This window comes from Pseudomonas sp. UBA3149 (assembly GCF_002364655.1).
In the GTDB taxonomy this organism is placed as follows: domain Bacteria; phylum Pseudomonadota; class Gammaproteobacteria; order Pseudomonadales; family Pseudomonadaceae; genus Chryseomonas; species Chryseomonas luteola.
On the sequence record NZ_DEYV01000012.1, the window covers coordinates 344,938 to 400,701 of the forward strand.

Genomic DNA, 55,764 nt, shown 5'->3' on the forward strand with positions numbered 1-55,764 from the left:
CGTCTCAAGCAGAGCAGGGCGCTGGTCATAGGCCTGGGTGGCCTGGGCTCCCCGGTTGCGCTGTATCTGGCCGCCGCGGGTGTGGGTGAGTTGCATCTTGCCGATTTCGACACGGTCGACATGACCAATCTGCAGCGGCAGGTCATCCATGACACGGCCCAGGTAGGGCGTAGCAAAGTCGATTCGGCGCTGGATCGGCTGCAGGCGATCAATCCTGAAATCACCTATAACGCTTACCGAACTGCCTTGGATGCCGACTCCCTGGCTGCAGCGGTCGAACGCGTAGACGTCGTGCTGGACTGCTCCGATAATTTTTCCACTCGAGAGGCCGTGAATGTCGCGTGTGTATCCGCGGGTCGGCCTTTGGTAAGTGGTGCTGCCATTCGACTTGAAGGGCAGCTCAGCGTATTTGACCCAAGACGTGAAGACAGTCCGTGTTATCACTGCCTCTACGGTCATGGCAGCGAGACGGAGCTAACCTGCAGTGAAGCTGGGGTCGTAGGGCCCTTGGTAGGGCTGGTAGGAAGCCTTCAGGCGTTGGAAGCCTTGAAACTGCTTGCAGCGTTCGGCTCTCCTCTGGTGGGGCGCCTGCTGTTGATTGATGCACTCACGTCACGCTTCAGAGAGCTGAAAGTGCGCCGTGACCCTGCTTGTGAGGTATGTAGGAAACGCCATGCCGAGTAATGCACCTATTGGTGTCTTTGATTCTGGCGTAGGCGGATTGTCCGTCCTGCGTGAAATTCATGGGCTTCTACCGGGTGAGTCGCTGTTATATGCAGCGGATTGTGCTCATATTCCTTACGGGGAAAAAGATCCGGCTTTCATTCGTGAGCGTTGCCAGCAGGTAGCTGAGTTCTTTCTCGAGAAAGGCGCCAAGGCGATGGTGCTCGCGTGTAATACAGCTACCGTAGCGGCTGTAAACGACCTGCGCGAATGTCATGCACAGTGGCCTATCGTGGGTATGGAGCCTGCGGTGAAGCCGGCGGCTGCAGCGACAAAATCGGGTGTGGTGGGGGTTCTGGCAACCACTGGAACGCTTCAAAGCGCACGATTTGCCGCCTTGCTGGATCGCTTCGCCAGTACGGTCAGGGTCGTCACTCAACCTTGTCCGGGGCTAGTGGAGCGGGTAGAGATTGGGGACCTGACTGGTCCTGTGACCCGGGCGTTGCTGAAAGGGTATGTAGCACCACTGCTGGCAGCTGGCTGTGACACGATCATTCTGGGATGTACGCATTATCCCTTCCTGAAGCCTTTACTGAGGGAACTGCTGCCTGCTGAAATTACTCTCATCGACACCGGATCGGCGGTTGCACGTCGACTGAGCTCGTTGATCCATGAAAAAGACCAGATGGCAACGGACACTCCTTTGGAATGCCGTTTCTGGACAAGTGGGCATGTTGAGCAGTTTTCGACGGTGTTGCCTAGCCTATGGGGCAAAGTTGCGTCAGTGGAAACGCTGCCTTTCTGAAATCAGTTAGTTTGCTACCTTTTCAGGATGAGAAGTGTCTCCCATAATGTAACGTTGTACGTGTTACAAAATAATACAAGGACTTTCAGATGAAAAAATTGCTTCCACTGGCCATTGTGGCCGCGCTTTCTGCCGGATCCATTCTTTCCGCTCAAGCGGCTGAGGTGTCCGGTGCAGTAGGTGTAACGGGCCAGGGCGATATGACGTATCGTCTGGGAATGGGCTTCGACTGGAACAAGAGCTGGTGGGAGACGTCCACGGGACGCCTGACAGGTTACTGGGATGCTGGCTATACCTACTGGGAAGGCGCTGACCATTACTCTTCCGCGAAGCATTCCCTGTCCTTTGCTCCGGTATTTGTATACGAGTTCGGTAACGGTTCTGTTAAACCCTTTATCGAAGCCGGTATCGGTGTGTCTGTCTTTTCAAGCACTCGTGTCGGTGAAAAGGATCTGGGCTCAGCCTTCAACTTTGAAGACCGCATTGGCGCAGGTGTGAAGATCGGCGAAACCCAGCGAGTAGGCATTCGCGCGACGCATTACTCCAACGCAGGTATCAAGGAGCCTAACGACGGTATCGAATCGTACGCGCTGTTCTACAGCCACACGATCTGATTCATAGTCGTTTCGCCAGAGCCGGACCTTGAAGTCCGGCTTTTTCATGCCTGGCGTTTGGCAGGCTTGGGCAGATTTCTGAACGCCATCAAGGCGCGTTCACGGCTCTCCTTGACTTCGACGATAGGCGCTGGGTAGTCATTGACAGCACGCTGCCACCGCTTGAACGGGTTATGAATAGCCTTGTCATCGAGCGAGGCCAGCTCTGGAACCCAGGTACGAATGAAGCGTCCCTTGGGATCAAACCGCTCCGATTGCGAATAGGTATTGAATATTCGGAAATAGGGCACGGAGTCAGTGCCAGTCGAGGCGCTCCACTGCCATCCACCATTATTGGCAGCCAGATCGCCATCGATCAGGTTTTGCATGAACCAGCGTTCACCTTCGCGCCAGTCAATCAACAGATTCTTGCTCAGAAACATGGCAGTGATCATGCGCAGCCGGTTGTGCATCCAGCCTGTTTCACGCATCTGGCGCATGGCTGCATCAATGATCGGAATGCCGGTTTTGCCGTATTTCCATGCGTCAAGATCGTCTGTATTTCGCCGCCAGGGTAGCGCTTCGGTATGCGGGTGAAACGCTCTGCTCATCGAAACATGGGGATAACCTACCAGAATGTGCTTGTAGAACTCTCGCCATAGTAACTCGTCGACCCAGGTCGATGCGCCTGGCGCTCCGGTTGTCAGCTCACCCCGGTTGGCGCTCAACACCGCGTGCAGACATTGGCGAGGGGAGAGCACACCTGCTGCAAGATAAGCGGATAACTCACTGGTACCAGGGCGAGAAGGAAAGTCCCGGTCGTGGTGATACACCTCCATGCGCTCATCGACAAAGCGACGCAGTCTGGCATGCGCTTCATTTTCACCCGCGGGCCACTGCTGCTGTATCGCGCTTGAAACCATCGTATAGGAGTTTATCTGGTTAGGTACGGGATCCGATTCGATGGAGCGCGCAGTCTGGACACGGGGCGGCGGGTTAAGCGGTGGAAGGCTATGCTGTAGGAGGTTGATGCAGGTTTTACGGAACTGGCCAAAGACCTTGAAGTAGCCTCCGCTTTTCGTAAGCACTGAGCCAGGCTCGAAAAACAGCTGATCCAGATGACGCTGAAAGCCTATTCGATTGCAGTCCAACGCTGCCTTTACTGCATCATCACGACGTTGTTCGTTGACACCATATTCAGCATTGACATGAACGGTCTGAATACCATGTTGTTGGCTTAGCTTGGCGACAATAGCGGCCGCATCAGCCCAGCGAGCCACTTGACGAATCAACAGGGGAATATTGAGCGTATGCAGCGTCTCGGCCAAGACTTTCAGGTTCCGGCGCCAGAAGTCGACCTTGGCAGGAGAGTCGTCGTGTTCCTGCCATTGTTCGGGTGTAATCAGATAAAGGGCCAGCACTGGTCCTGCTGCGCAAGCGGCAGCCAATGCCGTATTGTCCCGTACACGAAGATCGGTACGGAACCAGACGAGTTGGGTCATACGTGTTCTGCCATCAACCCCAATGCCTGAAGACGGCTAAAGACATCCAGAGGGTCATAGGCCACATTCAATGCGGTTTTGCTGACGTCATCCAATAATTTGGCGGCCGGACCGGCAATGATGACGGGGGCAGGGCATGTCTCAGCCAACCTGCGCAGCTGTTGTATCTGCTGTGATTCCAGCGGAGCATTTAAATACAGTACGAGGCAGCGCGGCGACATGCGTTCGGCGGCCAGTGCATAGGCATCCAGCGCAAGCGGCCATTCCAATGTTTCAATTGGACAGTCAGCGTTGCTCAATAGCCAGGCGCTGAGCCAGAGTCCGGCATTCATTGGTGTTTCAGCCAGACTGGCCAGCAGAACGGACTGCCCTTTGAGTTGATAATTATTGTGGTAAATCCGTGCCCCAAGCTTGCTACGCAGCCAGGACAGAAAAAAGGATTGCTCCAGGGAGCCAATCAGAGGCGCCTTGCGGTGCTGTTCAAGATGCTCGACCAGCGGCATCAGCAATTGTTCGCACAGCACCCGGGGCGGGTAAAGGGCTGCCGTTCGGTTATAAGCTTCATCCAGACGTCGCCCAGCCAGCTCACGCACAGCGTCCAGCATTTCCTGGCGCAGCGCGACCCAGGGGGTGTCATTGGGCGATGAAAGCGGGCGCTGACTGTCCAGCAGTGCCTTGACCTGGCCGACAGCAACGCCACGGTTGATCCAGGCCAGAATGTTTTTGATGCGCTCGATATGGCTTTCACCATAAAGGCGGTGCCCTTTAGGTGTTCGCTTGGGAATGATCAGCCCGTAGCGTCGCTCCCAGGCTCGAAGTGTGACGGCATTGACCCCCGTGCGTCGGGCAACTTCACGTATGGGAAGCCAGCCTTCATTCAAGGCGGCCTGATAGTCACCGTCCCCTTCGATTTCTGTTGGGGACTTGCTGGGTATGGACTGCATGTCAGATGGCATTTCTCAAGCTCAAATCTTCCGGGTGCGGTTGCAGGTAGGATTGCTCGATCACGTAGCCATGGGGATGGCGGCGAAAGTGATGCTTGAGCAGTGTCAGGGGCACCACCAGTGGAACAATACCGCTGTGATACTGCTCGATCAGGCGCTGCATTTCTTCTTTATCCGCCGGGCTCAGCGCATTCTTCAAATAACCAAACAGGTGATACAGGACGTTGCAGTGGGTTCCCCGGGTAGCGCAACGCTTGAGTGCGCTCATCACACCCTTGAAGTAGTGAGGGCCCAGCTCCTGTGGATCGTGTAGCCCGATTTCACCCAACATGCGTCCCAGTGTTCTGAACTGCTCGGGGGCATTGGCCATCAGCTGGTACTTATAGCGGGAATGAAAGCCCAGGATCGCTTTGCGTGTCAGGCCTTCACGCAACAGCTGTTGCCACTGTGCATAGGCGAACACACGTGTCACGAAGTTTTCCCGGAGCACAGGGTCATTCAGCCGACCTGCTTCCTCAACCGGTAACTCTGGGCGAAGCTCACAGAAGACACGAGCAAATATACCCTGGCCTTCAGGCTGACTGGGCATGCCGTGTTCTGAATAGATCTTTACGCGCTCCATTCCACAGGAAGGCGATTTTTGCATGAAGATGAATCCGGATAGATCATCCAGCTCGGTCGCCATTTTCTTGCCATAGTTGGCCAGCGCATCCGTTACGTCGAGTTCCCGGTTGACTGTACCTACGGCTCGCGTTTGTTCAGGTGTACCAACCAGACGGATCGGTTCACGGGGCGTACCCAGGCCAATCGCCATTTCCGGGCACACCCGTACAAAATCGAAATGCTCGGCAAACGTGTGGCTGCACAAGCGGGATTCCTTGTGTCCGCCGTTGTAGCGGACCGGCTCGCCCAGCAGGCAAGCGCTGATTCCTAGCTTGGGACGAGGTAATGACGTCGATTGGCGAAAAGGCATGCGCCACCTCCAAAATTGAACGTACAAAACTTATACAAACTATTATTCTTGTACAAGTTCAATATCGTTATTGACCAGAGGTGGCGGTGATAATTCGACAAATCAGACGCAAGGTAGGTGTGCTGCGGAGCGCCGCGAGCCTTGCGCGGCGCTGGATGAGGTCATTCTAGATGATCAAGCAAACGGCTGGCAGCATCAAAACCGCTCAGCCAGGCACCTTCTACACGGCCTGTACCACACCAGTCTCCACACGCATAAATACCCAGGTCCGCGTCAGCCAGCGCGCCCCATTGATGGCCTTGCGCCGGACGTGCGTAAAGCCAGCGATGAGCCAGCGTGAAGGCCGGTTCGGGTACTGCGCAACCGATGAGTTCGGCAAAGGCACCATGAAGCTGTTCGATAACCTGTTCCTTGGATGCATCCAGGTGTTCCCGACTCCAGGCGCTGGTTCCATGGAGAACCCAGGTGTCGTAGTCGGTTTCCCGGCCTGGCTTGCAGCGGTTGCGAGCAAACCAGTCCAGCTCACCTTCCTGAACGAAGCAGGCTTCAACAGGCGTATCAAGCGGCGTCTTGAAGGCCAGTGCAACCGACCAGGTCGGATCCATCACCACACCGGCCGCCACTGCGGCAAGCTTTGGCGCAGTGGCCAAGAGTGGTGTTGCCTGGGGTGCAGGTGTTGCGATGATAACGTGGCTGAACGGGCCGTGGTTGTGACCGTCGGCGTCCTGCAGGGACCAATGTTGGGGGCCGCGGAATGCTTCGGTAATCCGGCAGCCAAAGGACACCGGCAGATCCCCGACCATGGCTCGGGTAATGGCGCTCATACGGGGTATGCCGACCCAGCGCGGCTGTTCATCCTGAGAGGGTGTAAGCGCGCCCGAACGGTACTGGTACAGAGCTGGGTCCCACTCCGCTACGCAGCCTTGGATGCGCCATTGGCTGACCGCATCGATGAAGCGGCGGTCACGGGCAGTGAAGTATTGGGCTCCCAGATCAAGCGAGCCGAAATCGCTCCGCTTGCTGGCCATACGGCCTCCACTTCCACGGCTTTTTTCGAACAGATGAACCTCATGTCCTGCCGCGTTGAGGACATGGGCGGCGGAAAGCCCGGCAATGCCGGCGCCGATGATGGCGATGGGTGCTGTCATGAAAGGCCTCGCTTGTCTTGGCAGAACCTGTCGACGAACGTTTTGCAATTAAGCAGGCTCTACGAGTACGACTGTGACAAAGCTGATCCAGTTGCACTATGACCTTAACAAACAAACCTGAAGAGGTCTTCAGCGCGACGCGTTAATGTGGCCCCAAATGAAGAAGGAACGACGACATGCATATAGTGCTGACCGGCGGTACAGGCTTGATCGGCCGGGCGTTGTGTCATGACTGGCTGACGAAAGGGCATAGCCTGACCGTGTTAAGCCGTTCGCCCGACAAAGTGGCCCGTGAGTGCGGCGCCTCGGTGCGTGCCATTGCCCGTCTGGACGAAATAAACGGCGAGCCGGTCGATGCGGTTATCAACCTGGCCGGCGCGCCTATAGCGGATAAGCCTTGGACGTCATCGCGCAAGGCTGAACTCTGGCGAAGCCGGATTGCGCTGTCCGAATCCCTGGTGGACTGGATGAGGGCGCAGCCAAAACCGCCCAGGGTGCTGCTTTCCGGATCTGCTGTCGGCTATTACGGTGATGGGGGAGAGAAGCCGCTCAAGGAGGATGATGCGGTCCCTGGTCATGACTTTGCCAGCGAGCTATGTGTAGCCTGGGAGCAGGTCGCTAATGAGGCAGAGGCTTTAGGTGTGCGTGTCGTCACGCTTCGGACAGGGCTGGTACTGGCCGCGGATGATGGCTTCATGCAGCGTCTTTTACCTATGTTTCGCCTGGGCCTGGGCGGGCGCTTGGGCAGCGGACGTCAATGGATGCCCTGGATTCATTTGAAAGATCAAATCGGGGCCATCGATTTTCTTCTGAACCAGGAGTCGGCCAGTGGCCCTTATAATCTGTGTTCACCACAACCGGTACGTAATGCCGATTTTGCACAGGCTCTAGGACGTGCACTGCATCGTCCCGCACGAATACCTGTTCCCGCCTTTGCCTTGCGCCTGATGGGAGAGATGTCGAGTCTGCTGCTGGGTGGGCAGAGAGCCTTGCCTCAGCGATTGCTGGATGCAGGTTATACCTTTCGCTTTACCGATTTGGACGCGGCACTGAACGACCTGCTGCGCGCTAAGGACTATTCATGACTGATCACGCATTATTGCTCGTCAACCTGGGCTCCCCGGCGTCGACGTCGGTACCTGATGTACGGCGCTATCTCAACCAGTTCCTGATGGACCCCTACGTAGTAGATCTGCCATGGCCCGCGCGTCGCCTGTTGGTCTCCCTGATCCTGGCCAAGCGGCCGGCGGCCTCGGCCCATGCTTATTCGTCCATCTGGTGGGAAGAGGGCTCTCCGCTGGTTGTGCTCAGCCGTCGCCTGCAGGATGCCATGCGCGCCAAATGGACCCATGGCCCGGTGGAGTTGGCGATGCGGTACGGCGAACCCTCCATTGAGTCGGTATTGACCCGGTTGGCGAAGCAGGGCGTTTCCGAAGTTACTTTTGCGCCGCTTTATCCTCAATTTGCCGACAGCACGGTCACTACCGCTGTGGAGCTGGCTCGCAAGGTCATTCTGGAGCAGCGGCTGAAATTGAAGATGCATGTGCTTCCGCCGTTTTATGACCAGCCTGAGTACCTGGAGGCGCTGGTTAAGAGCACCGAATCCTATCTCCAGCAGCCGTTCGATCATGTATTGATGAGTTTTCATGGTCTGCCTGAGCGGCATCTGCACAAGTCCGACCCAAGCGGTACACATTGCCTGAAGGGCGCTGACTGCTGCCAGAACGCCAAGGGTACGGTGTTGGAAAGTTGCTACCGTGCGCAATGTATCCGCACAGCGGAAGGGTTTGCCCGCGAGGCAGGCCTGAGGCCGGATCAGTGGTCCTTCTCGTTCCAGTCGCGCCTTGGCCGCGCCAAGTGGATCGAGCCTTACACCGAGGCACGCCTCGATGAGCTGGCTGCCCAGGGAGTGAAGCGTCTTCTGGTAATGTGTCCTGCGTTTGTCGCGGACTGTATCGAGACGCTGGAAGAAATCGGCATGCGCGGCAAGGAGCAGTTTGAAGAAGCCGGTGGTCAGGAGCTGGTACTGGTGCCGTGTCTGAATGATCATCCCGCGTGGGTTGATGCGCTCACCACCCTGTGTGAGCGGGTGCCCCGTGCGGTGTGAGTCTAGAATCTGAATATAAAAAGCCCCGCTCTAGCGGGGCTTTTTTTTACAGAAGACTATCCGGCGGCGGTGCGTCCTTACGCCAGTGATTGTGTCCCGGTAACAGCAGGTTGAGCCCAATGGCTACAATGCCGCAAAGCGAAATGCCCTTCAGACCAACCTCGCCATTACCGATCACGATGCCGCCGATCCCAAAGACCAGGGTCACCGATACGATTACAAGGTTGCGTGCCTCGGACAGATCGACCTGATGACGAATCAGGGTATTGAGGCCGACCACGGCAATCGAACCGAACAGCAGGCAGAGGATGCCGCCCATGACCGGCACCGGAATGCTCTGCAAGGCGGCACCGAATTTACCGACGAAGGCGAGGGCAATGGCAAAGCCGGCCGCCCACAGCATGATCTTGGGGTTGTAATTCTTGGTCAGCATGACCGCGCCGGTTACTTCGGCGTAGGTCGTATTGGGCGGTCCGCCAAACAGGCCGGCCGATGAAGTGGCGATACCATCACCCAGCAAGGTACGGTGCAGGCCAGGTTTTTTCAGGTAGTTGTTGCCAGTGACGCCACCCACGGCAATAACGCCGCCCACATGTTCGATGGCTGGCGCCAAGGCGACCGGCACCATGAACAGGATCGCTCCCCAGTGGAATTCGGGGGCGACAAAATGGGGAACGGCCAGCCAGGGGGCTGCAGCAATCGCATCGGTATGCACCAGGCCAAACAGGAACGCAAGGGTGTAACCCACGATGATGCCTGCCAGGATCGGTACCAGCTTGAAAATGCCACGGCCGTAGATAGCCACAATCAGCGTGGTTATCAGCGCAGGCATGGAGACCAGCATGGCGGTGGCATACGGGACCAGCTGCGCACTGCCATCGCCAGCCTTGCCCATGGCCATATTGGCTGCCACCGGGGACATGCCAAGACCAATGGAAATGATGACTGGTGCAATCACGACCGGGGGCAGGAGCCGGTCGATGAAGCCAATCCCCTTGAGCTTAACGGCCAGGCCCAGGAAGGTATAAACGAAACCGGCCGCGACCACGCCACCCAGCACGGAAGGCAGACCGAACTCGGCCTTGGCCGCAATGATCGGAGCGATGAACGCAAAGCTTGACGCCAGGAAGACCGGCACTTGACGGCCTGTCACGAGGTGGAACAAGAGCGTGCCCAATCCGGCAGTAAAGAGCGCAACGTTTGGATCCATGCCGGTAATGAGTGGCATCAGGACCAATGCGCCAAAGGCGACAAACAGCATTTGTGCGCCAGACAAAATCTGTCGCCATAGCGGATCGTTATGAGACTGCACTATCAGGTGTCCTTTTGCTTGGTGCCGAAGATCTTGTCACCGGCATCACCAAGTCCAGGGAGGATGTAGCCATGCTCATCCAGACGCTGATCTACGGAGGCGGTATAGATGCTGACATCGGGGTGAGCCTTTTCGACCGCAGCAATGCCTTCCGGCGCAGCTACAAGGACCAATGCACGAATTTCTTTGGCGCCTGCTTTCTTGAGCATATCGATGGTGGCAATCATGGAGCCGCCCGTCGCCAGCATCGGGTCGATGATCATGGCCAGACGGCGATCGAGCTCGCCGACGAGCTTTTCCAGATAGGTATGGGCTTCAAGCGTTTCCTCGTTGCGCGCCAAGCCGATCACGCTCACCTTGGCGCTGGGAATGAGGCTGAGGACGCCGTCAAGCATGCCGATGCCGGCGCGCAGGATCGGTACGACTGTTACCTTCTTGCCAGAAATCTTCTCAACCGCTACGGTGCCACACCAGCCTTCGATGTCGACATTTTCGACAGGAAGATCCTTTGTAGCTTCATAGGTGAGCAGGGCGCTGACTTCTTGTGCCAATTCCCGAAAATTTTTGGTGCTAATATCGGCCCGCCGCATCAATCCAAGCTTGTGGCGGATCAGCGGATGTCGAATTTCATGGATGGGCATGGGAATGGTCTCCGGCGTACTGGCAAAATTACGCTAGATTAAATCATTAGGGTCCCTTTCGGGCAGATGTTTTGTCGCGATTGGCTTGCTCGCCGACGGTTAGCCCGGTAACTTTGCCGCCTTTTACCCAAGCCTGCCCCGCAGGCAGGTGTGTACCATGTCTGGAGAGTCCCCTATGTCCGCCGATCTCGATCATATCCGTAATGTCATGGCGGAGGCCGACTGCCTGTTCGACGAAAGCCAGGTAGAGGCAGCCATTGGCAAGGTGGCCGAGGCAATTACGGCTGATCTGGCTGACCGTAATCCTGTCATGTTCTGCGTGATGAATGGCGGTTTGATCTTTGCCGGCAAGCTGGCAACCAAGCTCAATTTTCCGCTGGAGATGTCCTATCTGCATGCGACCCGCTATCGCAATCAGACAACTGGCGGTGAATTGTTCTGGAAGGCCAAGCCGGAAATTTCCTTTATTGACCGTGATGTACTGATCGTCGACGACATTCTCGACGAAGGGCATACGCTCAATGCCATCATCGAATTCTGCAAGCATGCCGGTGCCAAGGCGGTGCATACGGCCGTACTGATCGATAAGGATCATGATCGCAAGGCCGTTCCTGGCCTGAAAGCTACTTATTCCGGGCTGTCCTGTATCGATCGTTACATTTTTGGCTACGGTATGGACTACAAGGGCTATTGGCGCAACGCACCCGGTATCTACGCGGTAAAAGGTCTCTGATATGCGGGGTCCGGCGTTCATCGATCAGGTACTGTTCGCCGGGCTTACCCAACAGGCGGCAGACAGTCCTCGCCTGCGCTACCACCATGGTTTTCATACCATGGATGAGCCCTGTCATCGCCTGTCAATCGGCATGCAGCCAGACACCTACATTGCGCCTCACCGGCATCTGGACCTGACCAAGGCCGAAACGCTGCTGGTGCTCAAGGGACGTATTGGTGTCCTGTTCTTTGATGAAGAGGGAGCGCTGACCGGACAGCGTCTGCTTGAAGCGGGTGGTGATTGTGTGGGGGTCGATTTTCCTCCAGGCCTCTATCATTCGCTGGTAGTGCTTGAGACTGATACTGTTATCTTCGAATGCAAGGCAGGCCCTTTCCGCGCCTTGCAGGATAACGAGTATGGTCCCTGGGCGCCGCGTGAGGGCGAGCCGGGAACCCAGGCCTATCGAGACTGGATGGCGGCCCGCTTCGAGTCCTGACCGCTCGGCTGAGCATGATTTTGGGCGTTGAGTGACGGGGTGGGGCGGAGTAATATGCGGCCCTCTCGTTTTCCGCACAGGTACTTTGCGATGCGTAAGGACAAAAAGCAGGTAATCGGCGAGGAAATCAGCGACGATAAGATCAAGCTGTTTCTCGCAGTCGAACCGGCCGATGATACGCCGCCTTCCCTGCATAAACTGGTAAAGGCATACCGTGGATTGAGAGCTGACGACTTTGAACGTTTCGTTGGTTTCTTCGTTGAAGCAGGTTATGACCTGGACGCTCGTGATGCAGAGGGTCAGGACTTCATCGATCTGATCCGTGCCCATCGCAAGGCTGAGCCGTACGTGGATGCGGTGCGTGGCGCTCACGCCTGATCACCTGTTCTGAAAAGCCCGCCTCCTTGATAAGGGCGCGGGCTTTTTCATGCCTTTTGCTTGAGATGCAGAATAGGGTAAGGCTTGCCGAGGCTATCTACGGCAGAGCGGCCTGTCACGGTGAACCCTTGTGCCAGGTAAAAGCCTTTGGCCCCATCGTTCTGCTCGTTGACGTCTACCGTTAGTCGGCCGTGCAGCCCGGCCGCATGGCGCAAGAGTCGCCTCCCATGTCCTTGACCATGCCGGGCTGGATCAACAAAAAGCATGTCTACGCTGGCCTGGGTAAGACCGATGAATCCTGCAGGTTGATCGTCATCGGACAAGCTGACCCACGTTTCCAGGCTGGGCAGGTAGCTGTCACGCACCAGCGGGCGGAAAAAGTCGATGTCGTCCTCAGGTAGAAAGTGATGGGTTGCCCTGACGGCCTGTTCCCAAATCTCGACCAGCAAGGGAATGTCTGTAGGCGTTGCGCGTCTTATGGACATGGTATGCCTCGTGTGTACGTGATGCATTTATTTGAGCACGTCGCCCTGCTGTTTGCAGCGTTTCGCTTGCGGCGGCTCATACAGTGCTGTCAGGCATTCACGGGCTGGGTATACTGCCTGCCATCAACGACCCACATGAAGATGGAGTAGAGCATGCGCAATCGCTTGTTGCTTGGTCTGATCGCTGTTGCCGGACTGGCTATTGCCGGCTGTGCCAGCAGTCCACAGCAATTGAGTCCGCAACCCAAACTGACAGCCCCAATCGCTGCGGTCGGGCACGGGCAGCCTGTTTCGGTACGTGTCGTGGACGGTCGCTCGTCATTCTCGCTGGGAACTCGGGGCGGTTTGTATCCTGAAACCAGTACCGTGTCGGTCCAGAGCAACGATGTCATTCCAAAACTTCAGGCTGAAGCGGAATCAGCGGTGCGTCTGCTGGGCTTCACGCCAACGGCCAATGCCTACAATGCTCCCCAGCTGACGCTGACCCTGGCGGAACTGAAGTATCAGTCGCCCAAGGAGCTATACGTCACCTCGGCCAATATTGGCGCAACCTTCAAGGTAGATGTACGTAACAGCATGCGTGGCTACAGCGGTCGCTATGGCGCCTCGCTGGAGCAGCGTTTCGGTATGGCACCCAATACGGCAACCAATACCAAGCTGGTAAGCGATGTGCTGAGCGATGCGTTGACCCGCGTCTTCAAGGACCAGACTATCGCCCAGGTTCTTAACGGGCAGTAAGCCTGTTATCTGAAAAAGCCCCGGCAACGGGGCTTTTTTGATTCAACCAACTTAATCCAGTGGTCGCCCTGCCAGGAGCCGATACTTGTTCAGTACAGGCTGGGCATATTGGCGGATCATCTGCAGGCGGTATTCGGCAGGGCAGTTATTGAGGCGCTCCTGCCACTTCTGCCGAGCTTCAGCCAGCTCGTCTGCTGGGAACAGGCTTTCTGCCGAGGGTACGGTCAGTGACTCGTCACGGCCGTCCCAGCGCTCATAGGCCAGGTGGTTGGCAGGGAAAAGTCGATAGTTGGTCAAGATGCGGCGGTCCATTTCGGTTGCCAGCTGCTTGGCATCGCTGAATTCGCCGGTCAGCATCTCGCCAAACTCCACATGCACGCGTCCCTTGTAGCCCGTGATGCCCAAGGCAATGCTGACGTCATCCTCGCCAGGCGCCTTGGCATAGGTGCCGGTGGTTTCACGAATATAGAGTTCACGGGCCTTGGCCAGATCGCAGGGATCGTACTCATAGCTGATCGACACAGGCACGATGTGCAACGCCTTTACCATATCGGCAAAGGAGTCGTCCTTGCAGCCCATGTGAAACATCTTGAGGATGGCTGAATCGGTGCGGTCGTCTCCATCTTTGGCCCGGCCTTCGGCCTGGGCGATCCAGACGGACTGGCCATCCTGGCGAATGGAGTAATTGATATAAGCCGAAAGCGTCTGATACGCCGCAAGCTTTTCACGCCGTCCGGTGATGGAGCGGTGGACGATAAAGCTCTTGTTCAAGCGCATGAGGTCGCTGACGAAGGGCTTCTGCAAGAGGTTATCGCCAATGGCGATGCGCGGGGTTGGCAGCCCGGCATGATACACGGCGTAATTTACAAAAGCCGGGTCCATGACGATGTCACGGTGGTTAGCCATGAACAAGTAGGCACAGCCGCTACGTAGATTATCCAGGCCCGAATAAGTCACACCATCGGTGGCTTTCTCGATCGTACGATCGACATAAGGCTCCAGTTTGTCCTGAAGCATGCTGACGCTGGTGATACCGGACACTTCCTGACGCAGCCGATGACGCAGCATAGGCTTTAACAGCCATCCAAACGGGCTGGACAGTTTGGGGAAACGGTAGCGGGTCAGGATGTCGATAAACTGCTCATCATTGATGAGTCGGGCCAAGACGGCAGGGACTTCTGTATCGTTGAAGGGTCGAATGGCTTCGAACTCGCCCATATCGTTCTCTTTTTAATAACAAGTGGCGACACGTGTCGCAAAGTGGCGGCCATAGTAGAGCGCGCAGCGAGAGATGCAAGCCGAATACGGCGTTAATGTCGCCCCTGGCGATTCCAATCATCGCAAAAACACGGTGCCGGAGCCTATTAGGAGCCCATTATGCTGGAAAGCCAACCGTATGAGTGTCCTTACTGCGGAGAACCTGCCGAGGCGGTGGTAGACCTGTCGGGTGGCGATCAGTCGTACTATGAGGATTGCCCCGTCTGTTGCAGACCTATCTTTTTTATCTTACACACAGAGGGTATGACATGGTCTCTCGAAAGTCGGCGAGAGGATGAATGATGCTCCGGATCTATGAGCCGCGAGATCTCCTGGAGGCAGAAATGCTGCTGGCCATGCTGGACAGTGAGGGTATTGACGCGCATTTGGCAGGGCGCCATTTGATAGGCGCCATTGGCGAGTTGCCTGCTATTGGGCTTCTGGGAATTGCCGTGCATGACGCAGATGCTCCGCGCGCCCGCGAGCTGATTGCCGATTACAACGCTGCTCAGCCATTGCCTTATGAGGACCCGGACAGCGGGCCGGCCGTGTTATTGTGCTGAAGCGGTAGTCGGCTTTGCCTGAAAAGGCGAACCGAATCGCTCTGTTTGTTTTCTTGCCTGGTTGTGTATGTCTGGACGCTACGCCTTGTTTCGCTGGCCTCCCGAGGTAACTCGGATGACCGGTTTTCCAGCGGACTATCAGCCGCGCTGGAACATCTCTCCCCATGCCCAGGTGCTATTCATGCGGCACCATGAGGGCGAGTGTCGTGTCGACAGTGGCCGTTGGGGCCTGACGCCCGCCTGGCTCACGGATCTCTCACGCACGCCCACCCATGCCCGGGCGGAAACGGTAGCGGATCAGCCTATGTTTCGCGAAGCATTTGTCCAGCGCCGCTGCCTGTTGCTGGCCAATGGGTTTTATGAATGGCGAGGGACTTCGCGCAAGCGGGCCTTCTGGATGATCAATGGCGAGCCGCTGGCTTTCTTTGCAGGCATCTGGGAGGCTTATCCGGTCATGGGGCAGGTCTATTTGAGTGTGGCCATGCTGACTCAGCCCGCCGGAGGACTCCGTCGCCCGCTGGTGCTGGCCGAGGCCGAACGGGACGCCTGGCTGTCGCCCACAACAGAGCCGCGCGTCCTGAATGAGATCCTGCTGAAGCCCTCAATGCCGCTACGTGAGAGAGTGCTTGCCGGTATTGTGAATGATCCCTCGGTAGACGGGCCGGAATGCCTGACGCCGCTTTAGGCGTTGGGCTGGCAATGCCGAACTGCTAGTCGTGTCACTCGTCGCTTGGTCGGTAGGAGTTGTCGAGACTGGCGGCGCGACCTACCATCTGCGCAGTCGCGCAATCAGGAGAGTGTCATGCGTCGTGTTTTACCCATCGTCGGTCTTTCGCTTTCAGTACTGCTCAGCGCATGTCAGGCGGTGAATACCACTAGCGGAAATGCTGTTGGGGTTGAGCGTAAGCAGTATATGTTCAGCATGTTGTCGGCTGATCAGGTCAACCAGATGTACTCGCAGTCGTACCAGAAGACGGTTACCGAGGCGAAAAACGCCGGCAAGCTGGCCAACGATACGGCTCAGGGCAAGCGAGTACAGGCAATAGCTAAGCAGTTGATTGCTCATACGTCTGCGCTGCGGGCGGATGCAGCTAACTGGGATTGGCAGGTCAACGTGCTCCAGAATGATGAAGTGAATGCCAACTGCGGCCCGGGTGGAAAAATCTTTGTTTATACCGGCCTGCTTGATCAACTGAAGCCTACGGACGATGAGCTGGCCGCTGTGATCGGGCATGAGATTGCCCATGCACTGCGTGAACACAGCCGCGAGCAGATGTCCCGCGCCTATGCCATCGAGATGGGTCAGAATATCGGCGGGGCGCTGCTGGGTATTGGTCAGGGTGGTATGCAGGTGGCGGATCAGGTTACCCAGGTTAGTCTGACTTTGCCGTTCAGCCGTTCCAACGAGAACGAGGCAGATCTCATCGGGCTCGAACTGGCCGCGCGCTCGGGCTATAACCCCAATGCCGCCGTGACGCTCTGGCAGAAGATGGCCAAGCTGAGTAATGGTAACCAGTCACCAGAGATACTCAGCACCCACCCGTCCGATGACAAGCGGATGAGCAATCTGGAGGCTGCCATTCCCAAGGTCATGCCGTTCTATGAGGCCAGCCGTAAGTCGTGACAGGTCGGCTATCGAGAACCAGAAGCCCCGGCTGCTGATAGCCGGGGCTTTTTTATGCTCAGAAAGGAATAATTAGAACATACCGCTTAGCTGAAGCGCGTGATAAGCCGCCGCGAGAGCCAGAATGCCGAATGCTGTAGCGGCAAGTCGGCGGATCAACACCAATGGCAACCGGTCAGCGGCAAAGTTTCCTGCGAGTACAACGGGTACGTTGGCCACAAGCATGCCCAGTGTCGTGCCCATGACGACCAGAATGAAATGAGGGTATTGGGCCGCCAGCATCACCGTGGCGACTTGTGTCTTGTCTCCCATTTCCGCCAGGAAGAACGCCACCAGCGTTGTCAGGAAAGGTCCATAGCTCTTTTTAAGGCCTGATGCCTCATCTTCGTCCAGCTTGTCCGGGATCAGCGTCCAGAGGGCGACGGCTACAAATGAAATCGCCAGAATCCAACTCAGGGCCGTCTCGCTGAAGAAGCGGCTGACCCAGCTGCCAACGGCGCCGGCAACAAAGTGGTTGGCCAGCGTCGAAGCCACCATTCCCATAATGATAGGCCAGGGCTTACGAAATCGGGCAGCCAGCAGCAGAGCAAGCAGCTGAGTCTTGTCACCTATTTCTGCAAGGGCGACGACCAGCGTAGGGACTAACAGGGATTCCATTAGGTTTCCAAAAGGGGCGGGCATTAATTAGACAAATGACATGCATGCCTTCCCACCCCGGGTAAAGGCTGCATGTCATAGGTCTTGTCAAACCCGCAGGTCGCGAACGCCATGGTCGAGGACCAAGTATGTTGACGGACGCCTGGCGCTGATGGCCAGAGACTACTCCCCTAGGACGGCGCGCATTCTGCCCAAACATCCAGGCAGGTGCAATTCAAAAGAGCGATACGCTGTCTCTATCAGCGGCGGAAGGCCTGGTAGATACGAAAGCCGTCACGCTCTGCCAACACCTTGCAGGGCCCCAGATATTGCTCGATCAGCGGGGGATACCTGAGAAAGCTGTTGGCCACAATGCGCAGCTCGCCGCCTGGGCGCAGGTGATGGACGGCTTCGCGTAGCAGGGTCTCGCTGGCTTGATAATGAGTGTGTACGCCCTGGTGAAACGGCGGGTTGCTGATAATGGCGGCCAGCCCAATGGGTGCCGCAGCGATACCGTCGCCAGCCAATACGGTGCCGTTCAGCCTGTTGGCAGCCAAGGTCAGGCGGCTACTCTCTACCGCAAACGCATCCACGTCGAGCATATGAAGGTCATTGTGGGGATAGCGCTGTTTGAGCGATGCACCTACTACACCTGCGCCGCATCCGAAATCCAGCAGCGCACCAGCAGGTAGATTATCGAGGTGTTCGAGCAGAAGGGTGCTCCCCTTGTCGAGCCGCCCGTGGCTAAACACACCTGGCAGGCTGACTACATGAAGCATTGAACCGGCAACATCCAGCTCGAAGCGCTCGGCCCGCTCATGCAGCATGACGGGGGCTGCCTCGGGATGTGAGACCTTCCACAACTGACAGTGCCGAGCATTGTCCAGCTTGCTGGCGGCGCCCAGCAGAGCCAGCTGTTTGGCAGCCCGCTCGATTCCACCCCGCTTTTCGCCTACCACATACAGTGCCCCTTGAGGGACCATGGCCGCCAAGACGCTGAGCAGGTAATCCGTCAGCTCTCTGGACTTGGGCAGGAACAGTACGGCGGTATCGTATGGCTGAGCAGGTGTAGAGGTTCCGAAGTCGACTCTCCCGGGAAAGCGAGCCTGGAAATAGGCCTCATCGCCTGCATGCCAGGTCCAGCCATGTGCCTCCGGGAGGTGGCTCAATAGATCATCTGCAGGTAATCCTGCCAGCAAGGTTCGGCCTTGAAAATGCTCGGGCTGACGGAGCAGGACTTCGCTGCGTGGATCCATGGGCGTCCTCGGTAAAAAAGCGCGAAGCTTAGCAGACCGTGCGAGTCGGCGCGCCCGCAAAAAAGGCGGTTGCGTTATCGGTCAGCTGACCGATGATCCGCTGGCGAGCCTCCCGGCTTCCCCATGCATTATGAGGCGTCACGATAAGCCTGGGAATGTCGTGGGCGAGCAGGGGATTTCCGTCTTTTGGCGGCTCCTGGGTGAGGACGTCCGTGGCGGCGCCTCCCAGATGACCGCTCCGCAGGCAGTCGGCCAATGCCTGTTCGTTCACGATACCGCCTCGAGCCGTATTGATCAGAAAAGCGGTGGGCTTCATGGCAGCCAGTTGCGGAGCATCGATCAGGTTGCGCGTGGCGTCGGTAAGGGGGCAATGCAGGCTCAACGCGTCTACTTGGGGCAGTAGCGCTTCCAGCGGTATGTAGCCTTCGCGCACTGGCCGTCCAGGCAACTGACCCAGCAGGATACGCATGCCAAATGCTTCCGCCAGGCGAGCAACTGCACCGCCAAGCTCACCGTGACCCAGGATGCCAAGCGTCTTGCCTTCCAACTCTATGATGGGATAGTCGAGCAGGCAAAACTGCTTGGCTTCCTGCCAGCGTCCGGCCCGGACATCGCGCTGATAATCCGACAGTCGCGTGGCCAGGGCCAGCAGGAGCGCGAGCGTGTGTTGTGCAACGGAAGGCGTGCCGTACCCCTGACAATTGCAGACGGTTATCCCATATTGGCGTGCTGCGTCCAGATCCACATTATTGGTGCCGGTGGCGCTGACCAGTACCAGCTTGAGCGATGGGCATGCAGAAAGGCAGTCAGCGGTCAGGCTGACCTTGTTCACGATAGCCACCTCCACGGCCTGCAGGCGCTCGATAATCTCGTCAGGTGCGGTTGCCGGATAGACGTGGAATTCGCTGAAGGCTGCCTTCAACGGAGCTGGATCCAGATCTCCCAGGTCCAATGAGGCATAATCCAGAAAGGCGGCACGACGGGCTAGGCTCATGGGGTGTCCTTATGATTATTGGCCGGAACTGCCAGCCTAGCAGAAGCCCCTGGCGCAGGGGCAAGGTAGTAAGCTGACAGGCATGAATTATCTCGCTCATCTTCATCTTGGCGGTTCAGATCGTGAACAGCTGCTGGGAAGTCTTTACGGTGACTTCGTCAAAGGTCCTCTCGATAATCGCTGGCCCTTGGCTATCGAACAGGCTATCCGCCTGCATCGCCGTATTGATGCCTTTACCGACAGCCATCCCTTGATCGATCGTGCCCGTGCACGCTTTCCCGAGGCGCGCCGGCGCGTCAGCGGTATCCTGGTCGATGTCTTTTTCGATCACTGCCTCAGCCGGCATTGGGCTGCTTACGCCGACCAGCCATTAGAGGCTTTTATTGCGCGGTTCTATCATATTCTGCTGTCGGAGCCTGATTTGCCGCCACGGCTGGCGAGGATCGCGCCGCGTATGGCAGCTCAGGACTGGCTAGGCAGTTATCAGGAGTTCGGGATCATCGAACAGGTCATCAATGGTATGGCGAGTCGACTGTCCCGGCCTGTACTCTTTGAGGGCGCCTTTGCGGAAGTAGAAGCACGTTATGCGCTGCTTGAGCAGGACTTCTTTGACTTTTATCCCGAACTGCTGGCGTTCGTTCGTCAGGCGCAGCGGGATCGCTATTGATTCAGGTCAACATGCACAACGGCTTGTGCGCATAGAGTCACCGCGCTATTACGCGAGGTCCCTATGCGCCGCGATCCCATTGTGCTGTTTGATAACGGCTCCCATAAATGTTTGTGCTTCGATAGCCTGGTTACAGGAGACGGAGTGCAATCCAACCAGTTTCTCATCATCGATCATGATGAATATCTACTATTCGATCCCGGCGGTGATCTGACCTATACGCCGCTGTCGCTGGAGCTGTCCAGGCATATTCCGCTGCAGGATCTGACCTATATCTTTGCATCGCACCAGGACCCCGACATTATCGCGGCGCTGGACAAATGGCTGCTGCATACGCGGGCTCAGGTCATCTGCTCGAAGCTGTGGGCACGCTTTCTGCCTCATTTGACGGCCGGTTATCTATCCATTAGTCACAACCTGTCGGTCTTTGAGCGAATCATACCCTTGCCTGATCGAGGCCAGTCTTTCCGGCTGGGCCGATGCACCCTCGTGGCCGTTCCTGCCCACTTTCTGCATTCAGTCGGTAATTTCCAGCTATACGATCCTGTCAGTCGAATTCTCTTTTCGGGCGATATGGGCGCCTCACTCGTGGATAATGCGGCACCGGTCGAGAATTTCGAGGCTCACATGCCCAGCATGGAGTGCTTTCATCGACGCTACATGGCCTGCAACAAGGCCTGCCGGCTATGGGCAGGCATGGTCAGGGAAATGAATGTTGCCATGATTGTGCCTCAGCACGGGCGGCCCTTTGCGTCGCCACCCGTGATCAAGGCGTTTCTGGACTGGATCGAAACCCTAGAGTAAGGGATCGACCTGCTGACGCAGGAAGACTATCGCTTGCATGCATGAAGGTAATGCTTGGGCGGATACTCCTGATGTAGCCGCTCCAGCAGTTCATCCTTGGCTGTCCAAAGCTGGTTAACCCAGGCTTGGAAGGCTGCGCGGTATTCGCTGTCCAGGTCGTAGCTCTTGCCCAGAAAAGCTGCGGGGATGGCAATCTCTTCGACACGCACGACAATGGCTGCAATCCGGCCTGAGAGCAGATCCCAAAGGCTCGGCGTTCCGTTGGGATAGTGGATGGTAACGTTGACCAGCGAATGCAGCTGCTCTCCCATCGCATCCAGCACAAAGGCGATACCGCCCGCACGCGGGCTCAACAAGTGACGATACGGCGCGCGCTGGGCGTCATGTTTGGCCTGGGTGAAACGGGTTCCTTCCAGAAAATTGAAGATTCCCACCGCCGTATCGCGAAAGCGCGCGCAGGCCCGACGCGTAGTCTCAAGGTCCTTGCCACGCTTTTCGGGATGGCGGGCCAGATACGCTTTCGAATAGCGCTTCATGAAGGGAAAGTCGAGTGCCCACCAGCACAATCCGATGACAGGCACCCAGATAAGCTCTTGTTTGAGGAAGAACTTGAGCGGACGGATATGGCGATTCATCAGGTACTGGAGCGCAAAGATATCAACCCAACTCTGATGGTTACTGGTCACCAGATAGGAGTGTTTGTAATCGAGGCTGGCGAGCCCGCGGACATCCCAGTGGATGCGACCCGTCAGGCGAATCCAGAGATGATTGCCACTGATCCAGGCCTCGTGGATGGCATTCATGAGGCGTCTGGACAGCCGTTGTGCAGTCGGGAAGGGCAGGCACAGCTTGAGTAGCGTTACGGCAAACAGCGGCCAGCACCAGAACAGGGTGTTGGCCGCCAGGAGCAGGCCGCCCGCAAGACCACGGACCAGGCTAGGTAGATAATGAAGCATCAAGCGTTCCCAACAGCAAAAAGGCGGCAAATCATAAAACAAGCCAGCGTCGGGAGACATGCTTCATAAGCGCTCACGGCAGGATTAAACCGGATTGGCCTCATGCCATTCAGCTTTTGGCGCACCAGCCGCATGGAAATGATTGCCCGATATGCTTCAAGCGCTGCGCCTCGTCGGTTACCCAGGTACGGGTTTGCCAGGGCGGGTCGTGGCGGAGGTGCTGGCTGTGTCCACAACTCAATAAAACTACCCAATGACCCTCTTCATCCTGATAAAAATCCAGAATGACACTCGTCTGCTTTGATGGCAGTGGGTCGCAATCGGGGCGATTGCCGCGTACACTTGACCTTTCATTCATCTTATTCAAAGGTTTTTACCATGCAGATTGCGGCCAACAAAGCGGTCTCCATCGACTATACCCTGACCAACGACGCCGGTGAGGTTATCGACAGTTCCGCTGGCGGCGCCCCGCTGGTATATCTGCACGGTGCAGGCAACATCATTCCGGGCCTTGAGCGTTCGCTTGAAGGCAAGCAGGCTGGCGATGAGCTCAACGTTGCCGTCGAGCCTGAAGATGCGTATGGCGAGTACAGCCCTGAGCTGGTCGCTACCCTGAACCGCAGCATGTTCGAAGGTGTGGACGAGCTGGAAGTGGGCATGCAATTCCACGCTTCCGGTCCAGACGGCGGCATGCAGATCGTTACCGTGCGCGACATCGATGGCGATGACGTGACTGTTGACGGCAACCACCCGCTGGCTGGCCAGCGCCTGAACTTCAAGGTCAAGGTTGTGAACGTGCGTGATGCCTCTTCTGAAGAAGTCGCTCACGGTCACGTACACGGTGAAGGTGGTCATCAGCACTAAAACGCGACGGAAATCCTGGTGTGGCGGGAACGAACCCACACTAGAATGTCCAAGCGAGAGCGTCCGAAAGGGAACAGCCCGGTCGGACGCTTTTTTTACGCCTACTGTATTCACAAGGAGCACATCATGAGTGCGTTCCACGATCTCACCTTGCAAGGGCTGGATGGGAAGGATCTCCCCCTGGCACCTTACAAAGGCAAGGTGGTGTTGGTGGTTAATGTGGCATCCAAATGCGGATTGACCCCGCAATATGCGGGCCTGGAATCGCTGTATCAGACCTACCGCGACCGAGGGTTGGTCATCCTGGGCATTCCATGCAATCAATTCGCAGGCCAGGAGCCTGGAAGCGATGCGGATATTCAACAATTCTGTAGCACGCACTATGGCGTGTCGTTTCCTCTGTCGAGCAAGATCGAGGTAAACGGCCCGACACGTCATACCCTGTACCGGCAGTTGGCTGGTGAGGGTGCGGAGTTTCCCGGAGAGATCACCTGGAATTTCGAGAAATTCCTGGTAGGTCCCGATGGCCGGGTTCTGGCTCGTTTCAGCCCACGAACTGCGCCGGATGATCCCAACCTGGTTCAGGCCATCGAGAAAGCGCTTCCCTAGCGCAAAGGCGGCGGGGCGAGCCGCGCAGTTACCGAGGCTCCCCCGCTGCAGGCAATGCCTTTGCGCCACCCTCTCTGACCCAGAACAGCGTCGCGCCGGCCACTGCTGCAGGCATGAACAGCACGTTCACGACCGGGACCAAAAGGGCCAGGTACGTAATTCCGCCAAATCCCAGGCAGCGTGTCCGCTTGCTACGTAACCAGGCCAGCATTTCGGTAAAGCCCAGCTTGTGGTTGTCCGCTGGATAGTCGATGTACTGCACCGCCATCATCCAGACGCCAAACAGCAGCCAAAGCGGTGGAGCAATCAGATTAAGCCCTGGAATGAACGAGAGCACCAATAACCCCAGTGCACGGGGTAGGTAGTACCGCAGTTTTTTGAATTCCCGCACCATGGTTCTGGGAATCATGGCAACTAACTCTCCCGTGCTGAACGGCGGGAAGTCGTCCTGGCCGCGTACCACGACCTCAACCTTCTCAGAGAGAAAGCCGTTGAAAGGCGCCGCAATGATGTTAGCCACCATGGTGAACGTGAAATAGATCATGAACAGGACGAGTACGAAGAAAAAAACGTACAGCAACGGTACCAGTACATAATCCAGAAAGCTTAAGTATGAAGGAATGGAGGGCATCAGATGATGCACCCAGCCATTGAACTTGCTTAGCGCAAAGCTGATCGTTGCGATGAACAGGATGAGATTGATCGATAGGGGCAGTACGACAAAGCGACGCAGGCCAGGCCGCAGGATCAGTTTCAGGCCTTCACTGAAATACAAAGGGCCGGATAAAGGCTTGCTCATTCAAAACTCCGGTAGCGAGTAAGAGCGCAATAATGAAGCCTTATTACGGTCGAATGCCAATAGTGACCTGTAAACAGCCGTGACGTGATTCTAGGGTTGTGCGTTGTGGCGTACCATAGTGTCCGACATCAGGCGGGTCCGCATAGGTTATGCCTATGATTTGGATTAAAACTCGCCATTTTATCCAAAGCGGCAAGCCGCGTAGGCTGCTGCCTTATCGCGTTAAGGAGAGGCTAATGAGCGTTCTGGTAAACAAGCAGGCCCCGGATTTTACAGCTCCAGCTGTTTTAGCTAACGGTACTATCGTCGAGAACTTCCAGCTGTCCACTTTGCGTGGCAAATACGTTGTGCTGTTCTTCTGGCCGCTGGATTTCACCTTTGTTTGCCCGTCGGAAATCATTGCCCACAATAACCGCATCGCTAAATTCCGTGAGCTGGGCGTAGAGGTCGTTGGTGTGTCCATTGACTCTACCTACACGCACTACGCCTGGCGTAATACGCCAGTAGAGAAAGGCGGCATTGGCCCGGTCGAGTTCACCATGGTGGCTGACGTCAAGCACGAAGTAGTTCGCGCCTATGGCATCGAGCATTCGGATGGCGTGGCGTTGCGAGCGTCTTTCCTGATTGACAAGGAAGGCGTCGTGCAACACCAGGTGGTCAACAACCTGCCGCTGGGCCGGGAAGTGGATGAGATGGTGCGTCTGGTTGAGGCACTGCAGTTCACCGAAGAGCATGGCGAAGTCTGCCCGGCTGGCTGGCGCAAGGGGCAGAAAGGTATGAAGGCCGACGCAGAGGGCGTTGCTAACTACTTGGCTGAAAACGCTCATAATCTGTAACTATTGGGCAGGCAGGTCCTATACGGGCCTGCCATCCAGACAAGGTTCTGGACAATAAGCGGGAAATCCCGCACGGTTCGCGGGCTGTCGACTTTGTAAGCCTTCCCCTGGTGCTTCGACAGCCCTTTTTATTATTAGCACGTGTGCCGACGCCCTATGCGCGGCATGGAGACAAACATGTCTGAAGTTCGTCATGCTCGAGTCATCATTCTCGGTTCCGGCCCTGCCGGTTACACCGCGGCAGTCTATGCTGCACGCGCCAACCTCAAGCCGTTACTGATTACTGGCATGCAGATGGGCGGACAGCTGACTACCACGACCGAGGTAGACAACTGGCCGGGCGACCCTCACGATCTAACAGGGCCTGCGCTGATGGAGCGGATGCGTGAGCATGCCCAGCGCTTTGAAACCGAGATCGTGTTCGACCATATCAACGGTGTGGATCTGGCCAACAAGCCTTTCACCCTCACGGGTGACAGTGGCACCTATACCTGTGATGCACTGATCATCGCAACCGGCGCCAGTGCCCGTTACCTGGGCCTGACCAGCGAAGAGAGCTTCATGGGCAAGGGCGTATCGGCCTGCGCCACCTGTGACGGTTTCTTCTACCGTAATCGTGAAGTGGCTGTAGTAGGCGGTGGTAACACTGCAGTGGAAGAAGCGCTTTACCTGGCCAACATTGCCAGCAAAGTCACGCTGATCCACCGCCGCGATACGTTCCGCGCTGAAAAGATTCTGCAGGACAAGCTGAAGTCCCGTGTGGCCGAAGGCAAGATCGAGCTGAAGCTCAACGCAGCTGTAGACGAAGTGCTGGGCGACAATATGGGCGTTACTGGTGTTCGCCTGAAGAACAACGATGGCAGCATGGATGAAATCCAGGTTGCCGGCCTGTTCGTTGCGATTGGCCATACGCCAAACTCCTCGCTGTTCGAAGGTCAGCTTGAGCTGAAGGATGGCTATGTCGTAGTCAAGGGCGGCCGTGAGTCCAATGCTACGGCAACCAGCATCGAGGGTGTGTTTGCTGCCGGTGATATCGCCGACCACACTTACCGTCAGGCGATTACCTCGGCAGGCGCTGGCTGCATGGCTGCGCTGGATGTTGAGCGTTACCTGGATGGCTTGGGCGATAACCTCTGGTAAGCCAGTCTCTGGTAAGCCCTGTGGTTTCATGAAAAAGCCCCGCTTGTGCGGGGCTTTTTTGTTTGGCTGAATCAACCCGGGTCGCGATGATTCGGATGAAAGCCGCTCACTGGAACCTGTACGGTTTCACGAGTGGCTATGTCGATTCCTTCACTGGCGACCTCGGCCAGGAAATCAATCTCTTCTGGCGTGATGATGTAGGGCGGCAAGAAGTAGACCACGTTACCCAGCGGACGAAGCAGGGCGCCTCGGGTAAGTCCATGCTGGAATACCTTGAGGCCACGTCGTTCCTGCCAGGGGAATGGCGTCTTGGTGGCTTTGTCCTGAACCATCTCGATGGCGAGCGCCATTCCGGTCTGGCGCACTTCGGCGACATTGGGATGATCCACCAGATGCCGGGTGGCCTGTTGCATGCGCGCAGCCAGCGTTTGGTTGGCGTCTATTACCTTGTCTTCTGCAAAGATATCCAGCGTTGCCAGGGCTGCGGCGCAGGCCAGCGGGTTGCCTGTGTAGCTGTGGGAATGCAGGAACGCACGCAGGGTATCGTATTCATCATAGAACGCCTGGTAGATGTCATCTGTAGTGAGGCAGGCTGCAAGAGGCAGATAGCCGCCTGTAAGAGCCTTGGACAGGCACAGAAAATCCGGGCGGATACCGGCCTGCTCGCACGCAAACATCGTTCCGGTACGGCCAAAGCCGACGGCGATCTCGTCGTGGATAAGATGCACGCCATAGCGGTCACAGGCCTCACGCAGTAGCTTCAGGTAAACCGGATGGTACATGCGCATACCACCGGCACCCTGAATCAGCGGCTCGACGATGACAGCGGCTACTTCCTGATGATGCTCCGCCAGGGTCTGCTCCATATGGGCAAACATGGCGCGGGAATGCGTTTCCCAATCCATGCCTTCCGGGCGCAGGTAACAGTCGGGGCTGGGAACCTTGAAGGTATTCAGCAAGAGCGATTTATAGGTTTCGGTGAAAAGCGCAACATCGCCTACCGACATGGCCGCTACCGTTTCGCCATGGTAGCTGTTGGTCAAGGTGACAAACTTGTTCTTTTCTGGCTTTCCACTGTTGAGCCAGTAGTGATAGCTCATTTTCAACGCAACTTCGATGCAGGACGATCCGTTATCGGCATAGAAGACGCGATCAAGGCCCGCCGGGGTCAGCTGTACCAGTCGTTCGGACAACTCGATCACAGGCTGGTGGCTGAAGCCGGCCAGAATCACATGCTCCAGTTGGTCAACCTGATCCTTGATCCGCTGGTTGATACGTGGGTTGGCATGACCAAATACATTGACCCACCACGAGCTGACCGCATCAAGATAGCGGTTGCCCTCAAAGTCTTCCAGCCATATACCACGACCAGATTTGATCGGGATGACTGGCAAGCGCTCATGGTCTTTCATCTGGGTACAGGGATGCCACAACACATCCAGGTCACGCTGCATCCACTCGGCATTCAGGCCCATAAAGGTCATCCTCCAAACACATTTGGCTGGCAAGCCTATGCAATGCTCCGAACGGTAGCAAGGCGCGTCTAGTGGATGCCGCTTCGCTGGCGTATGCTGCGCACCGCCGTTGGGGCTGAGGAGTCTGAAAGATGTCGGTACGTGTAGCGCGTCTCGGAGCGCTTGCTGTTTATGGGTTGTTCAGCGTATCTGCGCTGGCTGCAGGCAAGGTGGAAAAGCATGTTGAAAAGCATGCGGAAAAACCGACCGCAAAGGAAGCGGAGCAGCCTGTTGCCAAAGGTAATGGCCGGTCGGCCATCGTAATCGGCGCCGGCATGGCCGGTCTGGCCTCGGCCTATGAGCTGCAAAAAGCCGGTTGGCAGGTGACGCTACTTGAAGCCAAGCCCAGTGTTGGCGGACGCTCGGCGCTGGCGACCAGTGAGTGGATCGGTAATGCCAAGGCTCAGCCGGCCCTCAATAGCTATCTGGATACCTTCAAGATCAAGACGGTCGATGCACCTAGCTATGTGCGCACACTGGGTTATCTAATCGACGGGCAGTATTATTCGCCAGAAGATCTTGCCCAAAAAATGCCGGACGTGAGCGCTGCACTCAAGCGCGTCGACAAGGCGCTGGATGAGCTTGCGGCATCAATCAGCGATCCGCTCAAGCCGACCGCTGGAAAAGGCCTGTTCGCACTGGATCAGACGAACGTGGCCAGCTGGCTGGATAAGCAGAACCTACCGCCATTGGCGCGCAAACTGATCAATCAGCGTATCCGTAGCCGCTATGATGAGCCATCGCGCCTGTCGCTGTTGTATCTGGCTCAGCAGACCCGCGCCTACCGGGATATCAGTGACGCCGATCTGCGTGCGGCCCGTCTGCCGGGTGGTAGTACCGTGCTGGCCCAGGCATTTGTCAAGCAGATCAAGACGCTCAAGCCCAACTCCAAGGTGTCGGCTATCACGCAGGATAAGGATGGCGTGACCGTCAAGGTAGGGCCTACGGGATACCATGCCGATTATGTGGTCATGGCAGTGCCCCTGCGTGCCTTAAGCTCGATCCAAATGACGCCGGAACTGGCCGAGGCACAGCGGGCTGCGCTCAAAGGCACGAACTATGGATGGAGAGACCAGATACTTCTGAAGTTCAAGACGCCGGTCTGGGACAGCAAATCTCGTCTGTCTGGCGAAATCTATAGTGATCAGGGGCTGGGCATGCTGTGGATCGAGCCGGCCGTGAAAGGTGGCGCCAACGTGCTGATCAACCTGTCCGGTGATAATGCCCGTGTGATGCAGGCGTTCGGAGATCGCCAGTTGGCAGATCAAGTCCTGATCCGTCTGAACGCTTTTTATCCCAAGGCTCGCGGTGCATTTTCCGGCTACGAAGTGCGTCGCTACAGCACCGACCCAGGTGTAGGTGGTTCCTATCTGGCCTATGGCCCGGGGCAGGTCAGCCGTTACTGGCGTGTATGGGAGCAGCCTCAGGGGCGCGTCGTCTTTGCTGGCGAGCATACCGATGCGCTGCATCCGGGGACATTGGAAGGCGCCTTGGCCAGCGGTCAGCGGGCCGCTCGACAGGTCGAAGATCTCGCAGCAGGCAAATCCGCTGCGCCTGAGACCAAGCCTACCGATGCCAAGCCTGCCAGCCTTGCGCCTGACGCAGCACCTAAAGCTACCGACGAGAAAAAGGGCTTCTTTTCTCGCATGTTCTCCTGGATGCATTGATTTACGACATGTTTCACCGCCTGGCGTCCTGCCGGGCGGCCTTCTAGCCTTACCCCTCTAGCACCTACGTTTTCCGTTCAGCCAGAGTTGTCATCTTGTTCTATCTAATAAAACGATCGATTAAAGCAACTTTTTCCGCTTCATTTCGATACGTTTATCGCTAGGCTTGCTAGCAGCATGAACAAGGAGATTCATGATGAATTGGCGTAACGATCCGCATCGCTATGGGCTTGTCAGCGTAACCCTGCATTGGGTGATGGCGATCGCCATCGTTGCCCTCTTTTGGCTTGGACTGTGGATGCGGGGGCTTGATTACTACAGTCCCTGGTATCACCGAGCACCCGAGATTCACAAGGGCATCGGCATTCTTCTGCTGATTGCTCTGCTCATGCGTATCGTCTGGCGTTTCGTCAGCCGGCCGCCTGCCATCGAAGGAAGCCGAACGACTCAATTGGCTGCCACGTTTGGCCATCTGGCGCTGTATGCGCTCATGCTGGGCGTTATGGTCGCAGGTTATTTCATCTCGACGGCTGAAGGCCAACCGATCAACGTATTTGGCTGGTTTAATGTGCCGGCTACCGTCAGTGGGTTGCGTGATCAGGCTGATTGGGCTGGGGCGATTCATCTCTGGTTGGCCTGGACGTTGATCATTCTGAGCGGGCTGCATGTACTTGCCGCGCTCAAGCACCACTTTATCGACCGCGATGCCACATTGTTACGCATGTTCGGCCGACGCCGGGCATGACGTGACCTATTTCAGAAGGAAGACATCATGATGTTGAAGAAAAGCTTCGCTGCTCTGGCATTGGGAACTGCACTGTTGACCGCCGGCCACGCCATGGCCGCCGATTACAAGATCGACAAGGAAGGGCAGCATGCCTTTATCCAGTTCCGTATTCAGCACCTGGGCTACAGCTGGCTCTATGGGACATTCAAGGATTTTGACGGCAATTTCACCTACGACGAAAAAAATCCGTCTGCAGACAAGGTGAAGGTTACGATCAAGACCGATAGCGTTGACACCAACCATGCCGAACGTGACAAGCATTTACGCAGCGCCGACTTCCTGAACGTATCAGCGCATCCGACGGCAACCTTCGAGTCCACCAAGGTGACGCCGACAGGTGATAATGCAGCTGACATCGAAGGCAATCTGACGCTCAACGGCGTGACCAAGCCTGTCGTGATCAAGGCCAAGCTGATGGGGCAGGGCAATGACCCGTGGGGTGGCTACCGCGCCGGATTTGAAGGCTCGACCAAGCTCAAGCTCAAGGATTTCAACATCCAACGTGACCTGGGTCCGGCTTCGCAAGAGGTTGAGTTGACTCTGTCACTGGAAGGTGTACGCCAGTAACTAAATATTTCGATACACAAAGCGCAGTTCCGCAAGGGCTGCGCTTTTTTTATGGGCCTAGTCTGACAAACGTGATAATAGCCTTTAAATCTTCATAACTTCTGCACACTGTCTAGGCTAAATAACCAAGTTCAGCAGTGCTCTAGCCTGTTAACCATGAAACGCATCACATCGAATGCGGGTCTGTTGAAAGCTCAGGAGCAAGATGCCAAATGGTTTTTTCAATCGCTTGGATAAGTCCCCGCAGGCGACTTGTTCCTGTTTACAAACAACCATGTACGTAAGTATATTGGGCGATCACAAGAATCTGCCAAGAATGATGCGGCCGCATAGCGTCGCGTTGCCTAGCACCCTATTCAAAGGTTTTGTTCAAGGACTCCGATATGCACATCAAGTCGGCGCATGCTTATTTTGTCCCGGTTTTATTGCTGGCGACGCTGACGCTCAATGGATGCGGTAAGCAGGATCAGGATCAGCAGGCTCAGCAACAGCAGCCACAAGCGGTTGAAGTGGGTGTGGTTACGCTCAAGGAACAGCCGGTTACCCTGACGACTGAATTACCTGGCCGGACCTCGGCATTCCGTGTAGCGGAAGTCAGACCTCAGGTCGGTGGTATTCTCCAGAAGCGTTACTTCAAGGAAGGTTCTGAGGTCAAGGCTGGCCAGCAGCTCTATCAGATCGATCCTCGCACCTATCAGGCCAACCTGAATGCAGCCAAGGCCACTTTGGCACAGGCGCAGGCGACTATGGCGTCCAACCGGCTCAAGGCCCAGCGCTATGCTGCCTTGGTAAAAGACGAAGCGATTAGCCGCCAGGAAGCGGATGACGCCCAGGCGACTCTCAAGCAGAACGAAGCCCAGGTAGAGACTGCCAAGGCTGATCTGCGTACTGCAGAGATTAATTTAGCCTATACCAAGGTGACGGCGCCGATTTCGGGACAGATCAGTCGTTCACTGGTGACAGAAGGTGCTCTGGTTACTGCTGATCAGGCGACTGCCTTGGCCATCATCAACCAGCTTGATCCCATTTATGTGGACGTGACGCAGTCCAGTACCGAGATGCTGCGTCTGCGACGTGAGCTGGACAGCGGTCTGATCAAGCGGGCGGGTGAGGATGCCGCCCAGGTGAAGCTGATGCTGGAAGACGGTTCCGAATACAAGCATCTGGGCAAGCTGCAGTTCTCTGAGGTGTCAGTGGATCAGGGAACCGGCTCGGTTACCATTCGTGCAGAGTTTCCCAACCCTGACCGTTTGTTGCTGCCAGGCATGTTCGTGCGTGCGCAACTGCAGGAAGGAGTCCGTCAGACGGCTATCCTGGCGCCACAGCAGGGCATCTCGCGCGACCTGAGAGGTAACGCCGTAGCGATGGTTGTTACGCCGGACAACAAGGTCGAGCAGCGTACCGTGAAGACCGAGCGTACGATCGGCACCAACTGGCTGATCTCCGATGGCCTGAAGGCGGGCGACCAATTGATTACGGAAAACCTGCAGCGTATTCGCCCGGGTGCTTCGGTTACGACCAAGCCGGCCACCAATGTGGCTGGGCCTGGCGATTCGGCACAACCTGCTCAGCAGGGTAGTGCCGACAAGCAGCAATAAGGGAGCCGCTGTCGATGTCAAGATTCTTTATTGACCGCCCCATTTTCGCCTGGGTACTTGCCCTGGTGATCATGCTGGCGGGCGGTCTCGCCATTCTTAACCTACCGATCAACCAGTACCCAAACATCGCGGCACCGGCTGTTTCGATCCAGGTGAGCTATCCCGGCGCGTCGGCACAGACCGTTCAGGATACAGTCGTCCAGGTCATCGAGCAGCAGATGAACGGGATCGACAACCTGCGTTATCTCTCCTCGGAGTCCAACTCCGATGGCAGCATGACCATTATCGTGACCTTTAACCAAGGCACGGACCCGGACATTGCGCAGGTTCAGGTACAGAACAAGCTGCAGCTGGCGACACCGCTTCTGCCTCAGGAGGTGCAGCAGCAGGGCCTTCGGGTGGCCAAGTATCAGCGTAACTTCATGCTGGTGGTGGGTCTGGTGTCAAACAACGACTCCCTGACTCGTGAGGATCTGTCCAACTACATCGTATCCAACATGCGTGACCCCATCGCGCGGACCCCGGGTGTAGGTGATTTCCAGGTCTTCGGCTCGCAGTACGCCATGCGTATTTGGCTGGATCCGGCCAAACTGAATAAATATCAGTTAATTCCCGGAGATGTTTCCAATGCCATTCAGAGCCAGAACGTCCAGTTGGCTTCGGGCTCGCTGGGCGGTTTGCCTGCCGTTGAAAACCAGCAGCTCACCGCTACGATCATTGGCCGTACCCGTCTGGAAACCCCAGAGCAGTTCGGTAACATTTTCCTGAAGGTCAATCCCGATGGTTCCCAGGTGCGGCTGCGTGACGTCGCACGTATCGAGCTGGGCGGTGAAAATTATTCGATCGACGCCCAGTTCAACGGCAAGCCTGCGTCGGGTATGGCGCTGCGTCTGGCAACTGGGGCTAACCTTTTGGATACGTCCAAGGCCGTTCGTGCGACCATTGAACGACTCAAGCCGTTCATGCCTGAAGGCATGGAAGTGGTGTACCCGTACGACACTACACCTGTAGTAACTGCCTCCATTCATGAGGTGGTCAAGACACTGGGCGAGGCGATTCTGCTGGTATTCCTCGTGATGTATCTGTTCCTGCAGAACTTCCGAGCCACTTTGATCCCGACTATTGCAGTTCCGGTCGTCTTACTGGGTACGTTCGGTATCCTGTTCGCGTCAGGCTTTACCATCAATATCCTGACCATGTTCGGGATGGTGCTGGCGATTGGTCTGCTCGTGGACGATGCCATCGTTGTGGTGGAAAACGTCGAACGGGTCATGGCGGAAGAGGGGCTAAGTCCCAAGGAAGCGACCCGCAAGTCCATGGACCAGATCCAGGGCGCGCTGGTGGGTATCGCTCTGGTGCTGTCAGCGGTATTCGTGCCGATGGCCTTCTTTGGCGGCTCGACCGGGGTGATCTACCGGCAGTTCTCGATTACCATTGTTTCCGCTATGGCCCTATCGGTGCTGGTTGCTTTGATCCTGACGCCAGCGCTGTGTGCCACGATCCTCAAGCCGGTCGACAAGAACCATCACGAGAAGCGCGGCTTCTTTGGCTGGTTCAACCGCAAGTTCGACAGTGGCGTCAACCGTTATGAGCGCAGCGTCGCTACTGTTATCCGTCACAAGGTACCGTTCCTGCTGGTATATGTCGTCATTCTGGCTGGCATGGCGTTCATGTTTACCCGCATTGCATCATCCTTCCTGCCTGAGGAAGACCAGGGCGTAATTTTCGTGCAGGTAACCACACCAACCGGATCGTCTGCGGCACGTACCCAGGTTGCGCTGGATCAGATGCGCGAAATGATGATGAAGAACGAGCCGTCGGCAGTCAGCTCCATGTTTACGGTCAACGGCTTCAGCTTTGCCGGCCGTGGTCAGAGCTCCGGCCTTGCATTCGTTCAGCTCAAGCCTTGGGAAGATCGTCCGGATGCCAAGGACCGCGCCAGTGCTGTAGCCGGACGCGCCATGGGTTATCTGTCGCAGATCAAGGATGCCATGATCTTTGCCATCGTTCCGCCAGCGGTACTTGAGCTGGGTAACGCTACCGGTTTCGACTTCTATCTTCAGGACAACTCCGGCCTTGGCCATGAGAAGTTGATGGAGGCGCGGAATCAATTGCTGGGCATGGCGGCACAGAATCCGAAGCTGACTCAGACTCGCCCCAATGGTTTGAATGACGAAGCGCAGTACAAGCTGATCATCGACGATGAAAAGGCCCGTGCGCTAGGTCTGTCCCAGACCGATATCAACCAGACCTTGTCAATTGCCTGGGCCTCCAGTTACGTCAATGACTTCATCGACAGAGGCCGCGTAAAGCGTGTGTATGTACAGGGCGAAGCCGATTCACGGATGAACCCGGAAGATCTGAGCAAGTGGTACGTACGTAACAGCAATGGCGAGATGGTGCCGGTATCGGCCTTTGCCCATGGCGAGTGGGTCTACGGTTCACCCAAGCTTGAGCGTTATAACGGTATCTCGTCTGTCGAGATCCAGGGCTCTCCTGCGCCTGGTTACAGTACGGGCGATGCCATGACCGAAATCGAGAACATGGCCAAGGAGCTACCGCAGGGCGTTGGTATTGCCTGGACCGGCATGTCGTACGAAGAGCGACTTTCAGGTTCGCAGGCACCTGCCTTGTATGCCTTGTCCCTGGTAGTGGTCTTCCTCTGTCTGGCAGCACTGTATGAGAGCTGGTCGATCCCGATTGCGGTTATTCTGGTAGTGCCGCTGGGCGTGATCGGTGCGCTTCTGGCTACCTACTTCCGAGGTTTGGCAAACGACGTGTTCTTCCAGGTGGGCCTGCTAACCACCATTGGTTTGTCAGCCAAGAACGCGATTCTGATCGTGGAGTTTGCTAAAGAATTGCACGAGGGCGGCAAGAACATCGTCGATGCCGCCGTAGAAGCCGCACGGATGCGTCTACGCCCGATTATCATGACGTCCATGGCCTTTATCTTGGGCGTGGTTCCGCTGGCCATCTCCAATGGTGCCAGCTCCGGTAGTCAGCATGCGGTTGGTACGGGTGTGATTGGCGGGATGGTAACCGCAACCGTTTTGGCGATCTTCTGGATTCCCATGTTCTACGTCGTGGTCAGCAGTCTGTTCAAGGACAAGGCTTCACGTGATCAGGAATCAGGCGCCGAGGGAAGACATTGAGTATGAAGAAGTCTCTTTTATCCATCGCAATAGGTGCAGTGCTGCTTTCGGGCTGCACCCTGATTCCCGACTACGAGCGGCCTGCATCGCCTGTGGAAAACGCTTGGCCGCAAGGCGAGGCGTACAAAGGCAATCCAACCAGCAGTGGTTCGGAATACACGGCCGACATTGGCTGGCGTGAGTTTTACAGCGATCCGCAATTGCAGCGTCTGATTCAAGTCGCTCTGGATAACAACCGTGATCTGCGGCAGGCGGCTCTGAATGTTCGCCTGTATCAGGCGCAGTATCGCATCCAGCGTGCAGAGCTGTTCCCGACCATTGGCGTCAATGCCAATGGTTCGCGGACACGTACGCCAGCAGACATGAGCTCGGCAGCGGCGATCCAGGAGTTGCTGCAAAGCACTGGTCAGGCTGGCGCAGGAAGCTCTCGTAGCGGCTCGATCAACAGCCAATACACGGTAACGCTTGGCATGTCGGCCTATGAGCTGGACCTGTTCGGTCGGCTGCGCAGTCTGAACGAGCAGGCCTTGCAAAGTTATTTTGCAACCGTTGAGGCGCGTCGCAGTACGCAGATCAGCCTGATTTCCGAAGTGGCCAACGCCTACTTCACTTGGAAAACCGATCAGAAATTGCTCCAGCTTACCCGCGATACACTGGACGCTTATCAGCGCTCATTCGATCTGACCAAGCGTCTGCTGGATAATGGGGTGGGTAGCGGTCTGGATCTACGTCAGTCCCGTACGGCGCTGGAAGGCGCTCGGGCGAGTCTTGCGCAGTACACTCGTCAGGAGGCGCAGGATCGCAATGCGCTGGGGTTGCTGTTGGGCGCGCCCTTGCCGACCGATCTACCGGCCGGCAAGAGCCTGGATGACAATGACCTGCTGGCCAAGCTGCCAGCTGGCTTGCCGTCGCAGCTGTTGCAGCGCCGTCCGGATGTTTTGCAGGCCGAGCTTAACCTCAAGGCAGCCAATGCCAATATCGGAGCCGCCAGGGCAGCGTTCTTCCCAAGCATCAGCCTGACCGCCCAGGGTGGAACGGGTAGCCGGGAGCTTTCTGGCTTGTTTGATGCCCATTCGGGATACTGGACGTTCGCGCCCAGCATCAATATCCCGATCTTTACCGCCGGTAGTCTGAAGGCAAGCCTTGATGCGGCCAAGATCCAGAAGGACATCAATATCGCTGCGTATGAGAAAGCCATCCAGACAGCCTTCCGGGAAGTGTCTGATTCTCTAGCTGCACAGGGAACTTATGATGATCAGCTTCAGGCCCAGCGTGATCTGGTGACGGCAAGTCAGGAGTATTACGATCTGGCTGAGAAGCGTTACCGTCAGGGCATCGATAACTACCTGACTGTGCTTGATGCGCAGCGATCCTTATATTCGGCTCAGGAGCAGCTGCTCGCAGACCGCCTTAATCAGCTCAGCAGCAGTGTGACGCTGTACAAGGCGTTAGGCGGTGGCTGGTTGGAGCGTACGACGGATAACAATGTCAGTGCGACGCCCGCAATCACATCAAAGCGCTAGTAAGGCAGACATGAAAAAGCCGACTCGATTGAGTCGGCTTTTTTTATGCCTATTTTTCCCTCCAGCCTGCGCTGGAGGGAAAACGCATCAAGCGTCAGCGTCAGCCGAGCGATTACGTGTCAGCAAGGCAGGCTTTTCAGCCTTTGGACGAACCTGGAGCGAATCCAGCTGCTCAGGCGTCAGCATGCGGTCTGCACGAGAAGGCTTGTGCAGAATGCGAGGTTGCGGCTTGCTGGGTGCACGCTCCTCTGTCATAGCGGGACGCGGCTCACGGGGTTCGCGTGGCTGGTAAGGACGATTCTCCTGACGGGGACGTTGTCCGGCCGGCTTGTTGCGACGCTTGTTCTGAGCTGGGCCACGACTATCGGTTGCAGGCGCGTTGCTGGCATTGGCCGCACCTTGTCTAGGACGGGGCGGGCGTGCTTGGGCCGTAGCGCCTGAAGTCGCTGCGCTTTGGCTATGGGTACGCGGCGGTTGCCCTTGACCTGGACGACGCGGACCACCATTACGGCGATTCTTGCCTTGATAAGGGCTGACATAATCGACCCGGTTACCAAAGTTATCGAAATCGTCATCCAGAAACTCTTCCGGATCGCGGTTCTGGGGGCTCTGAGTTGTCTGCTGGGGCTGGCGCTCGCCGCTGCGCTCCTGGCGTGGCTTGTTTCTACCGGCGCGTGCCTGGTCCTGACCCTGACTCTGGTTCTGCTGGCGGCCACGACGTGGCTGGCGTGCCTGCCGCTCCTCGTGCTGTGGTGCTGCGTGTTCAGCAAAAACTTCACCTTCCGCTGCTCTTGCAGGCTGCTCTTTGCGGGGTGCACGTGGCTGTCGTGCCTGGCGACGGGGCTCGCGTGGCTCACGCGCTTCCACTTTCTCAACCGGTGCGCTGGCAGGATCAAAGCCCTGCATGTCGCCGTCAGGAATGTTCTGCTTGGTCAGGCGCTCGATGGCGCGCAGCAGTTTCTCCTCGTCGGGAGACACAAGGGATATGGCTTCGCCGCTACGACCGGCACGACCTGTACGGCCGATGCGGTGTACGTAATCTTCCTCCACGTTCGGCAACTCGAAGTTGACGACATGGGGAAGCTGGTCGATGTCCAGACCGCGAGCGGCAATATCGGTTGCTACGAGCACGCGAATAGAATTGTCCTTGAAATCGGCCAGCGCTTTGGTACGTGCGTTCTGGCTCTTGTTTCCATGGATAGGCGCAGCCGGAAGGCCGTTCTTGTTCAGGTATTCGGCCAGGCGGTTGGCACCGTGCTTGGTCCGTGTGAAGACCAGCACTTGTTCCCAGGCGCCAAGAGTAATCAGATGAGCCAGCAAGGCGCGTTTCTGGGCAGCGGCAATACGGAAGACACGCTGCTCGATACGTTCGACCGTGGTGTTTGGCGGCGTGACCTGGATGCGCTCGGGATTACGCAGGAGCTTGTCGGCCAAATCGGTAATGTCTTTGGAGAACGTTGCCGAAAACAGCAGGTTCTGCCGTTCTTTGGGAAGCAGGGCGAGAACCTTCTTCACGTCGTGAATGAAGCCCATGTCGAGCATGCGGTCAGCTTCGTCCAGCACGAGAATCTCGATGGCTGACAGATCGACGTTATTCTGACCGGCAAGGTCCAGAAGACGACCAGGGCACGCTACCAGGACGTCAAGGCCCTTGGAGAGCGCAGTGACCTGGGGCTTCATGCCAACACCACCAAAGATGCAGGTGCTACGCATGGGAAGGTCGCGTGCATAGATCTTGAAACTATCATGCACTTGGGCGGCCAGCTCCCGGGTAGGCGTCAATACCAACACACGGGCTTGGCGCGGACCGGCTTTTTTGCCGTCAGGTTGTCCGTTCGGAAAGAGCCGTTCGAGAACGGGGAGGGCGAATCCACCCGTCTTGCCAGTACCGGTCTGGGCGGCAACCATCAGGTCACGGCCTTGCAGTACAGCGGGAATGGCCCGTTGTTGAACGGGAGTCGGGTTGACATAACCCGCGTCGTTTACTGCGCGGGATAGGGCCTCGGAGAGACCGAGGGAAGTGAAGGACATGCGGGGTTCCTGTCTACTAAGTCGGCGTCCCGCCGACGTTGGGGCGCGGTTTCGCCTGAAACTGACGACAATAATGTGTTCGTCTTCTCCACACGCTACCGCCCTGCGCTGGGTGGAAGGCTGGAAAATGGCTCCAGGCGATGATGTTCAGCTTTTAAAGCCAAGGTTATTCCAAATGGCCAGGCTGGGTTCAGCCTGATTCAATGTGTAGAAGTGCAGGGCAGGCGCTCCGCCGGCCAGCAAGCGTTCACACATGTCTGTCACGATTTCCTGGCCAAACGCCTGAATGCTTTTGACATCGTCAGCATACGCTTCCAACTGCTTGCGAATCCAGCGTGGGATTTCGGCGCCACAGGCTTCGGAAAAGCGAGCCAGGCTGCTGTAGTTGGTAATCGGCATGATGCCAGGAATGATGGGTACGTCTGCGCCTAGCTTGCACGCTCTGTCGACAAAATGAAAGTAGCTGTCGGCATTAAAAAAGTATTGTGTGATCGCGCCGTTGGCTCCAGCCTTGATTTTGCGAACAAAATTGGCGAGATCGGCTTCGAAGTTGCGTGCCTGGGGATGAACTTCCGGATAAGCGGCAACTTCAATGTGGAAATGATCGCCGGTTTCTTCGCGGATAAAGCTAACCAACTCGTTGGCGTAACGCAGTTCGCCGCCGGAAATCCCCATGCCGGAAGGAAGATCACCGCGTAGTGCCACAATACGCGTGATGCCCGCTTCACGGTAGCGAATCAGCAGGTCCCGTAATTCGGCCTTGGAGTCGCCTACGCAGGAGAGATGGGGCGCTGTAGGAATCCGAATCTCGCTGTCGAGCTGAAGAACGGTATTGAGGGTACGGTCCCGGGTCGAGCCGCCAGCACCATAAGTGCAGGAGAAAAATTCTGGGGAGTAGCCGGCCAGCTGGCGAGCAGTATTGAGCAATTTTTCGTGGCCGGCTTCGGTCTTCGTCGGGAAGAACTCGAAACTGACGTTGGGTGTGGTACGAGTCATGGGTAATCCCTGGAGCGCATTGGCGCTTCCTCAAGAAACACCGCCGCTTGGGCGGTGTTGTCCTGAACTGCCGAGGAGAAGGGGAAGACCTTCTCCGTGTCGATTGATGCCTACCGCTTAGTAGCGATAGGTTTCCGGCTTGAACGGGCCATCCTGCTCAACGCCAATGTAGTCCGCCTGTTCTTTGGTCAGACGTGTCACGACACCGCCGAAGCCCTTGACCATTTCCAGCGCCACTTCTTCGTCCAGCTTCTTGGGCAGAACCATAACCGTGACGTTCTTGGTCTTTTCGACTACAGGAAGGTCGGCAAACTTCTCGTTGAACAAGTGCATCTGCGCCAGAACCTGGTTGGCAAAGGAGCCGTCCATGATGCGGCTTGGGTGGCCGGTTGCGTTGCCCAGGTTGACCAGGCGACCTTCAGCCAGCAGGATCAGATAATCATCATTGGCTGGATCGATGTCCTTACCGGTGCGGTGAATCTTGTGAACCTGCGGCTTCACTTCTTCCCAGCCCCAATTCTTGCGCATGAAGGCTGTATCGATTTCATTGTCGAAATGGCCGATGTTGCACACCACGGCGCGCTTCTTCAGCTTTTTCAGCATGTTGGCGTCGCAGACATTGGCATTGCCGGTTGTGGTGACGATCAGGTCGATCTTGCCCAGCAGGTCGGTATCAACGCAGGCTTCGGTGCCATCGTTCTGACCATTCTTGTAGGGCGAAACGACTTCATAGCCGTCCATGCAGGCCTGCATGGCACAGATCGGGTCGACCTCAGACACCTTCACGATCATGCCTTCCTGGCGTAGGGAGGCAGCAGAGCCCTTGCCTACGTCGCCATAGCCGACAACCAGCGCCTGCTTGCCGGAGAGCAGGTGGTCGGTGGCGCGCTTGATGGCGTCGTTCAGGCTGTGACGGCAGCCGTACTTGTTGTCGTTCTTGCTCTTGGTAACGGAGTCATTGACGTTGATCGCCGGGATCTTCAAGGTGCCTTTCTTCAGCATGTCCTGCAGGCGATGTACACCAGTGGTGGTTTCTTCAGTAACGCCGTGAATCTTTTCCAGGGCCTGCGGATACTTGTCATGTAGGATCTGGGTCAGGTCGCCACCATCGTCCAGGACCATGTTGGCATCCCAGGGCTGGCCATCTTTCAGGATGGTCTGCTCGATGCACCACTCGTATTCTTCTTCGGTTTCACCTTTCCAGGCAAAGACCGGAATACCGGCAGCGGCAATGGCGGCAGCGGCCTGATCCTGGGTAGAGAAGATGTTGCAGGAGGACCAACGCACTTCAGCGCCCAGCGCGACCAGTGTTTCGATCAGCACGGCAGTCTGGATGGTCATGTGGATGCAGCCCAGAATCTTGGCACCCTTGAGCGGTTGCTCACCGGCGTACTTGCGACGCAGGGCCATCAGGGCAGGCATTTCGGACTCGGCGATGATGATTTCGCGGCGGCCCCAGTCAGCCAGGGAAATGTCGGCAACCTTGTAGTCGTTGAAACCGGCAGGCGTGATAACAGCGCTCATTAAGCTCTCCATTCGTTCGAAGTTGTTGGCTGCCCCGGCGATAACGTGCCGCTGCAGGACAGCTGTAAATGCGAATGGGCGCCGTTGATGCGTGTGCAGGCCAGGCCTGCGGCTACGCTCCCCCGAGCCTGACAGGGAAACCCTGCTGCAGCGCCCCTCGGTAGGATGGCGGGTGGCGATTTGAAAATCGCCATGGGCTCGAAGTATAGCGGGCAATCCCCAGGCTTTGTAGGTGTACCGGATTCATGATGATCAGTAATTGACTGCATAGAGAGGAACGACCGCTTCGATGGCTTCTCTAACCGGCGGAAGGGGTTAAGCTTGTGGACCGCTATTACTCAAGGAGACGACATGAATTTCCATACACGCAAGTGGGTAAAGCCCGAGGATCTGAACGCCAACAACACCCTATTTGGCGGCAGCCTGCTGAAGTGGATAGACGAAGAGGCTGCGATTTATGCCATCGTTCAGTTGGGCAACCAGCGGGTCGTCACCAAATATATTTCCGAGATCAATTTTGTCAGCGCATCGCGTATCGGTGACATCATCGAGCTAGGGATCACGGCTACTGAATTTGGCCGCAGCTCCATTACCCTGCGCTGTGAGGTCCGCAACAAGATTACCCGCAAGAGCATTCTGACCATCGACAAGATCGTCTTCGTCAACCTGGACGAGGAGGGTAATCCGACTCCCCATGGCAAGACGAAGATCACGTACATCGAAGATCAGTTCAAGGATGAAGAAAAGGGCGCCTGAGTCGCTCTAGGTTCGCGACAGACCTTGGAGTAGCCTTGGCGTTTACTGCTCGTATCGGAAATGCCATGGCTAATCACAAGATCGAGATCCGCCGCAGGAATACGCAGAAGATATTGCTGGCTGCCGAAAAGGTGTTTGCCGAGAAAGGGTTTGGTGCTGCTTCCATGGGCGATATTGCCCAGGAAGCAGAGCTGCCGCGGTCGAACCTGCATTATTACTTCTCGACCAAGGATGACCTGTACCGTGAGGTGGTGCTCGGATTACTGGAACTCTGGAAACAGGATGCCATCTGTTTCGAGCAGTTCGATGACCCCCGGGTAGTGCTGGCGAGCTATATCCGCGCCAAGATGAACCACTCCCGTACGCGTCCCTATGGCTCAAAGATCTGGGCCAACGAAATCATGCATGGTGCACCGCTGCTGGGGGCCGCTCTGGATGAACACCTGATGGAGTGGGCCAGACTCAAGCAGGCCAAGATCAAGCAGTGGGTGGATGACAAACGTATCCTGCCGGTAGAGCCGGCTTATCTGCTCTACATGATCTGGGCCTCGACTCAGCACTATGCAGATTTCAATTATCAGATCGACCTAATCAACGGTCATACGCCCTTAAGCGACCGCCAGTTCGAGCAGGCTGTACAGACGGTGACGGCGGTTGTCCTGCGCGGAATTGGTCTGGAGCCTTGAACATTCCTAACGTAGCTGTCAGGAATAAAGGGTATCCGGCGCTGCCTTGGTGATTGCCGCTCACCAAATTGTTGCACAGGCTATGGCTTGGCTTTTCTTAACTTAATCAATGAGTTGGTTGCTTTTGCAACGCGTGCAAGCGATCACCCTGCTTTTTTCTGCACCAGTTTGATTCCTGACAACGTTGTTAGGACGCTTCGCTTCGGTGATCAGCTGCCATTGCCTTGCAAGGCAAAGCAATATTCCAGGTGCGATATCAAGGACTTAGCGCAAGGCCCGCTCCCCTGACTGTTTTCGATCACGGTTCCGGCACGCTTATTGAGAGAAAGGGCGATCAGCCTGCTAGCAGGACCTACTCACCCCTATGAGAGAAAACAGGGAGAGCATGCCATGCCATACAACAGATCCGAAGTGATTGTGCGCGATGGTCTTCATGAGCTTCATGCCGGCCCGGATGTTCTGGACAGCCCACGTTATAACCACGACATGGCGCCTACTCAGGTAGCGGAGCGTTCCTGGAATAAGTGGCATATCGCAGCGCTGTGGGTGGGCATGGCCATCTGCGTACCCACGTACACCTTGGGTGGCGTACTGACGGCTTACTTTGGATTATCGGTGGGCGAGGCGCTGGCTACCATTCTGCTGGCCAACCTGATCGTGCTGATTCCCCTGACATTGAATGCATTTCCAGGCACCAAGTACGGGATTCCTTTTCCGGTCCTCCTGCGCAGCTCCTTTGGTATTCTGGGCTCGAACGTGCCCTGCCTGATTCGAGCAGTCGTGGCCTGCGGTTGGTTTGGCATCCAGACGATGTTTGGCGGTTTGGCGATTCACCTGTTTCTCGGGTCACTTTTCGAGGGCTGGAAGGCCTTGGGCAGTACGGGTGAGGTCATTGGCTTCATGGTGTTCTGGACGGCCAATCTATGGGTGGTCATTCGAGGCGCCGAGTCGATCAAGTGGCTGGAGACCTTGTCTGCGCCGCTCCTGTTACTTGTCGGGGTCGGTCTTCTGATGTGGGCGATGCCCCATGTGTCGATGACGGAGCTCCTGTCCCAGCCAGCCAAACGACCGGAAGGCGAGGGGGTGACCAAATATTTTCTGGCAGGCCTGACTGCCATGGTGGGTTTCTGGGCGACTCTCTCGTTAAACATTCCAGACTTCAGTCGCTATGCCAGAAGCCAGAAGGATCAGATCATAGGGCAGGTAATTGGCCTGCCGGTCACCATGTTCCTGTTTGCCTCCCTGGGCGTGGTAATGACGGCCGCTTCGGCGGCCCTGGTGGGCGAGACGGTGTCTGATCCGGTTTCGCTTATCGGTCATATCCAGAGCCCTGTTTGGGTCGCCTTGGCCATGGCCTTGATCGTAGTTGCGACGCTGTCGACCAATACAGCTGCCAATATCGTTTCGCCCACGAATGATTTCCAGAATCTTGCGCCCCGGCTCATCAATCGGACCCGAGCCGTATTGATAACTGGGTTGGTGGGCCTGGCGCTGATGGCCCATGAACTGCTCAAGAAACTAGGCTGGATTGTCTCGGATGTCAGCTTGGAGAGCGTGTATTCGAACTGGCTGCTGGGGTACTCCAGTCTTCTGGGACCCATCGCCGGCATCATGGTGGTGGACTACTTCATCGTGAAAAAGCAGCAGCTTGATCTGGCCGGGTTATACCGTGACGACTATTACCCAGCCTACAACGTGGCAGGCTTCGTCGCGTTCGGCATTCCTGTCGTGCTGACGCTCATGGCGTTGACAACGGGTGTCATGACCTGGTTTTACGATTACGGCTGGTTTACCGGTTCGGCACTTGGTGGGGTGATCTACTTTGCCTGCGCCGGGCAGCGTCATCGCAGCCCGGCGCCGCTGGCCAGGCCTTCGCTGTGAAGGCCCTGACTAGACTTCCAGGGTAATGAGTTCGGCGTTGACCTCAGTACCCTGTATGGTCAGGCGTCCCAGAGAGACAGGCAGCTTGAAGCGGCGAGGGCCAGGGCTGCCTGGGTTGAAGTAGAGCACGCCCTCGCGCTCCTCCCGTTTTGGCTTATGTGAATGCCCGCAGATTACAACGCGAATACCTTCGGCCGCCGGATCAATCACCAGATCCTGGAGGATGTGGGTCACGTAGAGATCGACCTCGCCAAAACGAAGCGTAGCTGTTTCAGGTAGGGTCTGGGCCCAGTCGTCCGTGTCGTTATTGCCGCGGACGACGGTAAGGGGAGCTATTTCCCGAAGTCGCTCAAGGATTTCGGGCTTGCCGATATCACCGGCATGGATGATATGGTCGCTCCCTTCAAGTGCGCTCAATGCGCCGGGACGCAGAAGATTGTGCGTATCGGCGATAACGCCAATGCGAAAAATCGGATGGTTGGAGGCAGGCATGGTTCTCCCGTATACAGGCTGGGTCTGTATAACCTCTGACCGATAAAGTGTGTAAGGGTTGAATGAGTGTGATCGACGCCTAGTGCAGGCGTCGATCACAAGCGCCCTTTATTCCTGCGCTATGTCTGTGGTGCTGTCTGGCAGGAACCAGTTCATGATCAGAGCGCAAAGCCCTCCTGTGGCCACACCTGAATTCAGCACATCACGTAGCGCTGCTGGCATGTGGGCGAGAAACTCAGGGACCTGGGACACACCCAGACCCAGTGCCAGGGAAACGGCAATAATCAACAGGGCACGGCGGTCCAACTGAATGCCGGCCAGAATGTTGATCCCCGAAGCTGCAACGGCGCCAAACATCACCAGTGCGGCGCCACCCAATACTGGCTCTGGTACGGCCTGAATAATGCCAGCAACGGCTGGAAACAGGCCGAGCAGAACGAGAAAGACGGCAATCCACAGCCCGACGTGGCGGCTGGCGATACCCGTCAGTTGGATCACGCCGTTGTTTTGCGCAAAGATTGAGCTGGGAAAGCTGTTGAACAGTCCGGCCAACAAGGAGTTGGCTCCATTGACCAGTACACCGCCCTTGATCCGGGCCATCCAGACCGGACCCTCTACCGGCTGGCGGGACACTTTACTGGTTGCGGTCACGTCACCGATGGCTTCCAGGGAGGTGACGAGATAGATCACCAGCATGGGAACGAACAGTGCCCAGGAAAAACCCAGCCCAAAATGCAGGGGAACCGGCACCTGGAACAGAGGCGCTTCATGCATGCCGGTAAAGTCCAGACGTCCCAGATAGGCCGCCAGGCCGTAGCCGACCAGGAGCGCAATGACGATGGCCGCGCTACGCACCCATACCACGCGAACGCGGTTGAGCACGACGATGATTGCCAGCACCACACCGGACAGCAGCAGATTCTCGCCGTTGGCAAAGGTGCCCTGGCTCATGGCTGAGAAGCCGCCGCCCATACTGATGAGTCCGACCTTGATCAAGGTAAGACCGATCATCAGCACCACGATGCCGGTTACCAGCGGAGTAATCAGGCGCTTAACGAAAGGCAGTATTCGGGAAATACCCATTTCGACGAAAGAGCCCGCCATGACCACGCCAAAAATGGCAGCCATTACGGCTTCAACCGGCGTGCCCTGCTTGACCATCAGCGCGCCGCCAGCGATCAAGGGGCCGACAAAGTTGAAGCTGGTACCCTGAACGATTAGTAGCCCTGCCCCGAACGGGCCGAAACGGCGACACTGGATGAACGTGGCAATGCCTGAAATCACCAGGGACATGGACACGATCAGGTTGGTATCCCGTGGTGAGACACCCAGTGCCTGGCAAATTAGAAGGCCTGGAGTGACGATAGGCACGATGATCGCCAGCAGATGCTGCAACGCAGCGAGCAGGGCGATAGGCAGGCGAGGCCGATCGTCGAGACCGTAGACCAGTTCATGGCGGGAGGGAGAGGCGTCCGGCTGGCTCATGTAGCGGTTCCGCAAAAGGCGGCAAGTGTACTGTTCCGGTGATGCGCCGCACAGTCTTCATCTCATAAAAGAGACAGGCGATAGGACAGGCTGCTGCCATGCGCCTTGGGCATGGCGTTAACGTTCAGTAATAAAGACGAAAGTCCCACGGCCTAACTTTACCAGTATCCAGGGTCTTAGGCCTTGTTCTGATGACAGGCGCTTGGCATTCACTACTCCAATCCCGCCGGGCTTCATGGCAAGCACTTCAGCAGTCATGCCATGCAGATCCAGCAGCCAGGTTGCCCATACCTTCTTCTTTTACCGAGGGCTTTTGCGTGTTTGACGCGATCACAGGGTTGATTCAACAGGGGGGTTACCTGGGCATTCTTTTGCTCATGTTTCTGGAAAACGTGTTTCCGCCTATTCCATCGGAGGTCATTATGCCGCTGGCAGGGTTTCTAGCGGCGAGAGGGGAGCTGAATTTCATCGGCGTGGTGCTGGCGGGAACGCTGGGGTCCTTTCTGGGCGCGCTACCGTGGTATTACGCTGGTGCGGTATGGGGAGAGGCGCGCATGCGCAAGCTGGCGCAGCGTTACGGGCGCTGGCTGACTCTTTCGGCCAAGGACGTCAGTGAGGCCTCTCTCTGGTTCAGGTCGCATGGCAGTAAGGCTGTCTTCTTTGGCCGCCTGGTACCGGCAATCCGTACCCTGATTTCTGTACCGGCCGGTATTGCCCATATGCCGTTTCGTCGCTTCGCCGGATATACCCTGGCGGGTTCTCTGATCTGGACAACGGTGCTGACACTGGCGGGTTACCTGCTGAATGCCGAATACGAGCGTGTCGCGACGCTTTTGGATCCGGCCTCCAAAATAGTTCTGGCAGTGATTGTGCTCGTTTACCTGTATCGCCTGTTTAAAACCAACAACCGGGAAGACTGCCGGGAAGGCTAGACGGGTTGGAATAGCGCCAGGGATGAGTCCTAGCGCTGATCCAGCAGACGCCTGCGCTCGGCTTTCTGTGCTTCTACCTGCGCCTTTTTCTGCTCGATCGCGGCGCGTCCACGCTCTGTTACGCTGGGGCGCGGTGCGGGCTCGGGGGCTGGCTGGGGCGTTGGTGGGGTTGGCCTGGGATAATGATGCCAGGGCGGACGGTGTCCACCATAATCGTAATAGGGCTCTGGATAGGGATAGTAGCGGTCCTGTCGGATCGGTGGCGGGACATCATAGTCATCATCGTCGAGATCGTAATAACGATCAGCGTCTGACGGTGTGCGAGTGCTTGGCCGAGACGTCTCGTCTCGAGGCTTAGTGTTGGGCTTTTCTACTACCGGTGGTGGCGTCGGGTCGGCCATACGGGTGACCGGGCCACTGCCTCTTGGTGGAGGGTTATCAACTTCGATACGGTCGGCCAGGGATTGATCAGATGGGCAATGGCCTTGTGTAAACGTGATCTGGCCTGCCTTGTCGACGCATTTGAGTATGGTGTCTGCCTGGGCATGGGTGACGCCGCCCAAGCTTGAGACCGCAACCGCCAGAATTGCCCACTTCATAGCAATCCCCTCTAACGTACCTGCATGCCACTCTAGCACCTTGCCGGTCAGGTCATCTAAACGGTTACTGAAGAAAACCGTGAAGGTTAGGCCAGGGAGTGCCGCGCTGCTGACAGAAAATCGAACAAGCCTTCCAGAGGCAGTGGCTCGGCCAGAAAATAGCCCTGCGCCTCGTCGCAACGCGCCCGCTTGAGCAGCGCGAGCGTTTCTTCGTCTTCCACACCTTCCGCCACGACAACAAGGTTCAAGGCATGGGCCATGTCGGTAATGGCCTTGATGAACACGTAGCGGTCCAACCCTTCGGCGGGATGGGTAATAAGCGTGCGGTCGAGTTTGACGGTATCGATAGGAAAACGCCTAAGATAAGACAGACCGGAGTAGCGGGTTCCCAGGTCGTCCACCGCCAGTTTGACACCCAACGTTTTCAGCGCTCCGAGCGCCTGATTGGAGGCGTCCATGTCTTCAATGAAAGCCCCCTCGGTCAACTCGAGTTCCAGGTGACAGGGTCTCAGTTTGGCCGTGTGCAGAATCGCTTCTATCCTGTCCTTCAAATGTGGTGACTTGAGCTGGAGGGGTGAAAGGTTCACGGACAGTTCCAGCGACTGCCCAAGTCGACTGGACAGGTCGTGAATGTCCTGACAGGCCTTTTGCAGAACCCACAGTCCCAGCTCGTCTATCATCCCAATCTCTTCGGCAATCGGAATGAAATCTACAGGAGAAATCCATCCCCGCTCCGGGTGATGCCAGCGGATCAAGACCTCAACGCCCTGGGGAGTGCCCTCAGGCAGCCGAATACGCGGCTGGTAGTAAAGCGAAAACTGATTCTGCTCCAAGGCATGGTACAACGCCGTTTCCAGCACCATGCGGTTTTTGGCTTCGACACTCATTTCTTCTGAGAAGATGCGGCAACAATGGCCTCCTGCCGCCTTGGCACGATACATCGCAATATCTGCATGCTGGACCAGTTGTTCCTTGGTATGGCCGTGCTCAGGGTAGAGTCCTATCCCTACCGACGCACCGGAAAAAACACGGCTGCCATTGATTTCGATCGGAGCCGCAACCGCTCGGATGATGGCGTCAGCCACCGCTTGAACGGAGATTTCACCTTCCGGGGCGTGGGCGACCACGACAAACTCATCGCCACCCAGGCGCGCCACCAGATCACCCTGAGGTACCGCTGCCCTCAATCGCTGCGCCACTTCGCGCAGCATTGTGTCGCCGGCATCATGTCCCATCGAGTCGTTGACCTGCTTGAAGCGGTCTAGGTCGATCAGCATGATGGCAAGGCAGCTGTTAAGCGGCGTGAAATTGATCAGAGCCTGCAAATGCTCGTTCAGGTACGCCCGATTGGGCAGCCCTGTCAGCATGTCATGGTTGGCCAGCTGGTGCAGGCGACTTTCGGCCAGCTTCTGCTCGGTGACATCCGTATAGCTGCCTGCCCATTCGATAAGCTGACCTTCCGTATCAAGAATGGGAACGGCATAACCACTGACATGGCGATATTGACCATCGGCCCGGCGCAGCCGGTACTGGGCATATACCGGCTGGCGGTCCTGCAGCATTTTGGCTCCCAGCGCAGCGGTGGACTCCTGATCGTCCGGGTGAACCACGTTCATCCAGCCAAACCCCTGCATCTCCTCCTGAGTCTGGCCGGTAAAGGCACACCAGTCCGGCTGAGGAGAAACAATCTCCAAGGTAGGCGAAGCCGTCCACACGATGGCTCCTGTAGCATTTACCAGTGAGCGAAAGCGTTGTTCGCTGGCTTGAAGCGCCAACTCTGCCGCTTTGCGCTCCGTGGTTTCCCGGTCGCGCTCGATAACCAGCGCCGCAGTATTGACCAGCAGGCGCATGGACTCCTGCTCTGAATCGCTCGGTTCACGCGCGTCCCTGCAATAATAGGCCAGGGTGCCCAATACTCTTCCAGAGGATGACAGGATCGGGTGAGACCAGCAGGCGCGGAAACCATAACCGAGCACCACAGACTTGGCTTCAACCCAGCGCGGATCGTTCTCAATATCGCTGACGATAGTCGAGGTGCCGGTATACGCGGCCGCTCCACAGGAGCCGGCGAGGGGGCCAATGGGTATGCGTTCTACGGCCTGATTGAACGATTGGGGGAGCGAGGGGGCCGAGCCAAAGCGCAGGTGCAGGCCATCGGTGTCCATGAGCATGACCGATGCCCAGATGTTGCCACCTGCCTGCTCTTCCGCAGAGCGGGTCAGGGTATCGAGAATCTGCTTGAGCGGGGCTCCCGCGACGGCCTGTGCCAGTGCCTGCTGCTGACCGTTGGCCAGGGCCTCGGTGCGTTTCAGATCACTGATATCTGACGCAATGCCCCGTAGCCGGAGGCTGTCAGCGTCGCTCAGCACCTTGCCTTTGACACTGATCCAGCGGGTGCGGCCGTCTGACAGCAGCAACCTGCAGTCGAAATGCCAATGCTCGGCACGTTTCGCTGCCGTTTCGATGACGCGGCGTACATGCCTTTGGTCATCCGTGTGGATACGCTCGAAAAACTCCTCGAGCGCCCATGTGTCCGGCTGTATGGACGTACCGAAATCTGGCCCGTTTCTCAGCAGGCAGGTCAGCGTTCCGCTAGCGACGTCCAGTTCCCATTCACCCAGATCCGCTACATCGAGCGCGAACTGCAGGCGTGCCTCAAGTTCAGCAGCGGAGGAGGAAGGCGAGGGGGCGGCGTTGACATCCTTTTTTACCCTGGGCTCGGCATTGGTGTCCGGCATATCGTTCACTCGAAGTTTCCAACTATCGATTGATCTGCCATGTCTTGCGGGCGCGGCACGGCAGCGGTGCGTCTAGAATAGGACTCTATAGAAAGCGTAGTCGTTCTGGGCAATGACTTAATTCATAATCATCCATGAGATACGAAGGTAACGATTTACCATGCTGTCGGAGGGCTATCATTGCGCAGAAAGGGAGGTGTTCTGCAGGCGCCGCCATCTTGCCTGAAACAGGCTTTTTGCCAAGAGTAAGATAGTCCCAACCAGACCAGCGGAGAGGCTGCGCTTTTTGCAGCGCAGATACAAAAACGCCGCCCGAAGGCGGCGTGCTCAACACGATCCCAGATCAGTCTTCCAGCATCGCCTTGTTACGGACGGCACCCTTGTCGGCACTGGTGGCCAAGAGGGCATACGCCTTGAGCGCTGTGCTCACGCGGCGCGCACGTGGCGTGGCAGGCTTCCAACCCTTTTTGTCCTGTTCGATGCGGCGGTGAGACAACTCCTCATCGCTAACCAGTAGGTTGATGCTGCGATTGGGGATATCGATCAGAACCTTGTCGCCGTCTTTCACCAAGCCGATCGCACCACCAGCCGCCGCTTCTGGCGAAGCATGGCCGATGGAAAGTCCTGACGTGCCGCCCGAGAAACGGCCGTCGGTGAGCAGGGCGCACTGCTTGCCCAGTCCCTTGGACTTCAGGTAGCTGGTGGGGTAGAGCATTTCCTGCATGCCCGGGCCGCCCTTGGGACCTTCGTAGCGGATGATAACGATATCGCCGGCTTTCACTTCGTCGTTCAGGATGCCCTTCACCGCGGCATCCTGACTTTCGAAAATCTTTGCCGAGCCTTCGAAAACATGGATGGATTCATCCACGCCCGCCGTTTTCACCACGCAACCGTCCAGCGCGATATTGCCGTATAGCACGGCAAGACCGCCTTCCTGAGAGTAGGCATGCTCGACGCTACGGATGCAGCCTTCGGCGCGGTCGTCATCCAGGGTGTCCCAGCGAGTCGCCTGACTGAAGGCTTCCTGCGTGGGGATACCGGCCGGACCTGCGCGGAAAAAGGTCTTGACCGCTTCGTCCTGAGTAAGCGTGATGTCCCACTTCTCGATGGCTTCGCCCAGGGTTCTGCTGTGCACGGTTGGCAGATCCGTATTGAGCAAACCGCCGCGAGCCAGTGCACCTAAAATGCTCATGATCCCGCCGGCACGGTGAACATCTTCCATATGGTATTTCTGGATGTTCGGCGCCACCTTGCACAGCTGGGGTACTTTACGGGACAGGGCGTCAATGGCGCGCAGATCAAAGTCGACCTCGGCTTCCTGAGCCGCTGCCAGAAGGTGCAGGATGGTATTGGTGGAGCCACCCATCGCGATATCCAGCGTCATTGCGTTTTCAAAGGCCTTGTAAGACGCAATGTTTCGTGGCAGTACAGAGGCATCGTTCTCCTGATAGTAGCGCTTGCACAGCTCGACCGCCGTACGGCCGGCTTGCAGGAATAGCTCCTTGCGGTCGGCATGGGTTGCCAGCAGCGAGCCATTACCCGGCAGTGCCAGGCCCAGGGCCTCGGTCAGACAGTTCATGGAGTTGGCCGTAAACATGCCGGAGCAAGAGCCGCAGGTTGGGCAAGCGCTGCGCTCATACTCGGCTACTTTTTCATCAGAGGCGGTGCTATCCGCGGCGATGACCATAGCGTCGACCAAATCCAGGCCGTGGCTGGCCAGCTTGGTCTTGCCAGCTTCCATGGGGCCGCCGGAGACAAATACGACCGGAATGTTCAGGCGCAGGGCCGCCATCAGCATGCCGGGGGTGATCTTGTCGCAGTTGGAAATGCATACCAGCGCGTCGGCGCAGTGAGCATTGACCATGTACTCCACGGCATCAGCGATGATCTCGCGGGACGGCAGGGAATAGAGCATGCCATCGTGACCCATGGCGATGCCGTCATCCACAGCGATAGTGTTGAATTCCTTTGCAACGCCACCGGCTTTTTCTATCTCGCGGGCGACCAGCTGGCCCAGGTCCTTTAGGTGAACATGACCTGGCACGAATTGGGTAAAGGAGTTGGCTATCGCAATGATCGGCTTCTTGAAGTCTTCGTCCTTCATGCCGGTGGCACGCCAAAGTGCGCGGGCACCAGCCATATTGCGGCCGTGGGTGGAGGTTTTCGAGCGGTAATCAGGCATGGAGGCTGCTCTCCGGGGCGGCTTTGCTTATCACGGTAATCTGTTCAAACACTGCGGCGTATCCACCGTATAGCTGTAAAGGTAGCAGTGGAGGCTTAGGGCACGCGAGCATTGAATAGGCTCAGGGCTATCGTGAGCGCGGATGGAGCGCAAAGCAAACGGAAGTGGACCGAGTGCCGTGCTCTGGGCCGGTCGGATAGCGCGGGATCTCCGCGTGACTGGCTTGGGCTCACAGACCCGCCGGGGATAATGGCGAGGGAATCTCCCGATTCTACTCCGCATTTGTTCAAAGAGGAAAGCGCACGACAAAGGGTATGTCTTGGCTTGCGCTTTCACGGTTCAAAAAAGCGTCATTTGTTTGCGTGCAGGCCAAATATCTTTGGATCAATAGCATTTGCCATCGCCACATAACCTGCCCGGTTGGGATGCAGCCCATCGCCAGGGCCGCCTGCGCTGCTGGGAATGAACTCTGCACGCAGGCCGCCCGTAGTGGGATCGAGCGTGGCCGCATCAAAGTCAATGATCGAGTCGAACAGACCGCTTTCCTTTATGAAGCGATTAAGTGCCATACGTTTCTGATCCTGCTCCTGAAAGGCCGGGTCTGCAGGATTGGCCGCCAGGCTGCTGGTCAGGGTCGCGCCGTGAAGGCGTACACCGGGCAACGCTTTGCGCATACGTTCAATCGCATTGCGCATGGCTGTCTCAACGACCTCGACGGACGCACCAGTACCCGGTGAAAAATCATTGATACCTTCCATCCAAATAACGTCTGTTACACCAGAAAGGCTTAATACATCCCGTTCCAGACGATCCATGATAGATGGGCCGCCGCCATAGCCTTGCCGGGTGCTTTCATCCAGAGGGCCTGCAACCTCGTTGCCAGAAATGCCGGCATTGACTACCGAGTACTGTCCCGGTGCCAACTGGGCGAGGCGACGATTCAAGATGTCTGGCCAGCTGTCATATCCATTGGGTGTTGAGCCGGTACCGTCGGTAATGGAATCGCCCAAGGCCACGATGACTCGCGCAACGTCTGGTGCCTGAACATCAACCGCGTCGAGCAGGAACGTCGAGGTCGTAGTAAAGGGCCAGGCGCTTTCCTGCTCCTCGGCGGCGTGGTCGGTGCCGCGAATACTGAAATAGGAGGTTGCGAGCGCTGCAGCATGCCAGCTCAGCGGGCCGCTGTTCCCTGCGAGATGAAAGCTTACCGCCAGGGTGTGGGAAGGTGCTTTGGGTAGCGGGACCGGATCCGTCCAGCGAGTCTCACCAGGTTGAAGCTGAATTTCGCTCTGGCCGTCAAAGCTGACCGGGCGATTACTGCCCGGTACCAGAGCTGCACCCCCTAAAGGTTGCCCGATATAGACACTGCGCAAGGTAATGGGCCTGTTGCCAAAGGTATTCGAGAATCGCAGGCGTGCCTGGCTTCCCCATACACTAGGTCGAATGATCTGCCGGATACTTTGATCTTGAGCCCCACTAGCCGAAATAATACCTTCCAGCTTTGGCTGGGCGATGGGCGAACCGTTGGGGTAGGCTGCCTGCACGGGGGCTGTCCAGGCTGTTTTCCAATCATCGGCATGTCCGGGCTTGGACGCGAGTGCAAACAGGCCGGCAGCCAGAAGGGTTAACAGGCGCATGAGGATTCCTTGATCAGGTATCGGACGTTGGATTAAGCAGGCTTTTCAGCTGGGCTTGCAGGTTCTCCCAGTGGGTGCCTTCCCAATAGACACGATCACAGCCCGAGCATTTCAAAAAATAATCATGACGTTCCCGCACGAGTGGCGGCAGGCTATCGAGGACGACACTCTTATCGACGGAATGAAGGGTATCGTTACAGACCAAGCACCGGCTGAAGGGCGCAGCATGGTCAGCCAGGTTGTAGCGCTCGAATACTTCGCGCAGCTGTGCCTCAGGCTTGTTTGAGCGGACGTAGCAGCCGTAGACAATCTGGCTTCGCTTGAGCAGTTCGCGGTCCCGGGTCAGGACAATATAAGGTTCTCGCGCACAGTAATTGGCAATTTCATTGTCATGAATGGCCGGATAATACAGCGTATCGAATCCAGCCAGTCGTAACAGCCGCGCTAGCGCGCCCATATGGGCATCGGCAATGAAGCGAAACGCCGTTAGCCGATCGCGCAAGGGGACAGCA

At 56.9% G+C, this 55,764-nt stretch carries 53 protein-coding genes, 1 pseudogene and 2 riboswitches (2 of these 56 cut by a window edge); of the genes and pseudogenes, 29 read left to right on the forward strand and 25 right to left on the reverse strand.

All coding sequences use genetic code 11. From position 1 onward, the window contains the following. The 3 genes from B3729_RS10970 to B3729_RS10980 all read left to right on the forward strand — a co-directional run. Positions 1-684: the 3' portion of a molybdopterin-synthase adenylyltransferase MoeB gene (locus B3729_RS10970; protein ID WP_286787885.1), read on the forward strand. Its footprint begins 75 nt before the window's first position; 684 of the gene's 759 nt are visible here — the last part of the coding sequence; its start codon lies beyond the left edge, outside the window; its stop codon occupies positions 682-684. Beyond that, positions 674-1,468, forward strand: a complete 795-nt coding sequence (gene murI / locus B3729_RS10975) for a glutamate racemase (protein ID WP_286787886.1) — start codon at positions 674-676, stop codon at positions 1,466-1,468. Before B3729_RS10970 ends, murI begins: the two co-directional genes overlap by 11 nt. Before the next feature lie 89 nt (positions 1,469-1,557). Next, entirely contained in the window at positions 1,558-2,082 is a 525-nt protein-coding gene (locus B3729_RS10980; protein WP_150346700.1) for an acyloxyacyl hydrolase, read from the forward strand. Between the two features lie 44 nt (positions 2,083-2,126). Here B3729_RS10980 and phrB read toward each other — a convergent pair whose 3' ends face one another. From phrB to B3729_RS11000, 4 genes are all read right to left on the reverse strand, one after another. Next, positions 2,127-3,563 (reverse strand): deoxyribodipyrimidine photo-lyase, encoded by a 1,437-nt coding sequence (gene phrB / locus B3729_RS10985; RefSeq protein ID WP_286787887.1) that lies wholly within the window; start codon positions 3,561-3,563, stop codon positions 2,127-2,129. After that, positions 3,560-4,519 carry a MerR family transcriptional regulator gene (locus B3729_RS10990; protein ID WP_286787888.1) on the reverse strand — a complete coding sequence of 320 codons (960 nt, stop codon included), beginning with the start codon at positions 4,517-4,519 and terminating at the stop codon, positions 3,560-3,562. The genes phrB and B3729_RS10990 overlap by 4 nt, the downstream gene beginning before the upstream one ends. Further along, a complete protein-coding gene (locus B3729_RS10995) occupies positions 4,509-5,480 on the reverse strand; it encodes a YbgA family protein (RefSeq protein ID WP_286787889.1) in 972 nt (323 codons plus the stop codon). Before B3729_RS10995 ends, B3729_RS10990 begins: the two co-directional genes overlap by 11 nt. A 161-nt stretch (positions 5,481-5,641) precedes the next feature. Continuing rightward, positions 5,642-6,628 (reverse strand): NAD(P)/FAD-dependent oxidoreductase, encoded by a 987-nt coding sequence (locus tag B3729_RS11000; RefSeq protein ID WP_010795609.1) that lies wholly within the window; start codon positions 6,626-6,628, stop codon positions 5,642-5,644. Between the two features lie 176 nt (positions 6,629-6,804). Between B3729_RS11000 and B3729_RS11005 the strand changes: the two genes are divergently transcribed. Continuing rightward, positions 6,805-7,713, forward strand: coding sequence for a TIGR01777 family oxidoreductase (locus B3729_RS11005; RefSeq protein ID WP_286787890.1), 909 nt, complete (start codon positions 6,805-6,807; stop codon positions 7,711-7,713). Continuing rightward, positions 7,710-8,735: a ferrochelatase gene (gene hemH, locus B3729_RS11010; RefSeq protein WP_019364864.1), complete on the forward strand. Its 1,026-nt coding sequence runs from the start codon at positions 7,710-7,712 to the stop codon at positions 8,733-8,735. The genes B3729_RS11005 and hemH overlap by 4 nt, the downstream gene beginning before the upstream one ends. A 46-nt stretch (positions 8,736-8,781) precedes the next feature. On the opposite strand, the gene B3729_RS11015 is transcribed toward hemH, so the two are convergent. Then, a complete protein-coding gene (locus B3729_RS11015) occupies positions 8,782-10,047 on the reverse strand; it encodes a uracil-xanthine permease family protein (protein ID WP_026003818.1) in 1,266 nt (421 codons plus the stop codon). Positions 10,048-10,049: 2 nt separating this feature from the next. Beyond that, the gene (upp, locus tag B3729_RS11020; RefSeq protein WP_010795605.1) at positions 10,050-10,688 is read right to left on the reverse strand and encodes a uracil phosphoribosyltransferase; all 639 of its coding nucleotides are present in this window, start codon (positions 10,686-10,688) and stop codon (positions 10,050-10,052) included. Positions 10,689-10,863: 175 nt separating this feature from the next. On the opposite strand from upp, the gene B3729_RS11025 reads away from it, so the two are divergent. The 3 genes from B3729_RS11025 to B3729_RS11035 all read left to right on the forward strand — a co-directional run bounded on the left by B3729_RS11025 (position 10,864) and on the right by B3729_RS11035 (position 12,277). After that, the gene (locus B3729_RS11025) at positions 10,864-11,421 is read left to right on the forward strand and encodes a hypoxanthine-guanine phosphoribosyltransferase (protein WP_010795604.1); all 558 of its coding nucleotides are present in this window, start codon (positions 10,864-10,866) and stop codon (positions 11,419-11,421) included. A 1-nt stretch (position 11,422) separates the two neighbouring features. After that, complete coding sequence (locus B3729_RS11030; RefSeq protein ID WP_010795603.1) at positions 11,423-11,899, forward strand: WbuC family cupin fold metalloprotein; 477 nt, start codon at positions 11,423-11,425, stop codon at positions 11,897-11,899. A 90-nt stretch (positions 11,900-11,989) separates the two neighbouring features. Then, positions 11,990-12,277 carry a PA4642 family protein gene (locus tag B3729_RS11035; RefSeq protein WP_010795602.1) on the forward strand — a complete coding sequence of 96 codons (288 nt, stop codon included), beginning with the start codon at positions 11,990-11,992 and terminating at the stop codon, positions 12,275-12,277. A gap of 47 nt (positions 12,278-12,324) precedes the next feature. Here the strand turns inward: B3729_RS11035 and B3729_RS11040 are convergent, their stop codons facing one another. Continuing rightward, positions 12,325-12,762, reverse strand: a complete 438-nt coding sequence (locus tag B3729_RS11040) for an acetyltransferase (protein WP_286787891.1) — start codon at positions 12,760-12,762, stop codon at positions 12,325-12,327. A 153-nt stretch (positions 12,763-12,915) separates the two neighbouring features. On the opposite strand from B3729_RS11040, the gene B3729_RS11045 reads away from it, so the two are divergent. Further along, positions 12,916-13,500: a YajG family lipoprotein gene (locus B3729_RS11045; RefSeq protein WP_074822384.1), complete on the forward strand. Its 585-nt coding sequence runs from the start codon at positions 12,916-12,918 to the stop codon at positions 13,498-13,500. 51 nt (positions 13,501-13,551) lie between these two features. Here B3729_RS11045 and B3729_RS11050 read toward each other — a convergent pair whose 3' ends face one another. Continuing rightward, a complete protein-coding gene (locus tag B3729_RS11050) occupies positions 13,552-14,718 on the reverse strand; it encodes a 1-acyl-sn-glycerol-3-phosphate acyltransferase (protein ID WP_010795599.1) in 1,167 nt (388 codons plus the stop codon). A gap of 159 nt (positions 14,719-14,877) precedes the next feature. Here B3729_RS11050 and B3729_RS11055 point away from each other — a divergent pair, with 159 nt between their 5' ends. The 4 genes from B3729_RS11055 (at position 14,878) to B3729_RS11070 (ending at position 16,944) form a co-directional block, all read left to right on the forward strand. Continuing rightward, entirely contained in the window at positions 14,878-15,060 is a 183-nt protein-coding gene (locus B3729_RS11055; RefSeq protein WP_010795598.1) for a CPXCG motif-containing cysteine-rich protein, read from the forward strand. Then, positions 15,060-15,320: a DUF2007 domain-containing protein gene (locus B3729_RS11060; protein WP_010795597.1), complete on the forward strand. Its 261-nt coding sequence runs from the start codon at positions 15,060-15,062 to the stop codon at positions 15,318-15,320. Before B3729_RS11055 ends, B3729_RS11060 begins: the two co-directional genes overlap by 1 nt. Positions 15,321-15,387: 67 nt before the next feature. Next, positions 15,388-16,005 carry an SOS response-associated peptidase gene (locus B3729_RS11065; RefSeq protein ID WP_286787892.1) on the forward strand — a complete coding sequence of 206 codons (618 nt, stop codon included), beginning with the start codon at positions 15,388-15,390 and terminating at the stop codon, positions 16,003-16,005. 117 nt (positions 16,006-16,122) lie between these two features. Next, positions 16,123-16,944: a M48 family metallopeptidase gene (locus B3729_RS11070; protein WP_010795595.1), complete on the forward strand. Its 822-nt coding sequence runs from the start codon at positions 16,123-16,125 to the stop codon at positions 16,942-16,944. 72 nt (positions 16,945-17,016) lie between these two features. Here B3729_RS11070 and B3729_RS11075 read toward each other — a convergent pair whose 3' ends face one another. From B3729_RS11075 to B3729_RS11085, 3 genes are all read right to left on the reverse strand, one after another. After that, positions 17,017-17,601, reverse strand: a complete 585-nt coding sequence (locus B3729_RS11075; RefSeq protein WP_010795594.1) for a TMEM165/GDT1 family protein — start codon at positions 17,599-17,601, stop codon at positions 17,017-17,019. Between the two features lie 16 nt (positions 17,602-17,617). After that, a riboswitch (yybP-ykoY riboswitch) is annotated at positions 17,618-17,784 on the reverse strand. Positions 17,785-17,840: 56 nt separating this feature from the next. Further along, positions 17,841-18,836 (reverse strand): class I SAM-dependent methyltransferase, encoded by a 996-nt coding sequence (locus B3729_RS11080; protein ID WP_286787893.1) that lies wholly within the window; start codon positions 18,834-18,836, stop codon positions 17,841-17,843. A 28-nt stretch (positions 18,837-18,864) separates the two neighbouring features. Then, positions 18,865-19,830, reverse strand: a complete 966-nt coding sequence (locus B3729_RS11085; protein WP_286787894.1) for a 2-hydroxyacid dehydrogenase — start codon at positions 19,828-19,830, stop codon at positions 18,865-18,867. Positions 19,831-19,912: 82 nt separating this feature from the next. Between B3729_RS11085 and B3729_RS11090 the strand changes: the two genes are divergently transcribed. Further along, positions 19,913-20,497, forward strand: coding sequence for an ACP phosphodiesterase (locus B3729_RS11090; RefSeq protein WP_286787895.1), 585 nt, complete (start codon positions 19,913-19,915; stop codon positions 20,495-20,497). Positions 20,498-20,560: 63 nt separating this feature from the next. After that, positions 20,561-21,301: an MBL fold metallo-hydrolase gene (locus tag B3729_RS11095; protein WP_286787896.1), complete on the forward strand. Its 741-nt coding sequence runs from the start codon at positions 20,561-20,563 to the stop codon at positions 21,299-21,301. Between the two features lie 26 nt (positions 21,302-21,327). Here B3729_RS11095 and B3729_RS11100 read toward each other — a convergent pair whose 3' ends face one another. Both B3729_RS11100 and B3729_RS11105 read right to left on the reverse strand, forming a co-directional pair. Then, positions 21,328-22,257: an acyltransferase gene (locus tag B3729_RS11100; RefSeq protein WP_286787897.1), complete on the reverse strand. Its 930-nt coding sequence runs from the start codon at positions 22,255-22,257 to the stop codon at positions 21,328-21,330. A gap of 109 nt (positions 22,258-22,366) precedes the next feature. After that, positions 22,367-22,667, reverse strand: a pseudogene (locus B3729_RS11105) (DUF3565 domain-containing protein). On the opposite strand from B3729_RS11105, the gene B3729_RS11110 reads away from it, so the two are divergent. Together B3729_RS11110 and B3729_RS11115 are read left to right on the forward strand one after the other, a co-directional pair. Next, positions 22,636-23,121 (forward strand): FKBP-type peptidyl-prolyl cis-trans isomerase, encoded by a 486-nt coding sequence (locus tag B3729_RS11110; protein ID WP_010795588.1) that lies wholly within the window; start codon positions 22,636-22,638, stop codon positions 23,119-23,121. The pseudogene B3729_RS11105 and the gene B3729_RS11110 sit on opposite strands and share 32 nt — an antisense overlap. Before the next feature lie 126 nt (positions 23,122-23,247). After that, positions 23,248-23,730: a glutathione peroxidase gene (locus tag B3729_RS11115; protein WP_125887430.1), complete on the forward strand. Its 483-nt coding sequence runs from the start codon at positions 23,248-23,250 to the stop codon at positions 23,728-23,730. A 28-nt stretch (positions 23,731-23,758) separates the two neighbouring features. On the opposite strand, the gene cysZ is transcribed toward B3729_RS11115, so the two are convergent. Continuing rightward, positions 23,759-24,529 (reverse strand): sulfate transporter CysZ, encoded by a 771-nt coding sequence (gene cysZ, locus B3729_RS11120; RefSeq protein ID WP_150346715.1) that lies wholly within the window; start codon positions 24,527-24,529, stop codon positions 23,759-23,761. Between the two features lie 236 nt (positions 24,530-24,765). On the opposite strand from cysZ, the gene B3729_RS11125 reads away from it, so the two are divergent. Next, entirely contained in the window at positions 24,766-25,365 is a 600-nt protein-coding gene (locus tag B3729_RS11125; protein WP_010795585.1) for a peroxiredoxin, read from the forward strand. A gap of 177 nt (positions 25,366-25,542) precedes the next feature. Next, entirely contained in the window at positions 25,543-26,505 is a 963-nt protein-coding gene (gene trxB / locus B3729_RS11130) for a thioredoxin-disulfide reductase (protein WP_010795584.1), read from the forward strand. A 71-nt stretch (positions 26,506-26,576) separates the two neighbouring features. Here the strand turns inward: trxB and B3729_RS11135 are convergent, their stop codons facing one another. Then, positions 26,577-27,980 (reverse strand): adenosylmethionine--8-amino-7-oxononanoate transaminase, encoded by a 1,404-nt coding sequence (locus B3729_RS11135; RefSeq protein WP_286787899.1) that lies wholly within the window; start codon positions 27,978-27,980, stop codon positions 26,577-26,579. Between the two features lie 131 nt (positions 27,981-28,111). Between B3729_RS11135 and B3729_RS11140 the strand changes: the two genes are divergently transcribed. The 6 genes from B3729_RS11140 to adeC all read left to right on the forward strand — a co-directional run bounded on the left by B3729_RS11140 (position 28,112) and on the right by adeC (position 37,313). Then, on the forward strand, positions 28,112-29,686 hold the full coding sequence (locus tag B3729_RS11140) for a flavin monoamine oxidase family protein (RefSeq protein WP_286787900.1): 1,575 nt from the start codon (positions 28,112-28,114) through the stop codon (positions 29,684-29,686). A gap of 196 nt (positions 29,687-29,882) precedes the next feature. Beyond that, entirely contained in the window at positions 29,883-30,431 is a 549-nt protein-coding gene (locus tag B3729_RS11145; RefSeq protein ID WP_074822414.1) for a cytochrome b, read from the forward strand. A 30-nt stretch (positions 30,432-30,461) separates the two neighbouring features. Continuing rightward, on the forward strand, positions 30,462-31,040 hold the full coding sequence (locus tag B3729_RS11150; RefSeq protein WP_026003820.1) for a YceI family protein: 579 nt from the start codon (positions 30,462-30,464) through the stop codon (positions 31,038-31,040). A 383-nt stretch (positions 31,041-31,423) separates the two neighbouring features. Next, positions 31,424-32,638 carry an efflux RND transporter periplasmic adaptor subunit gene (locus B3729_RS11155; RefSeq protein ID WP_010795579.1) on the forward strand — a complete coding sequence of 405 codons (1,215 nt, stop codon included), beginning with the start codon at positions 31,424-31,426 and terminating at the stop codon, positions 32,636-32,638. A 14-nt stretch (positions 32,639-32,652) separates the two neighbouring features. After that, on the forward strand, positions 32,653-35,790 hold the full coding sequence (locus tag B3729_RS11160) for an efflux RND transporter permease subunit (RefSeq protein ID WP_010795578.1): 3,138 nt from the start codon (positions 32,653-32,655) through the stop codon (positions 35,788-35,790). Positions 35,791-35,792: 2 nt separating this feature from the next. Continuing rightward, positions 35,793-37,313, forward strand: a complete 1,521-nt coding sequence (adeC, locus tag B3729_RS11165; RefSeq protein WP_074822423.1) for an AdeC/AdeK/OprM family multidrug efflux complex outer membrane factor — start codon at positions 35,793-35,795, stop codon at positions 37,311-37,313. A gap of 87 nt (positions 37,314-37,400) precedes the next feature. On the opposite strand, the gene B3729_RS11170 is transcribed toward adeC, so the two are convergent. The 3 genes from B3729_RS11170 to ahcY form a co-directional block, all read right to left on the reverse strand. After that, the gene (locus B3729_RS11170; RefSeq protein WP_286787901.1) at positions 37,401-39,344 is read right to left on the reverse strand and encodes a DEAD/DEAH box helicase; all 1,944 of its coding nucleotides are present in this window, start codon (positions 39,342-39,344) and stop codon (positions 37,401-37,403) included. 147 nt (positions 39,345-39,491) lie between these two features. After that, positions 39,492-40,340 carry a methylenetetrahydrofolate reductase [NAD(P)H] gene (gene metF, locus B3729_RS11175; protein WP_010795575.1) on the reverse strand — a complete coding sequence of 283 codons (849 nt, stop codon included), beginning with the start codon at positions 40,338-40,340 and terminating at the stop codon, positions 39,492-39,494. Between the two features lie 117 nt (positions 40,341-40,457). Continuing rightward, positions 40,458-41,864 carry an adenosylhomocysteinase gene (ahcY, locus tag B3729_RS11180; RefSeq protein WP_239382626.1) on the reverse strand — a complete coding sequence of 469 codons (1,407 nt, stop codon included), beginning with the start codon at positions 41,862-41,864 and terminating at the stop codon, positions 40,458-40,460. A gap of 69 nt (positions 41,865-41,933) precedes the next feature. Then, positions 41,934-42,029: riboswitch (S-adenosyl-L-homocysteine riboswitch) on the reverse strand. A gap of 186 nt (positions 42,030-42,215) precedes the next feature. Between ahcY and B3729_RS11185 the strand changes: the two genes are divergently transcribed. The 3 genes from B3729_RS11185 (at position 42,216) to B3729_RS11195 (ending at position 45,187) form a co-directional block, all read left to right on the forward strand. Beyond that, complete coding sequence (locus B3729_RS11185) at positions 42,216-42,620, forward strand: acyl-CoA thioesterase (RefSeq protein ID WP_010795573.1); 405 nt, start codon at positions 42,216-42,218, stop codon at positions 42,618-42,620. 65 nt (positions 42,621-42,685) lie between these two features. Next, positions 42,686-43,306, forward strand: coding sequence for a TetR/AcrR family transcriptional regulator (locus tag B3729_RS11190; protein WP_286787915.1), 621 nt, complete (start codon positions 42,686-42,688; stop codon positions 43,304-43,306). A gap of 390 nt (positions 43,307-43,696) precedes the next feature. Then, positions 43,697-45,187 carry an NCS1 family nucleobase:cation symporter-1 gene (locus B3729_RS11195; protein WP_074822429.1) on the forward strand — a complete coding sequence of 497 codons (1,491 nt, stop codon included), beginning with the start codon at positions 43,697-43,699 and terminating at the stop codon, positions 45,185-45,187. Positions 45,188-45,196: 9 nt separating this feature from the next. Here the strand turns inward: B3729_RS11195 and B3729_RS11200 are convergent, their stop codons facing one another. Together B3729_RS11200 and B3729_RS11205 are read right to left on the reverse strand one after the other, a co-directional pair. After that, entirely contained in the window at positions 45,197-45,679 is a 483-nt protein-coding gene (locus B3729_RS11200) for a metallophosphoesterase family protein (protein WP_286787902.1), read from the reverse strand. A 108-nt stretch (positions 45,680-45,787) separates the two neighbouring features. Next, entirely contained in the window at positions 45,788-47,164 is a 1,377-nt protein-coding gene (locus B3729_RS11205; protein ID WP_010795568.1) for a nucleobase:cation symporter-2 family protein, read from the reverse strand. A gap of 317 nt (positions 47,165-47,481) precedes the next feature. On the opposite strand from B3729_RS11205, the gene B3729_RS11210 reads away from it, so the two are divergent. Further along, positions 47,482-48,096, forward strand: coding sequence for a DedA family protein (locus B3729_RS11210; protein ID WP_074822435.1), 615 nt, complete (start codon positions 47,482-47,484; stop codon positions 48,094-48,096). 29 nt (positions 48,097-48,125) lie between these two features. Here B3729_RS11210 and B3729_RS11215 read toward each other — a convergent pair whose 3' ends face one another. The 5 genes from B3729_RS11215 to B3729_RS11235 form a co-directional block, all read right to left on the reverse strand. Further along, positions 48,126-48,695 carry a hypothetical protein gene (locus B3729_RS11215; protein WP_286787903.1) on the reverse strand — a complete coding sequence of 190 codons (570 nt, stop codon included), beginning with the start codon at positions 48,693-48,695 and terminating at the stop codon, positions 48,126-48,128. Between the two features lie 86 nt (positions 48,696-48,781). Next, positions 48,782-51,433, reverse strand: coding sequence for a bifunctional diguanylate cyclase/phosphodiesterase (locus B3729_RS11220; protein WP_286787916.1), 2,652 nt, complete (start codon positions 51,431-51,433; stop codon positions 48,782-48,784). A gap of 343 nt (positions 51,434-51,776) precedes the next feature. Then, entirely contained in the window at positions 51,777-53,615 is a 1,839-nt protein-coding gene (gene ilvD / locus B3729_RS11225; protein WP_125887418.1) for a dihydroxy-acid dehydratase, read from the reverse strand. A 350-nt stretch (positions 53,616-53,965) separates the two neighbouring features. Further along, positions 53,966-55,252, reverse strand: coding sequence for a GDSL-type esterase/lipase family protein (locus B3729_RS11230; RefSeq protein ID WP_286787904.1), 1,287 nt, complete (start codon positions 55,250-55,252; stop codon positions 53,966-53,968). Positions 55,253-55,265: 13 nt separating this feature from the next. Then, positions 55,266-55,764 carry the 3' portion of a Mut7-C RNAse domain-containing protein gene (locus B3729_RS11235; protein WP_286787905.1) on the reverse strand. Its footprint extends 251 nt past the window's final position, so the window shows 499 of its 750 coding nt (coding positions 252-750); the start codon falls outside the window, past its right edge; its stop codon occupies positions 55,266-55,268.

What these genes read in the sequence shown, in the direction of transcription:
- metF (WP_010795575.1), bottom strand. Translation starts at nt 40,340, where the DNA reads ATGACTCGTACCACACCCAACGTCAGTTTCGAGTTCTTCCCGACGAAG.
- B3729_RS11050 (WP_010795599.1), bottom strand. Translation starts at nt 14,718, where the DNA reads ATGGGCGAGTTCGAAGCCATTCGACCCTTCAACGATACAGAAGTCCCT.
- murI (WP_286787886.1), top strand. Translation starts at nt 674, where the DNA reads ATGCCGAGTAATGCACCTATTGGTGTCTTTGATTCTGGCGTAGGCGGA.
- B3729_RS11005 (WP_286787890.1), top strand. Translation starts at nt 6,805, where the DNA reads ATGCATATAGTGCTGACCGGCGGTACAGGCTTGATCGGCCGGGCGTTG.
- trxB (WP_010795584.1), top strand. Translation starts at nt 25,543, where the DNA reads ATGTCTGAAGTTCGTCATGCTCGAGTCATCATTCTCGGTTCCGGCCCT.
- B3729_RS11220 (WP_286787916.1), bottom strand. Translation starts at nt 51,433, where the DNA reads ATGCCGGACACCAATGCCGAGCCCAGGGTAAAAAAGGATGTCAACGCC.
- B3729_RS10980 (WP_150346700.1), top strand. Translation starts at nt 1,558, where the DNA reads ATGAAAAAATTGCTTCCACTGGCCATTGTGGCCGCGCTTTCTGCCGGA.
- B3729_RS10995 (WP_286787889.1), bottom strand. Translation starts at nt 5,480, where the DNA reads ATGCCTTTTCGCCAATCGACGTCATTACCTCGTCCCAAGCTAGGAATC.
- B3729_RS11200 (WP_286787902.1), bottom strand. Translation starts at nt 45,679, where the DNA reads ATGCCTGCCTCCAACCATCCGATTTTTCGCATTGGCGTTATCGCCGAT.
- B3729_RS11125 (WP_010795585.1), top strand. Translation starts at nt 24,766, where the DNA reads ATGAGCGTTCTGGTAAACAAGCAGGCCCCGGATTTTACAGCTCCAGCT.
- B3729_RS11170 (WP_286787901.1), bottom strand. Translation starts at nt 39,344, where the DNA reads ATGTCCTTCACTTCCCTCGGTCTCTCCGAGGCCCTATCCCGCGCAGTA.
- B3729_RS11190 (WP_286787915.1), top strand. Translation starts at nt 42,686, where the DNA reads ATGGCTAATCACAAGATCGAGATCCGCCGCAGGAATACGCAGAAGATA.
- B3729_RS11045 (WP_074822384.1), top strand. Translation starts at nt 12,916, where the DNA reads ATGCGCAATCGCTTGTTGCTTGGTCTGATCGCTGTTGCCGGACTGGCT.
- B3729_RS11025 (WP_010795604.1), top strand. Translation starts at nt 10,864, where the DNA reads ATGTCCGCCGATCTCGATCATATCCGTAATGTCATGGCGGAGGCCGAC.
- phrB (WP_286787887.1), bottom strand. Translation starts at nt 3,563, where the DNA reads ATGACCCAACTCGTCTGGTTCCGTACCGATCTTCGTGTACGGGACAAT.
- B3729_RS11155 (WP_010795579.1), top strand. Translation starts at nt 31,424, where the DNA reads ATGCACATCAAGTCGGCGCATGCTTATTTTGTCCCGGTTTTATTGCTG.
- B3729_RS11075 (WP_010795594.1), bottom strand. Translation starts at nt 17,601, where the DNA reads ATGGAATCCCTGTTAGTCCCTACGCTGGTCGTCGCCCTTGCAGAAATA.
- hemH (WP_019364864.1), top strand. Translation starts at nt 7,710, where the DNA reads ATGACTGATCACGCATTATTGCTCGTCAACCTGGGCTCCCCGGCGTCG.
- ahcY (WP_239382626.1), bottom strand. Translation starts at nt 41,864, where the DNA reads ATGAGCGCTGTTATCACGCCTGCCGGTTTCAACGACTACAAGGTTGCC.
- B3729_RS11055 (WP_010795598.1), top strand. Translation starts at nt 14,878, where the DNA reads ATGCTGGAAAGCCAACCGTATGAGTGTCCTTACTGCGGAGAACCTGCC.
- B3729_RS11140 (WP_286787900.1), top strand. Translation starts at nt 28,112, where the DNA reads ATGTCGGTACGTGTAGCGCGTCTCGGAGCGCTTGCTGTTTATGGGTTG.
- upp (WP_010795605.1), bottom strand. Translation starts at nt 10,688, where the DNA reads ATGCCCATCCATGAAATTCGACATCCGCTGATCCGCCACAAGCTTGGA.
- B3729_RS11145 (WP_074822414.1), top strand. Translation starts at nt 29,883, where the DNA reads ATGAATTGGCGTAACGATCCGCATCGCTATGGGCTTGTCAGCGTAACC.
- B3729_RS11115 (WP_125887430.1), top strand. Translation starts at nt 23,248, where the DNA reads ATGAGTGCGTTCCACGATCTCACCTTGCAAGGGCTGGATGGGAAGGAT.
- B3729_RS11215 (WP_286787903.1), bottom strand. Translation starts at nt 48,695, where the DNA reads ATGAAGTGGGCAATTCTGGCGGTTGCGGTCTCAAGCTTGGGCGGCGTC.
- B3729_RS11060 (WP_010795597.1), top strand. Translation starts at nt 15,060, where the DNA reads ATGCTCCGGATCTATGAGCCGCGAGATCTCCTGGAGGCAGAAATGCTG.
- B3729_RS11040 (WP_286787891.1), bottom strand. Translation starts at nt 12,762, where the DNA reads ATGTCCATAAGACGCGCAACGCCTACAGACATTCCCTTGCTGGTCGAG.
- cysZ (WP_150346715.1), bottom strand. Translation starts at nt 24,529, where the DNA reads ATGAGCAAGCCTTTATCCGGCCCTTTGTATTTCAGTGAAGGCCTGAAA.
- B3729_RS11090 (WP_286787895.1), top strand. Translation starts at nt 19,913, where the DNA reads ATGAATTATCTCGCTCATCTTCATCTTGGCGGTTCAGATCGTGAACAG.
- B3729_RS11030 (WP_010795603.1), top strand. Translation starts at nt 11,423, where the DNA reads ATGCGGGGTCCGGCGTTCATCGATCAGGTACTGTTCGCCGGGCTTACC.
- B3729_RS11095 (WP_286787896.1), top strand. Translation starts at nt 20,561, where the DNA reads ATGCGCCGCGATCCCATTGTGCTGTTTGATAACGGCTCCCATAAATGT.
- B3729_RS11205 (WP_010795568.1), bottom strand. Translation starts at nt 47,164, where the DNA reads ATGAGCCAGCCGGACGCCTCTCCCTCCCGCCATGAACTGGTCTACGGT.
- ilvD (WP_125887418.1), bottom strand. Translation starts at nt 53,615, where the DNA reads ATGCCTGATTACCGCTCGAAAACCTCCACCCACGGCCGCAATATGGCT.
- B3729_RS11035 (WP_010795602.1), top strand. Translation starts at nt 11,990, where the DNA reads ATGCGTAAGGACAAAAAGCAGGTAATCGGCGAGGAAATCAGCGACGAT.
- B3729_RS11160 (WP_010795578.1), top strand. Translation starts at nt 32,653, where the DNA reads ATGTCAAGATTCTTTATTGACCGCCCCATTTTCGCCTGGGTACTTGCC.
- adeC (WP_074822423.1), top strand. Translation starts at nt 35,793, where the DNA reads ATGAAGAAGTCTCTTTTATCCATCGCAATAGGTGCAGTGCTGCTTTCG.
- B3729_RS11100 (WP_286787897.1), bottom strand. Translation starts at nt 22,257, where the DNA reads ATGCTTCATTATCTACCTAGCCTGGTCCGTGGTCTTGCGGGCGGCCTG.
- B3729_RS11085 (WP_286787894.1), bottom strand. Translation starts at nt 19,830, where the DNA reads ATGAGCCTAGCCCGTCGTGCCGCCTTTCTGGATTATGCCTCATTGGAC.
- B3729_RS11080 (WP_286787893.1), bottom strand. Translation starts at nt 18,836, where the DNA reads ATGGATCCACGCAGCGAAGTCCTGCTCCGTCAGCCCGAGCATTTTCAA.
- B3729_RS11110 (WP_010795588.1), top strand. Translation starts at nt 22,636, where the DNA reads ATGCAGATTGCGGCCAACAAAGCGGTCTCCATCGACTATACCCTGACC.
- B3729_RS11185 (WP_010795573.1), top strand. Translation starts at nt 42,216, where the DNA reads ATGAATTTCCATACACGCAAGTGGGTAAAGCCCGAGGATCTGAACGCC.
- B3729_RS11230 (WP_286787904.1), bottom strand. Translation starts at nt 55,252, where the DNA reads ATGCGCCTGTTAACCCTTCTGGCTGCCGGCCTGTTTGCACTCGCGTCC.
- B3729_RS11195 (WP_074822429.1), top strand. Translation starts at nt 43,697, where the DNA reads ATGCCATACAACAGATCCGAAGTGATTGTGCGCGATGGTCTTCATGAG.
- B3729_RS11000 (WP_010795609.1), bottom strand. Translation starts at nt 6,628, where the DNA reads ATGACAGCACCCATCGCCATCATCGGCGCCGGCATTGCCGGGCTTTCC.
- B3729_RS11150 (WP_026003820.1), top strand. Translation starts at nt 30,462, where the DNA reads ATGTTGAAGAAAAGCTTCGCTGCTCTGGCATTGGGAACTGCACTGTTG.
- B3729_RS10990 (WP_286787888.1), bottom strand. Translation starts at nt 4,519, where the DNA reads ATGCCATCTGACATGCAGTCCATACCCAGCAAGTCCCCAACAGAAATC.
- B3729_RS11065 (WP_286787892.1), top strand. Translation starts at nt 15,388, where the DNA reads ATGTCTGGACGCTACGCCTTGTTTCGCTGGCCTCCCGAGGTAACTCGG.
- B3729_RS11135 (WP_286787899.1), bottom strand. Translation starts at nt 27,980, where the DNA reads ATGGGCCTGAATGCCGAGTGGATGCAGCGTGACCTGGATGTGTTGTGG.
- B3729_RS11070 (WP_010795595.1), top strand. Translation starts at nt 16,123, where the DNA reads ATGCGTCGTGTTTTACCCATCGTCGGTCTTTCGCTTTCAGTACTGCTC.